At 41.5% G+C, this 57671-nt stretch carries 43 protein-coding genes (1 of these 43 cut by a window edge); 26 read left to right on the forward strand and 17 right to left on the reverse strand.

Features of this window, described 5'->3' with window-relative positions; genetic code table 11:
• The first annotated feature begins 34 nt into the window (after positions 1-34).
• Complete coding sequence (locus A587_RS0105570) at positions 35-463, forward strand: Lrp/AsnC family transcriptional regulator (RefSeq protein WP_010372995.1); 429 nt, start codon at positions 35-37, stop codon at positions 461-463.
• Between the two features lie 139 nt (positions 464-602).
• On the opposite strand, the gene A587_RS0105575 is transcribed toward A587_RS0105570, so the two are convergent.
• On the reverse strand, positions 603-2504 hold the full coding sequence (locus tag A587_RS0105575; RefSeq protein WP_017216763.1) for a putative bifunctional diguanylate cyclase/phosphodiesterase: 1902 nt from the start codon (positions 2502-2504) through the stop codon (positions 603-605).
• 580 nt (positions 2505-3084) lie between these two features.
• On the opposite strand from A587_RS0105575, the gene A587_RS0105580 reads away from it, so the two are divergent.
• From A587_RS0105580 to rluF, 11 genes are all read left to right on the forward strand, one after another.
• Positions 3085-3384: an isoamylase early set domain-containing protein gene (locus A587_RS0105580; protein WP_010372991.1), complete on the forward strand. Its 300-nt coding sequence runs from the start codon at positions 3085-3087 to the stop codon at positions 3382-3384.
• Positions 3385-3392: 8 nt separating this feature from the next.
• Positions 3393-5372, forward strand: coding sequence for a 4-alpha-glucanotransferase (gene malQ, locus A587_RS0105585; RefSeq protein ID WP_017216764.1), 1980 nt, complete (start codon positions 3393-3395; stop codon positions 5370-5372).
• The gene (glgB, locus tag A587_RS0105590) at positions 5373-7613 is read left to right on the forward strand and encodes a 1,4-alpha-glucan branching protein GlgB (protein WP_017216765.1); all 2241 of its coding nucleotides are present in this window, start codon (positions 5373-5375) and stop codon (positions 7611-7613) included.
• The gene (gene glgX, locus A587_RS23835; RefSeq protein ID WP_017216766.1) at positions 7607-9658 is read left to right on the forward strand and encodes a glycogen debranching protein GlgX; all 2052 of its coding nucleotides are present in this window, start codon (positions 7607-7609) and stop codon (positions 9656-9658) included. The genes glgB and glgX overlap by 7 nt, the downstream gene beginning before the upstream one ends.
• On the forward strand, positions 9651-12134 hold the full coding sequence (locus tag A587_RS0105600; RefSeq protein ID WP_017216767.1) for a glycogen/starch/alpha-glucan phosphorylase: 2484 nt from the start codon (positions 9651-9653) through the stop codon (positions 12132-12134). The genes glgX and A587_RS0105600 overlap by 8 nt, the downstream gene beginning before the upstream one ends.
• A gap of 32 nt (positions 12135-12166) precedes the next feature.
• The gene (gene glgC, locus A587_RS0105605) at positions 12167-13441 is read left to right on the forward strand and encodes a glucose-1-phosphate adenylyltransferase (protein WP_017216768.1); all 1275 of its coding nucleotides are present in this window, start codon (positions 12167-12169) and stop codon (positions 13439-13441) included.
• Between the two features lie 16 nt (positions 13442-13457).
• The gene (locus tag A587_RS0105610; RefSeq protein WP_017216769.1) at positions 13458-14993 is read left to right on the forward strand and encodes a glycogen synthase; all 1536 of its coding nucleotides are present in this window, start codon (positions 13458-13460) and stop codon (positions 14991-14993) included.
• Positions 14994-15251: 258 nt separating this feature from the next.
• Positions 15252-16469, forward strand: coding sequence for an EAL and HDOD domain-containing protein (locus A587_RS0105620; protein ID WP_010605397.1), 1218 nt, complete (start codon positions 15252-15254; stop codon positions 16467-16469).
• Positions 16469-17566 carry a DUF418 domain-containing protein gene (locus A587_RS0105625; RefSeq protein ID WP_232288022.1) on the forward strand — a complete coding sequence of 366 codons (1098 nt, stop codon included), beginning with the start codon at positions 16469-16471 and terminating at the stop codon, positions 17564-17566. The genes A587_RS0105620 and A587_RS0105625 overlap by 1 nt, the downstream gene beginning before the upstream one ends.
• Positions 17559-18632: an ABC transporter substrate-binding protein gene (locus tag A587_RS0105630; RefSeq protein WP_010372970.1), complete on the forward strand. Its 1074-nt coding sequence runs from the start codon at positions 17559-17561 to the stop codon at positions 18630-18632. The genes A587_RS0105625 and A587_RS0105630 overlap by 8 nt, the downstream gene beginning before the upstream one ends.
• Positions 18633-18697: 65 nt before the next feature.
• Entirely contained in the window at positions 18698-19684 is a 987-nt protein-coding gene (rluF, locus tag A587_RS0105635) for a 23S rRNA pseudouridine(2604) synthase RluF (protein WP_017216772.1), read from the forward strand.
• A 125-nt stretch (positions 19685-19809) separates the two neighbouring features.
• Here rluF and minE read toward each other — a convergent pair whose 3' ends face one another.
• The 3 genes from minE to minC are packed head-to-tail and all read right to left on the reverse strand — an operon-like array spanning position 19810 to position 21591.
• Positions 19810-20070 carry a cell division topological specificity factor MinE gene (gene minE, locus A587_RS0105640; RefSeq protein ID WP_010372964.1) on the reverse strand — a complete coding sequence of 87 codons (261 nt, stop codon included), beginning with the start codon at positions 20068-20070 and terminating at the stop codon, positions 19810-19812.
• Between the two features lies 1 nt (position 20071).
• Complete coding sequence (gene minD, locus A587_RS0105645; RefSeq protein ID WP_010372960.1) at positions 20072-20881, reverse strand: septum site-determining protein MinD; 810 nt, start codon at positions 20879-20881, stop codon at positions 20072-20074.
• Positions 20882-20886: 5 nt separating this feature from the next.
• Positions 20887-21591, reverse strand: a complete 705-nt coding sequence (gene minC, locus A587_RS0105650) for a septum site-determining protein MinC (RefSeq protein ID WP_010372958.1) — start codon at positions 21589-21591, stop codon at positions 20887-20889.
• Between the two features lie 135 nt (positions 21592-21726).
• Between minC and A587_RS0105655 the strand changes: the two genes are divergently transcribed.
• Together A587_RS0105655 and A587_RS0105660 are read left to right on the forward strand one after the other, a co-directional pair.
• Positions 21727-22008: a YcgL domain-containing protein gene (locus A587_RS0105655; RefSeq protein WP_010372955.1), complete on the forward strand. Its 282-nt coding sequence runs from the start codon at positions 21727-21729 to the stop codon at positions 22006-22008.
• 20 nt (positions 22009-22028) lie between these two features.
• Positions 22029-23021, forward strand: a complete 993-nt coding sequence (locus A587_RS0105660) for a lytic murein transglycosylase (RefSeq protein WP_017216773.1) — start codon at positions 22029-22031, stop codon at positions 23019-23021.
• A gap of 194 nt (positions 23022-23215) precedes the next feature.
• Here the strand turns inward: A587_RS0105660 and A587_RS0105665 are convergent, their stop codons facing one another.
• From A587_RS0105665 to A587_RS0105675, 3 genes are read right to left on the reverse strand one after another with little or no spacing between them, the layout of a single operon-like run.
• Positions 23216-24214, reverse strand: coding sequence for a cytochrome d ubiquinol oxidase subunit II (locus A587_RS0105665; RefSeq protein WP_017216774.1), 999 nt, complete (start codon positions 24212-24214; stop codon positions 23216-23218).
• Complete coding sequence (locus A587_RS0105670) at positions 24207-25553, reverse strand: cytochrome ubiquinol oxidase subunit I (protein WP_017216775.1); 1347 nt, start codon at positions 25551-25553, stop codon at positions 24207-24209. The genes A587_RS0105665 and A587_RS0105670 overlap by 8 nt, the downstream gene beginning before the upstream one ends.
• Before the next feature lie 15 nt (positions 25554-25568).
• Positions 25569-26114: a GbsR/MarR family transcriptional regulator gene (locus tag A587_RS0105675; protein WP_010605404.1), complete on the reverse strand. Its 546-nt coding sequence runs from the start codon at positions 26112-26114 to the stop codon at positions 25569-25571.
• A 249-nt stretch (positions 26115-26363) separates the two neighbouring features.
• Here A587_RS0105675 and A587_RS0105680 point away from each other — a divergent pair, with 249 nt between their 5' ends.
• Entirely contained in the window at positions 26364-27548 is a 1185-nt protein-coding gene (locus A587_RS0105680) for an alkaline phosphatase family protein (RefSeq protein ID WP_017216776.1), read from the forward strand.
• 66 nt (positions 27549-27614) lie between these two features.
• On the opposite strand, the gene A587_RS0105685 is transcribed toward A587_RS0105680, so the two are convergent.
• Complete coding sequence (locus A587_RS0105685; protein WP_017216777.1) at positions 27615-27794, reverse strand: hypothetical protein; 180 nt, start codon at positions 27792-27794, stop codon at positions 27615-27617.
• A gap of 229 nt (positions 27795-28023) precedes the next feature.
• Here A587_RS0105685 and A587_RS0105690 point away from each other — a divergent pair, with 229 nt between their 5' ends.
• The 3 genes from A587_RS0105690 to A587_RS0105700 all read left to right on the forward strand — a co-directional run bounded on the left by A587_RS0105690 (position 28024) and on the right by A587_RS0105700 (position 33832).
• On the forward strand, positions 28024-29613 hold the full coding sequence (locus A587_RS0105690) for a sensor domain-containing diguanylate cyclase (protein ID WP_017216778.1): 1590 nt from the start codon (positions 28024-28026) through the stop codon (positions 29611-29613).
• A 94-nt stretch (positions 29614-29707) separates the two neighbouring features.
• On the forward strand, positions 29708-31111 hold the full coding sequence (locus tag A587_RS0105695; protein WP_017216779.1) for a YfcC family protein: 1404 nt from the start codon (positions 29708-29710) through the stop codon (positions 31109-31111).
• Between the two features lie 174 nt (positions 31112-31285).
• A complete protein-coding gene (locus A587_RS0105700; RefSeq protein WP_017216780.1) occupies positions 31286-33832 on the forward strand; it encodes a putative bifunctional diguanylate cyclase/phosphodiesterase in 2547 nt (848 codons plus the stop codon).
• 56 nt (positions 33833-33888) lie between these two features.
• On the opposite strand, the gene hemH is transcribed toward A587_RS0105700, so the two are convergent.
• The gene (hemH, locus tag A587_RS0105705; protein WP_017216781.1) at positions 33889-34908 is read right to left on the reverse strand and encodes a ferrochelatase; all 1020 of its coding nucleotides are present in this window, start codon (positions 34906-34908) and stop codon (positions 33889-33891) included.
• A 236-nt stretch (positions 34909-35144) separates the two neighbouring features.
• Between hemH and A587_RS0105710 the strand changes: the two genes are divergently transcribed.
• Entirely contained in the window at positions 35145-36698 is a 1554-nt protein-coding gene (locus A587_RS0105710) for a methyl-accepting chemotaxis protein (RefSeq protein WP_017216782.1), read from the forward strand.
• A 100-nt stretch (positions 36699-36798) separates the two neighbouring features.
• Here the strand turns inward: A587_RS0105710 and A587_RS0105715 are convergent, their stop codons facing one another.
• The 4 genes from A587_RS0105715 to A587_RS0105730 form a co-directional block, all read right to left on the reverse strand.
• Positions 36799-38265 carry a S41 family peptidase gene (locus A587_RS0105715; RefSeq protein WP_083838437.1) on the reverse strand — a complete coding sequence of 489 codons (1467 nt, stop codon included), beginning with the start codon at positions 38263-38265 and terminating at the stop codon, positions 36799-36801.
• A gap of 85 nt (positions 38266-38350) precedes the next feature.
• Positions 38351-39610 (reverse strand): sensor histidine kinase, encoded by a 1260-nt coding sequence (locus tag A587_RS0105720; protein WP_017216784.1) that lies wholly within the window; start codon positions 39608-39610, stop codon positions 38351-38353.
• Positions 39607-40311: a response regulator transcription factor gene (locus A587_RS0105725; RefSeq protein ID WP_017216785.1), complete on the reverse strand. Its 705-nt coding sequence runs from the start codon at positions 40309-40311 to the stop codon at positions 39607-39609. The genes A587_RS0105720 and A587_RS0105725 overlap by 4 nt, the downstream gene beginning before the upstream one ends.
• 36 nt (positions 40312-40347) lie before the next feature.
• A complete protein-coding gene (locus tag A587_RS0105730; protein WP_017216786.1) occupies positions 40348-41556 on the reverse strand; it encodes a tyrosine-type recombinase/integrase in 1209 nt (402 codons plus the stop codon).
• Between the two features lie 619 nt (positions 41557-42175).
• Here A587_RS0105730 and A587_RS0105735 point away from each other — a divergent pair.
• Positions 42176-42703, forward strand: a complete 528-nt coding sequence (locus A587_RS0105735) for a hypothetical protein (RefSeq protein WP_017216787.1) — start codon at positions 42176-42178, stop codon at positions 42701-42703.
• Positions 42704-42754: 51 nt separating this feature from the next.
• On the forward strand, positions 42755-45451 hold the full coding sequence (locus A587_RS0105740) for a sensor histidine kinase (protein WP_017216788.1): 2697 nt from the start codon (positions 42755-42757) through the stop codon (positions 45449-45451).
• 174 nt (positions 45452-45625) lie between these two features.
• Here the strand turns inward: A587_RS0105740 and A587_RS0105745 are convergent, their stop codons facing one another.
• From A587_RS0105745 to A587_RS0105755, 3 genes are all read right to left on the reverse strand, one after another.
• The gene (locus tag A587_RS0105745; protein ID WP_017216789.1) at positions 45626-46858 is read right to left on the reverse strand and encodes a DUF642 domain-containing protein; all 1233 of its coding nucleotides are present in this window, start codon (positions 46856-46858) and stop codon (positions 45626-45628) included.
• A gap of 247 nt (positions 46859-47105) precedes the next feature.
• Positions 47106-48092 (reverse strand): substrate-binding domain-containing protein, encoded by a 987-nt coding sequence (locus tag A587_RS0105750; protein ID WP_017216790.1) that lies wholly within the window; start codon positions 48090-48092, stop codon positions 47106-47108.
• Positions 48093-48218: 126 nt separating this feature from the next.
• Positions 48219-49106, reverse strand: coding sequence for a LysR family transcriptional regulator (locus A587_RS0105755; RefSeq protein WP_026000889.1), 888 nt, complete (start codon positions 49104-49106; stop codon positions 48219-48221).
• A 760-nt stretch (positions 49107-49866) separates the two neighbouring features.
• Between A587_RS0105755 and A587_RS0105760 the strand changes: the two genes are divergently transcribed.
• Positions 49867-51090 carry an alpha-xenorhabdolysin family binary toxin subunit A gene (locus A587_RS0105760; RefSeq protein WP_010377239.1) on the forward strand — a complete coding sequence of 408 codons (1224 nt, stop codon included), beginning with the start codon at positions 49867-49869 and terminating at the stop codon, positions 51088-51090.
• Between the two features lie 89 nt (positions 51091-51179).
• Complete coding sequence (locus A587_RS0105765; RefSeq protein ID WP_017216792.1) at positions 51180-53528, forward strand: hypothetical protein; 2349 nt, start codon at positions 51180-51182, stop codon at positions 53526-53528.
• Positions 53529-54019: 491 nt separating this feature from the next.
• Here the strand turns inward: A587_RS0105765 and A587_RS0105770 are convergent, their stop codons facing one another.
• Positions 54020-55204: an MFS transporter gene (locus A587_RS0105770; protein WP_017216793.1), complete on the reverse strand. Its 1185-nt coding sequence runs from the start codon at positions 55202-55204 to the stop codon at positions 54020-54022.
• 115 nt (positions 55205-55319) lie between these two features.
• On the opposite strand from A587_RS0105770, the gene A587_RS0105775 reads away from it, so the two are divergent.
• The 3 genes from A587_RS0105775 to A587_RS0105785 all read left to right on the forward strand — a co-directional run.
• Entirely contained in the window at positions 55320-56207 is an 888-nt protein-coding gene (locus tag A587_RS0105775) for a LysR substrate-binding domain-containing protein (RefSeq protein ID WP_017216794.1), read from the forward strand.
• A 102-nt stretch (positions 56208-56309) separates the two neighbouring features.
• Positions 56310-57416: an alkene reductase gene (locus tag A587_RS0105780; protein ID WP_017216795.1), complete on the forward strand. Its 1107-nt coding sequence runs from the start codon at positions 56310-56312 to the stop codon at positions 57414-57416.
• Between the two features lie 211 nt (positions 57417-57627).
• Positions 57628-57671 carry the 5' end (the start) of an alpha/beta hydrolase family protein gene (locus A587_RS0105785; RefSeq protein ID WP_017216796.1) on the forward strand. Its footprint extends 1852 nt past the window's final position, so 44 of the gene's 1896 nt are visible here — the first part of the coding sequence; its start codon is at positions 57628-57630; the stop codon falls past the right edge of the window.

Here is a 57671-nt window from a genome sequence, read left to right on the forward strand (position 1 = left end):
CATTTATGTCAAATTAACATGATTAAATTGCAAAATGATTAGTTCACAAGACGAAAAGCTCATTGCACTGTTGCGTAATAACGCACGAGAGAGCATCTCTGAGTTGGCACGTAAGTTAGACCTTTCCAGAACCACAGTACAAAATCGTATCGCAAAATTAGAGCAAAATGGCGTAATTAAAGGCTATCGCGTAGAGTTTGCTGAGCAGTATATGGACGATTTAGTATCGGCACACGTTTCTATTAAGGTAAAACAAAAACTCACTACAAAGGCGAATTTAGCATTGCAGCAGTTGCCAAATGTTTCTGCACTCTATGCCATTAGTGGGGAATATGACTTGATTGCTATTGTTGAAGCACAGAGTTTGGAGCAGTTGAGTCATCTGCTAGATGAAATCGGTAATTTAGAGGGGATTGAGCGTACCAATTCGTCGGTTATCCTAGAAACCAAATTTAAGCGATAAATAACCTTACCTTGGTTCAGATTAAATACTGTGGGCGTTAATCACGATTTGCCAAGCACCCAACTTATAGCATAATAGGTTTCCTAGCGTGGAAGGTGCAGTATATAGCTAACTTTTTTCGCTTAACTATTAACAGCAGCTACCCAACTTGCTCTGGTAACCAAATGCTGGTGCCAGTGGCTGCGATGTGATTCACATTGCCATTTAACACTTTGCTACCCACATTATTTGAGCTTTCAGGCCGGCTCACTAAATACCCCTGTACACAGCTAATTCCTAGGTTTTTAACTAGCTCAAATTGTTCGGTTTGTTCAACGCCCTCGGCAACAATCTTTAATTCTAACTGCTGTCCAAGTTCGCTGATGGAATTGAGGATCTTACGATACTTAGGGTTGCTATTGGCTTGAGTAATAAATAGTTTATCGATTTTTATCACATCGATAGGTAAATCGGCGAGGGTGCTTAGCGAGCTAAAACCTGTTCCAAAGTCGTCTATTGCGATACTTATTCCTGCATCTCGGCATTGTTGCAATTGTGAAATCGTTTCATTGCTGGCCTTGATAAGAGTGGATTCCGTGATCTCCAGCATCAAAGCAGTGGCTGGTAGACCGGTTTTTTCTAGGGCCGCATTTACCCATTCAAAGACCTTTCTGTGTTTTAGTTGTATTCCAGAAACGTTAACTGAGATTTTTACCTTTTTCATCCCTGCATTATGCCATGCACACATTTGCCTACACGACTCAAGTAGGATCCAATCACCAAGCTCTAAAATTAAATTAGATTCCTCTGCAATTGGAATAAATTCGGCCGGTGGAATTTGGCCTTCTATCGGATGGTTCCAACGAATAAGTGCCTCAAAATAGTCGATAGCACAATCTTCAACATGCACTATCGGTTGGAAAGACAGATAAAAGCTTTGTGCAGAGATAGCGAGTCGTAACTCTTCCAATAGGTAATGATAACGTCGCATTTTCGACCCCATTTCGGGGGAATAAACTTTAAAAATTCCACGACCATCCGTTTTTGCTCTGTACATGGCAACATCAGCCATCTGTAATAACGAGTTCGGTGTTGCCGCACTATCTGGGTATACCGCGATGCCGATACTTGCTCCAATTTTGACAAGCTTATTGCCAAGCAAGAAATCACGCTCTATATCACTAAGAATGGACTGGGCGATTTCTGTACACAAACTTGGATTGTTTAATTTGGGAATAAATAGCGAAAATTCATCGCCGCCGAGTCTTGAAAGGTTTTGTTCAAGGCCATGAATAGGGTGGCAATCTTCTAAACCATATTGGCGAACCACTTTTGCGAGCCGAGCAGCAACTTGGATCAGAATTTCGTCGCCAAAACTGTGGCCAAAGGAATCATTGACCTGCTTAAAGCCGTCCAAATCAATAAATAGTAGGCCACATTTTTGTTGCGCCAACTCTGCTTGTTTTAACTTTGCCTCGATATGGTCAATATATGCATGTCTATCTATAAGCTTTGTGAGCTTGTCTTGAAAAATTTGAGACTCTGAATGGCGTTTTACTCGTGCAAGATGGCTAGACAAATCGTGGATCGCATGGCTGAGCTTGGCAAGAGAGGACTTATGGTGCAGTGGCGCACTGTCGACCTCTAAACGCGTCAATATTCCACCTACGTCCTTATTCACCTCGCTGATATCTTCATCTTGATTACGGTAGCGGCGCTCTGCCTTAAAAAGATACGCAACAATCGCGAGTAAAGTTGCAATTGAAATGAGAGTGATTGGAGAAGTAAATACGGCATACCAAACTGTACTTACATCCAAATATTTGGGTATTCCGAGCGTTGATTCTACCGCAACATAAGTGTGGTTTCCGCTTGCTGCAAAGTTCAAACCGTGCAGTAGTGGGGAATACCAAGGTGATACCATTGATGCTGTAAGGTGCTCATTTGCCGGGGTTGTAGCGAGCAGCTCAAGCACGTGAGCCTTAAAAGATAGATGCAGCAATATGACAACAAATAATGTGCCCAGAAGAAGGGTACTTGTTAGTCTTATCGCGTTTGGCATGAATAGGCTTTCCTTAGTAATTCAGACTCTTGCATATTACGGAGTAATAATACGTAGATGCGACCTTCATCGCAAAAAATGTAATCTGAAATTATAGTTGCTAACCTAGTTTTTTACACACTTTAGCATTCAGTTGCAAACTTCATCGTGCAAAAGTGCCAAAAATTTCACTTTGCAGACTGCTTTATATGAGCGGGATCAATTATTAGTTAAATTCACTTTACATGATAACCATTCTTAACTAGCTTTCTTGTTGACTCTTAATGTGATTGGCTCAGTGATTGCAAGGAACTCATAGCAAACTGAAATCACTGCTTATCTGATTTAGATTGCGCCAAAGTGGTGCAAAATTGCACCAAATTTGTACTGTCATACAAACTCAATATTTGTTTGCTGTACTTAGGGTTGTTGATTTTTAAAGCGAACGGTGAGTTGCCATCTAATTAAAATTTAATTTTGCAATTTAATTTCACTTAAATCTCAATATGCTCGACATAAATCGTACACAGTTACCAGTCGTTTGCAGTATTAGCGTACGTCACTGTGAAATAAGGACTCACAAAAGGTAAACGGGGGTTATATGCTCACTAAACGGTTTTTCAAAACAAAAGACGAAGCAGAAATTACATTTTCATTTTCACACCCAGAAGCGAAAACGGTGGAACTTGCTGGTGATTTTAATGATTGGCAACCTGAGCCGATGAAATTCATCAAAAAAGACAGTGCGTTTAAGCTCAAACACCGTTTACCAACCGACAAAGATTACCACTTCAGATATTTGATTGATGGTGAAGTCTGGGACAATGATCATCAAGCAGATGATTATGTGCCCAACGGCTTTGGAGAAGACAACAGTGTTGTGTCCACAGCGAGAGCGTAACATTATAAATGGACAACATTGCTCAGCTTCTTTATCTCTATGGTATTGGTTATGAGTACCATAAATACACCGGTGATCATGTGGTATTTGATCACCAAATTCGCCTACAGGCATTGCAGGAGTGCGGTGTTGATGTCAGCAATCTAGATGAAATAAATACGCTCAATTTTGAGCTGGATATTGCTAAGTGGTTAACGCCAGTTGAAGCCATTACTTTGGTTTGCAAAGAGACGCCAACTATTACGATAAGAGTGGATGCCGGCCTGCAAATTAACGAATTAACTGTGTCGATCCCCGCATTGGGTTATTGCTGTGTTTGCGATCCAAACAAGCAAGTCGCGGTTGGGGATTACCGCTATCAAGATACACGTTATGTTCAACTTGAAGTGCCAATAAACGCGATTGAAGTGGGTTATCATAGCGCTGAGGTAATGTTAAATGGTGCGCGGTTTGAGACAGAACTTTGGGTGACGCCTAAACAGTGTTATGACCCAATTGAACAACATAAAAAGCTCCTTGGATTGTCTATTCAGCTATATTCGTTAAAGCCTTCTGGCAGCAAGCTAAGTGCGGATTTTTATGAGCTAAAGCAATTAGTTGAGGCTAGCGCAGCTGAAGGGGTTGACTATATTTTGTTAAACCCACTGCATTTGTTGTTTGTTGATGAACCAGAAAAAGCAAGTCCGTACAGCCCAAATGACCGTCGCCTACTGCACCCTTTTTACATTTCTATAGAGCTTTTGTGTGAACAATTTGGCTTAGATGTGAGTGTGTTCGCCGGCTATTTAGACGTCTCAAAGAGTGACTTGAACACGACATATCTTGATATGACTCACTGTATGGAAAGTAAGCTTAACGCGTTACGTTTTGCGTGGCAGTTATTGTGTCAACAAACTGGAGCGTGGCGTGCAGACTTTGCTAGATTTTGCCAGGCTAAGCAGCAAGAGCTTAAGGCATTTGAGGACGATGACTTTGCTAAATTTTTACAATGGCTTGCGTTTGAACAATTAACGCAATGCCAATCTTCGGCACTGAATGCTGGTATGGCCGTAGGCTTAATCAATGACTTAGCCGTTGGATGTGCTGACGGCTCAAGTGAATACAACAGCAATAAAAATTTGTATGCCGAATATGCTCGCGTGGGCGCGCCTCCAGACCCTTGGGCAGAGCTCGGTCAAAACTGGGGGTTACCAGCGTTAAACCCCGTTAAGTTAAAAGCGCAGCGCTTTGCATTTTTTAAACAGCTGATCCAAGCGAACATCACCGGTGTTGGGGCATTAAGAATTGACCATGTGATGGGCCTAAGAAGGTTGTGGTGGTGCTTTTATCAAGATCAGCAGCAAACAGGTTGCTACGTATATTATCCATTTGAGTACCTTTTAGCGATCCTCAAAATTGAGTCCGTCAAACATCAAGTGATGATCATTGGTGAAGACTTAGGGGTTGTTCCAATCGAAATCAAAGAAGCAATGTCTGAGTCTCATATATACAGCAATATTCTTTTTTACTTCGAGAAGGATTATCACGGTCAGTTTTTAGCGCCCACGCATTATAAGCACAATGCGTTACTTATGGTTGCTAACCATGACGTCCCGCCATTTTTTGGCTGGTGGAGCCATGATGACCTAAGGTTGAAACGTGAATATCAGTTATTGAGCGAACCCCAACTAACAAAAGCGGATGAAGAGCGAACATCTGAGCGAGAAAAGCTTTGTCATTGGCTTGGACGCTATGGTGAGGTGAATGTCAGCCTTGCGAGCGAAGCCCGTGATGTGTATCAGGCGCTGATCAATGTACTCGCCAAGTCGCCTGCAAAAATGCTGACAATTCAGTTTGATGACCTCGACGAACAGAAGTTACCAGTGAATATTCCTGGTACTGACCAAGAGTATCCAAACTGGAGAAGGCGACTTAATCAGACATCAGCGGAAATTATTGCAAGTTCTCGGCGGCTGATCCGAGATGCGGTAACCAGCAGGAAAGAATAGATGAATACAAGAGCAAAAATAGAAGACGCCCAAGTGGATGACTACATCAGTCAATTAGCCGCTTTGGAAGCCGGTAAGTGTCGTGACCCATTTGCCTTTTTAGGGCTACACCAGCTAGATACCAAGCGCTCAGTCGTGCGCTGTTTTATTCCAGGTGCGACAGAAGTTAAGGTGCTTACCAGCGATAGCAGCTACGCTCTTGAACGGTTTCGCAAAAGTGCGCTATTCACATTAGATTTTAAAGCGGATGACATCAGTAAAGATTACCTTCTTGAAGTGCACTACCCAGAGCAAACCGTTACTGGGAGGGATGTATATAGTTTTGATGGTTGCTTGGCGGATGATGCCTTGTACTTATTTAATGAAGGGACACAAGCCCAAGCTTATTTGCATCTAGGTGCACATCAAGTAGAGATAGAGGGAGTAATTGGGTTTCGATTTGGTGTTTGGGCGCCAAATGCCTTGTCTGTTTCTGTGATAGGTGAATTTAACCATTGGCAGGCTGTGCAACATCCAATGCGATTACATCCAGCCAGTGGTGTATGGGAGCTTTTTATTCCAGCTCTGGAGGTTGATTGTTGCTATAAATTTGCAATCACCACATTTGAGGGTGAGCGCATAGAAAAGGCCGACCCATTTGCATTTAAAATGGAACAAGCTCCAGGCACGGCGAGTATAACTCAGGCTCGACCAGCCGCTTTCACGTTGAGCCAAGCTGAGCATGATAAAAAATCGTTGCGTAATAAAGTCAATGCACCCATTAGTATTTATGAGGTGCATTTGGGCTCGTGGAAGCGCCGAGAGGAAGAAGGTAATCGCTATCTTACGTATCGAGAGTTAGCGGACGACCTTATCCCCTATGTAAAGGCACTGGGATTTACCCATTTGCAACTGATGCCTATCAGTGAATATCCTTTTGATGGCTCGTGGGGCTACCAACCAGTGGGGTTATTCTCGCCAACCAGTCGCTTTGGTGGCGTGGAGGATTTTGCTTACTTCGTTGAGTGCTGTCATCGTGAAGAGCTCGGATTACTTATCGACTGGGTACCGGGACATTTTCCATCAGATCCCCATGGTTTACATAAGTTTGATGGTACGCATCTATTCGAACATGCTGATAAGCGGCAAGGGTTTCACCCAGATTGGAATACCTATATTTTTAACTACGACCGCGCTGAAGTAAAAAGCTTTTTGCTGTCGAATGCGATGTATTGGATAAAAGAATACGCCATCGATGGTTTACGAGTTGATGCCGTGGCATCGATGCTTTACTTGGATTACAGCCGAAAACATGGGGAATGGGTGCCAAATCAATACGGCGGCCGTGAAAACCTAGGTGCAATTGAGTGCCTCAAATCAGTCAATACCAAATGCTATGGCGTTGATGAAGGTATTATGATGGTCGCTGAAGAATCCACAGCTTGGCCCGGTGTTACTCGCAGTGTTGAACACGATGGTTTGGGTTTTGGTTATAAGTGGAATATGGGGTGGATGAATGACACGCTAAACTATATGTCCAAAGACCCAATTCATCGCAAGTACCATCACCATGAAATGACCTTTTCGATGGTGTATGCCTATTCTGAAAATTACATCTTGCCATTAAGTCACGATGAAGTGGTACATGGCAAAGGTGCGCTACTGAGCAAAATGCCAGGAGACGATTGGCAGCAATTCGCTAATTTACGTGCCTACTATGGCTTTATGTTTGCCCACCCAGGTAAAAAGTTGCTGTTCATGGGCGCTGAACTTGCCCCCCGAGAGGAGTGGGATCATAACCAACAACTCAACTGGAAGTTGCTTGAAAGTGAAGCACACCAAGGCGTGTATAAGTGTGTCAAAGCGCTCAATACGACCTATAAATCAACGCCGCAACTATTCGAGTGTGATAACAAATCAACAGGATTTAATTGGATTGATGGGGGGAACGCTGAGCAAAGCATATTTAGTTTTGTACGCTACGAACGAGATGGTGTTACACCGCTGGTGGTGATCGCAAACTTTACGCCACAAACCCATTTTCAATTCCGCTTAGGGGTGCCATCAGTGGGTGTGTATCAAGTTATCTTAAACACGGATGACAAAGCGTTTTGGGGGAGTGGCGTTGGAGTCGTTGCACATAAACAACAACTCATTGAATCGAAAAGCATAGCAAGCCATGGCCTTGAGCAAAGTATCGATATAACCGTTCCGCCTTTGGCAACCGTGTATTTGCAGCTGATATCTGGTGGCACATGCTAACCAGTTATCGCGGCGATCATCAATTATTGGGTGCAACGGCCAGTAATAAAGGCGTTAACTTTTGTGTTTATGCACCGAAAGCGAAACGCGTAACCCTGTGTCTGTTTGACAAAAGCGGCCATAGCGAAGTGAATCGGATAGGGATGTTTCGGCATGAGGGCGGAAATTGGTCATTGTTTATCGAGGGAGCACAAGTCGGAGACTTATATGGCTATCGTGTAGACGGAGAGTATAGCGCGGAAAAAGGCCTGCTTTTCAATGCCAATAAGTTACTCTTAGACCCATATTGCCGCGACTTTTTTGGTGAGTTTACTTGGAGTGAACGGCATTTTTGCCATTTGCCAGTAGGTCATTTAAACCCTTCAGATAACGCCTGTGATATGCCCAAGAGTAAAGTGACAGCGATTGAGAAGTATCAAGGGAAGCGACCCAAGACTCCGTGGAGTAAAACGGTGATCTATGAATGCCATGTTAAAGGGGCAACGGTTCGACACCCAGATATTCCAAGTAAACACCAAGGTAAATATTTAGGGATTGCTGAACAAATCTTTATCGATCACCTAAAGCATATTGGTGTTACTGCGATTGAGCTGCTACCTGTGCATGCGTTTATCAATGAGCAGTTTCTGACGACCAAAGGACTAAAAAATTATTGGGGGTATAACAGCCTCAACTTTTTTACGCCACACAAAAGTTATCTCGTTAACGACGACATCAACGAATTTAAGGTAATGGTAGAGCGGCTCCATCAAGCCGGTATTGAGGTTATTTTGGATGTGGTGTTTAACCATACTGCGGAAGGTGGTTTGGATGGCCCGACAATAAGCTTTAAAGGGTTTGATAACCTGACTTATTACAGCACCTTGCCGAGTAAGCCCAATGTCTACATTAATGACACTGGCTGCGGAAACACGATAAATATCTCGAATCCAGTGGTATTAAGACTTGTATTGGACAGCTTGCGCTATTGGGTGGAATACATGGGGGTGGACGGTTTTCGCTTTGATTTGGCGACGATCCTTGCTCGTCAAGCCTCGGGATTTTCAAATCAACATGCGTTTTTGCAAGCGATCCATCAAGACCCTGTGCTTAGCAAAGTAAAGCTGATTGCCGAGCCTTGGGATATTGGTCCTGGTGGGTATCAACTTGGACAATTTCCTTCTCCTTGGCGTGAGTGGAATGATAAATATCGAGATACCGTTAGGCGCTTCTGGCGTGGCGATGAGGGAGTATTGCCAGAGCTTGCGATGCGTATTCATGGCTCCAGTGACCTGTTTGAACATAACTTACGGGGTCCTTTGAACTCCATAAATTTTCTTACCAGTCATGACGGCTTCTCATTATTTGATTGGACGGCTTACGAGCATAAACATAATGAAGCAAACGGTGAGGCAAATAGAGACGGCCACAGTGAAAACTTTTCATTTAATTGTGGGGTAGAAGGGTTCAGTGCCGATCCCCAAATCAATGAATTGCGCCTCAGTATGCAGAAAAATGCATTACTCACTTTGTTTTTATCCAAAGGGATCCCGATGATTTGTGCGGGCACCGAAATGGCACATACGCAAAGTGGCAACAATAATGCTTACTGCCAAGACAACTGCACGAGCTGGCTGGCATGGAAAAACCACCAGCAACACCATACGTTAACTTTTTTTATTCAAGATTTACTTGCGCTTCGTAAGCAATTTGCCGCTTTTTCTCACTCATTTTATGTCCATGACAGTGACAGTCGTTTTGCGGTGAATTGGTTTAATGAACAAGCAAAGCCGTTATCGCCTGAACAGTGGCGAGAGCCAAGCCGTAAATGGTTGAGTTACACCATCACCGATCAGCAGCTCGGGCAAAGCCTGCTAATAATATTGAACGCCAGTGAGAGTACATTGCAAATAAAGTTGCCGTTTAGTGCATTTTCATCTCATTGGCAGCAAGCAATTACCACCGCGGTTGAACCGCAAAAACCAGAGTTAGATTCATATTTACAGGTTCCAGCTAAGTCAGCATGGATATTTACATCAATCAAAGGGGATGAAAAGCATGGCTAATAAAAGTGCGCCAGTATGCGTCGTAAAACATTGGCAAGATGCACCAAAGATAGATGAAAACACCTTGAGTGATGATTTGACTCGTCACTTTTACTACACCTTAGGTCGGGACAAAGTAGGAGAGTCGCGGCTGTATCTGTACCATGCATTAGCCTTGACTATTCGTGACCGATTAGTCGCCCGTTGCCGGGCAACCAAAGAGCACATTAAGAGTAAAAAGACACGTAAAGCAGCTTACCTTTCGTTGGAATTTTTAATGGGTAGAGCGCTGTCTAATGCGGTATTAAATCTAGACTTAGAAGAACAAGTTCAAGCGGCATTACAAGAATACTGTACTGAGCTTGAAGAGGTCGCGCAGGCTGAACATGATGCAGGTCTTGGTAATGGTGGTTTAGGCCGTCTTGCAGCTTGTTTTTTGGATAGCTGTGCTTCATTAGCCCTTCCTGTTGTTGGTTACGGTTTGCGTTATGAATTTGGGATGTTTAACCAAACCTGTGAACAGGGTCACCAAGTAGAACAGCCAGATAACTGGCTCCGTGAAGGTCATCCATGGGAACTTGCCGCACCAGAACAAGCTCGAAGAGTTAAGTTTTTTGGTCATGTTGAAGTGCATACCGACAAAAATGGTAGGCAGCATCGTGAGTGGCTTGATACGCAAGATATTCTCGCGGTGCCTTACGACGTTCCTGTTCCTGGATATCGTAATGAGGTGGTAAACACATTAAGACTATGGAAATCAGAGGCAACTGATGAGTTTGACCTCAACGAATTTAACGCCGGTAGTTACTCAGAAGCGGTAGCGAAAAAGAATCTCGCTGAGCAGATAACGATGGTGCTGTACCCCAATGATGCCAGTGAAAATGGTAAAGAGCTGAGACTAAGGCAGCAGTACTTTTTATCCAGCGCGAGCTTGCAAGACGTGATCGCAACGTGGGTTGAGCAATATGGCGATGATTTCGGTGATTTTGCGGATTATCATGTATTCCAACTCAATGATACCCATCCCAGTATTGCCGTAGCAGAGTTAATGCGAATTTTATTAGATGATTACGAGCTTGAATGGGATGCCGCATGGAAGATAACGACATCAACCATGGCATACACCAATCATACTTTATTGCCTGAAGCATTAGAGCGCTGGTCTGTGAGCTTATTTGAGCGCTTGTTACCAAGGCTGCTAGAAATTATCTATGAGATCAATGCCCGCTTTTTGTCGGAAGTTGCACTGAAATGGCCCGGTGATATCGAAAAACAGCGTGCGCTGTCACTCATTGAGGAGTCTAGTCATCCTCAAATTCGCATGGCGTATCTTGCGATCGTAGGCAGTTATTCTGTCAATGGTGTTGCTGCACTGCATACCGAGCTATTAAAAGCTGGTTTGTTTAACGATTTCTATCAACTTTGCCCTGAGAAGTTTAATAATAAAACCAACGGGGTGACGCCAAGACGCTGGTTATCGCACTGTAATCCAGAACTGGCGCAATTGATCAGCGATAAAATTGGCGACGGGTGGCAAGCTGATTTTTCTAAAATTAGTGAACTACGTCGTTTTTACGATAACCACGCCTTCCAAAAGCAGTGGCTAACAGTCAAACAAAACAACAAACAACGTCTGGCTGAGCTAATTGCCCATGAATGTCAGGTGGAGTTTGACCCAACTATGATGTTTGATGTTCAAGTCAAGCGTATTCATGAATACAAGCGCCAGCTACTTAACGTATTGCACGTTATCCATCTTTACGATCGGATCTGTCGTGGTGATGTGGCAGAGCTTGTTCCTCGTTGCGTACTGTTTGGAGGTAAGGCTGCACCTGGTTATTACATGGCGAAGAAGATCATTAAATTAATCAATAATGTTGCTAATGTTATCAACAATGACCCCGCGGCGAGGCCCTATCTTCGAGTGGCTTTCATGCCCAATTACAATGTCTCAAAAATGGAAGTGATTTGCCCCGCAACAGACTTATCAGAGCAAATTTCAACCGCTGGAAAAGAAGCCTCTGGCACTGGCAACATGAAGTTTATGATGAATGGCGCAATCACCATAGGCACCTTAGATGGTGCAAATATCGAAATACGAGAATGTGTTGGTGCAGACAACTTTTACTTATTTGGTGTAACTGCTGAACAAGCACAGCAAGTGCGCCAAAATTATCAGCCCCTTAAGATAATAGAAAGCAACAATGACCTAAAACGCGTTATGGCTTTGCTCGAAAGTGGGCACTTTAACCTATTTGAGCCTAATATCTTTGATGACGTAATCAACTCAATTAAGAGTAGTACCGATCCTTGGTTAGTGGCACAAGATTTTCCTTCCTATGTTGAGAGCCAGGAGCATGCGGCCCAAGCATACAAAGACAAGGAACATTGGCTGCGTATGAGTATTCTCAATACCGCAGCAAGTGGAAAATTTTCTAGCGATAGAACAATTCAAGATTACAGCGATGATATTTGGCGCTTGAGCCCAATGCAGTAGTCACCGCAAAAAAGTTATGGAGAGAAGAAATAATGCCTAATTATGCGAATCGTTATATTAGTACCCTCACTCGAGAAACATATGCTTTAATACTTGCGGGTGGAAGAGGTTCGCGCCTTCACGAGCTCACCAATTGGCGAGCGAAACCTGCTGTTTATTTTGGCGGCAAACATCGAATTATCGATTTTCCACTGTCTAACTGCATTAACTCAGGGATCCGTCGGGTTGGCATTGCCACGCAGTATAAGTCGCACTCCCTTATTCGCCATGTTAATCGCGCATGGGGACACTTTAAAAAGGAGCTGGGAGAATCTGTAGAGATATTGCCAGCGTCACAGCGATATGGTGATGAGTGGTACTGCGGCACAGCAGATGCAGTTTTCCAGAATATGGATATTATTCGTCATGAACTTCCCAAATACGTTATGATCTTATCGGGTGATCATGTCTACAGAATGGATTACGGTGGCTTACTTGCAAAGCACGTTGAGACAGGTGCTGATATGACCGTATGTTGTATTGAAGTGCCCTGTGAAGAGGCGGCAAAAACGTTTGGTGTCATGACTGTAGATGAAAGCAACCGGGTGCGTCGTTTTGATGAAAAGCCGGTAGATCCGACGTCAATCCCTGGAAAGCCAGGTGTATGTTTGGCGTCTATGGGTAACTATGTGTTTAACACTGAGTTTTTATTCGAGCAATTGAAAAAGGATGCGGAACGAGAAGGGTCGGGTCGTGACTTTGGTCATGATATTATCCCATCCATCATAGAAGAGCATAATGTGTATGCGTATCCATTTTGCGACCCATCACATGAAGGGCAGCCATATTGGCGAGATGTAGGGACGCTAGATTCATTTTGGGAAGCGAATATGGAGTTGGTTTCTCCTGAACCACAACTTGATCTCTATGATCCTCATTGGCCAATTTGGACTTATCAGGAACAGTTACCACCTGCTAAATTTATATTTGATGATGATGATAGACGCGGTATGGCCGTAGACTCAACGGTTTCTGGTGGCTGTATTATTTCTGGCTCTAAGGTTAAGCGTTCATTACTGTTTTCCAATGTGCATGTTCACTCGTATTGTGAAATTGAAGGAGCCGTTGTGTTGCCGGGTGCCAAAATCGGGCGTAACTGCAAAATCAAAAACGCAATCATTGACCGCAGTTGTCAAATATCAGAGGGGATGACCATTGGTTACGATACTGACTTAGACAAAGAGAATGGCTTTAGAGTGTCGAATAAGGGGATCGTATTGGTGACCCGAGATATGCTCGCAGAGCTTGCGGAAAAAAATAATAAATGATCCATGTAGAGGTACTATGCATGTAATTTTAGTGGCAGCCGAAAACGATCGGTTGCCAAATTGTAAGGTGGGGGGCGTCGCAGATGTAATACGCGACGTGCCTTACGCATTGGCGCAGCTTGGCATTAAAGTATCGGTGGTCACACCTGATTATGGCCAAGCTGCTTTAAATCGAAACTTAGTCGCTGATATTGCCGTCCCTTTTCGTCAACATTTAGAAACGGCGACGCTTTGGTCTGTTGAAGAAAGTGACAATGTCACTCAATATGTCATTTCACACTCATTGTTTAGTGAGCATCACGGCGCTATTTACTGTAATGATCCCCACCAGCCTTTTGCGACAGATGCAAATCGATTTGCGTTTTTTAGTGCGGCAGTTGCTGAACTTATTGAACATGAGTTGGTAGCGGAGATAGATGTTGTACACCTACATGACTGGCATGCAGCTGTTGTTGCTGTACTTCGTCAGTTTAGTCCTAGATTCAAACGCTTAAAGACGCTAAAGACGGTTTATACTGTGCATAACCTTGCGCTTCAAGGGATCCGGCCTTTTAATCATGACTTTTCCAGCCTTGAGTCTTGGTTTCCTACACTCACCTATGATGGACTCAGTATTTGCGATCCTAAATATCCTCACTGCTTTAATCCAATGCGAGCGGCTATTAATCTGTCAGACAAAGTGCATGTTGTTTCTCCTAATTACGCCAAAGAAGTGATGATCCCAAGCCACCCTGAGCTTGGTTTTTTTGGTGGCGAAGGGTTAGAAAGCGACATGCAGCATGCGTCTCATGAAGGACGGTTAGCAGGTATTTTAAACGGTTGTGTGTATGATGAGTCAGGTGACGAGGAGAATCTAACTTTTGCTGACTATTTGGCGCTTGCTGAGCAGCATGTGTTTCAATGGATGGCGAAATCTAGCCAAGTATTATCTCGGTTTTACATTGCCCACCAACGCATACTCGCTTGGCGTGACGAAGCCTTTCGCGGCAAGCTAATTACAAGTGTCGGTCGTCTCACCGATCAAAAAGCACTTATTTTAAGACAGCCTACCCAATCAGGCATTGTGCTCGATGACATCGCAAAAATAGCCAAGCACCAAGGAGCACGCATTGTGATTGTTGGCTCTGGTGATCCAAGTCTTGAGCAGCTATTTATCGAAGTAATGGCACGCCATAACAATGTCTTGTTTTTAAATGGTTATGGTAAAGCACTCGGTGAACAACTGTACCCGTTAGGTGATTTGTTTTTAATGCCAAGCTCCTTTGAGCCTTGTGGTATCAGCCAAATGCTTGCGATGCGCGCTGGACAACCTTGCATCGTGCATAAAGTGGGTGGACTATCTGATACAGTAAAACACAATGAAACCGGCTATTGTTTTGAAGGAGAGACACTCGCTGAGCAAGGTAGTCAGTTTATTGCGATTTTTGAATTAGCGCTTGCTGATCTGATGAACGATAGCGAAAAATATCAACAACTCAGGCTGCAAGCTCGTATGCAGCGCTTTGACTGGTCCGATGTTGCACAAAAATACTGCGAACAATTATATAGATAGCGAAAATGTAGATAAAAAAATTTTCGCATCTGTGTTAAGTATTTATCAATTGGCTCAGTTGTTAAACAAAAAACTAGGTCAAAGGTATCAAAAGATAGCTTTGGCCTTTCTTTTTTATCATTTTGCATTATCTTTTAAGCTATTATTTTGATTCTTAATAGCTTAGGTTGATTTTCTTTATCATCATAAAGGGTTAAAATCTAAAAATTGCTAAACCAAAAGTGCGATTGTTCACTTTAGGTACGAAGGAGTTTTTGTTTGAAGGTTTTTGTGGCCCGCCAAGCCATATTTAATCGTAAAAAACAAGTTGTTGCATACGAATTGTTGTTTCGCGATGGTGTAAAAAATAGCTTTCCAAATATTGCAGATGATGCAGCGACAGCCAAGCTGATAATGAATAATCAACTTAACCTCGGTATGCGATATCTCACTTCGGGAAAGAAAGCGCTAATTAATATTGGTCCAGACTCGTTACGTCAGGAGCTGTGTGAGTTTCTCCCAGCAAATGATGTGATTTTGGAACTATTGGAGACTATTCCGCCAACAAAACAAAATTATGAGCGGATAAGAGGCTTATTTCACAGCAACTTTAGACTCGCGTTGGACGATTTTGAGTACTCAAAAGAATGGGAACCTTTCTTAAAGCTCGTAAGGCTGATTAAGTTCGACGTCATGGAAAATCCGCTGGACACCATAGTGCCAGTGATTGACATGATCAAAGAGCGAAAGAACATCAAACTACTTGCGGAAAAAGTCGAAACCGAAGAAGAATTCGAGCAAGCTAAAAAGATGGGATTTCAGTTCTTTCAAGGCTACTTCTTTGCAAAACCAAAGATGATTGAGCAAAAAGACATTACTATCAATTATGTGATTGTCATGCTCATTTATGAAGAAGCACTTAAACCGAATATGAGTATTACACGATTAGCCGAGTTGTTTGCTCAAGACACTGCGCTTGCGTACAAACTGCTAAGGCTAATTAACTCCGGCGTATTTCCAATCAAAAGTCGTATCGAATCTTTAAAGCAAGCCTTGGTATATTTAGGAAACGAGCGTGTAAAAAAGTTTGTAAACTTAATTATGACAGCCCACGTAGCCGAGGGAAAGCCAACAGAATTAACACGTCTTTCTATTGTTCGTTCTCGGTTTTGTGAGCTTATCGCGCAGCAAATTTCGCCAGGACTTGCCAATATGAGTTTTATGACAGGGTTATTTTCTCTGCTTGATGCCATTCTTGACAGGCCAATGGAGCAGGTTGTAAACAAGCTACCTTTTCCTGAGCAGCTTCATGATGCTTTGATAGGTAAACCCAACACGCTATATTATATTTTAAATATCGTTAGAGCCTATGAGTCTGGAAGCTGGTGGACTCTGCAGGATGCGTGCAGTTATCTAAACTACAAAGACGAAAACCTTCCTGATTTTCATGCTGCTGCGATAAACTGGGCTGATATGTATAAAAACCGTGTGTATTGATGAATAGAATTATTGCGATGGATGCGATCCGCGGGTTCGCGCTGCTTGGCTTGCTTTCCATGAATATGGTACATATGGCCAATTTTGAGTTGGGCTATGTACCAGCCCAAACAGCCCACTATCTTGATCCGTTCTTCGCAATGGTTAATAGTATTTTCTTTGATGGTCGATTCAGAACCTTATTTGCAATGTTATTTGGAGCGGCATTATGCATTCAGGTAGCAAAGAGGGATGATCAGAGCCTTGCAAGACATCGACTAGCATGGCTAATGGTCTTTGGCGTGTTACACGGCGTGTTGATTTGGCCTGGAGATATTTTATTTAATTATGCGTTGAGTGGATTTGTCGCGCTGCGGTTTATTAATGCGAGTGACAAAAAGTTAAGTCGCTATGCAATAGGGTTCATTTTAGCCCCTTCTATTGTTATTAGCCTATTGCTGTTAATTGATCCAGAACCACAAATAAATAGAACTTCAGAAGTCTACCTTGAGTTTTTGCAGCAAATTCCAGCAAACTACCTAGAACTGCTCACCCTTAATGGCCTTTACTTTATCATTATCAGTTTACTTATCCCGGTTATTACTTTGTGGTATACCGCTGGGTTAATGCTACTCGGTATGCGTTTATATCGAAGTGGAATGTTTGATTTAGAGCGTACTGAACCTGTTCATAAAATTAACTTGTTTGCCGTGATAGCCATTATTTTATCATTTGTTGGTTTTGTTCTTGAACGTAAGCTAGGCGTCGAGTTTTTTGAAGGAATAGATTGGATCCTTGCAGTACCTGTTGCGTTGTTTTATGTCGTCGTAATTAAGGCGGCAATGCGAGGTGCAAAACATCACCTTTGGAGTCTCCAATGTGTTGGGCGTCTAGCGCTTTCGTTTTATCTTCTCCAGTCAATTGTGTTTGTAAGCTATTTTTACTTTATAAACCCGAGCGCTATCAGCACTTGGGAGCGGGTGGATTATTTCACGGCATTTGCAATTGCGTCTATAATTCAATTAGCCCTTGCGGTGGTATATTGTAAGCTGTTTAAGCAAGGTCCATTTGAGAAGTTATTGAAGGTACTAGTGCTACGAAGAGCCCGCTATGATTAAAAAAGTACTAATTGGGTTAGTGCTATGGATGGTGTGTTTTAGTGTTGATGCTAAACAGTCTTTAAATGTCTTGTTTGTTAATCCTTCTGTGCCTGGTGAACCATTTTGGCAGCGCGTCCAAGGCATTACAGAAGCGGCTGCGGATCAATTCGATATTAGACTAGATGTGATTTATGGAGAAGGAAACCGAATTATACAGCTCGCTGAGCTTAAAAAATATTTGAGTTATCGTGCTACTCCCGATTACGTCATCCTCATTAATTATCCCGGTGGTGCCGAAGAAAGCCTAAAGCTTTTAGAAAAATATGGGATCAATCATATTACTTTAGAAGAAACGATTTCTGGCCCTGAAAGGCTCGCAATAGGTAATCCAAAAGAACACTATAAGTATTGGCTTGGGGAAGTGCATCATGATAATGACCAAGCTGGTTATGATCTGGCAAAGAAACTATACCAACAGGCTAAAACTAACGGTCATGAGACAATTTACCCTATTGCTATCAATGGTCACTATGGCACAGAGTCAGATATTAGAAGCAACGGTGCAAAGCGCTTTTTTGATGAAGTTGGCGTGGTGGTTCAGCAAACCGTTTATGCCGGGTGGTCAAAAGAACAAGCCTTTGATAAGACTAAGAAATTGTTGCACCGCTATCCAGAAACAAACCTTATTTGGTGTGCGTCAGATTTGATGGCGATGGGAGCTATCACCGCAGCTGCATCAAGCACTTCACAAATAGTGTTTGGTGGGTTTGATTGGTTGTCGGATACTTTTGACCTTATTGAACATAATGAGATGCAAGCATCCGTTGGCGGGCACTTTATGATGGGAGCTTGGGCGTTGATTTCGGTGTACGATCATTATTATGGGCATCCCTTTTGGAAAGACAACACAGAGCTTGCGTTTGACTTAAGTGTGATCACCAAGGAAAATCTAGCGGACTATTACTGGATAAAGTCAGCGAAAAACTGGCAATCTATTGATTACAAGGCAATGAGCCTTAGAGGAAAACCTAAAGAGCAGTATCATTTTTCTCCTGAGCTATTAAGAAAAAGTTTGCAAAAGTAGAAATGCAGTAGTGTAAAGCGGTTGAAGCGATTACAATACGGGTTTTTACTCAAAGTGGTTGTATCGTGACAGAGCAAAAGCGCCTCAATAAATACATCAGTGAAACTGGATTCTGCAGTCGTCGAGAAGCTGATGACTTAATCGCCTCAGGCCGTGTCAAAGTAAATGGAATTCTACCAGAAATGGGCACCAAAGTGTCTGATGCTGACACTATCATCATTGATGGTAAGCCTCTGAAAGCAAAGCCAAAGGCTGTATTTATTGCTTATAATAAACCTGTTGGTGTAACTTGTACCACCGAGCGTAAAATCAGAAGTAATATTGTCAGTGCAATTAACTATCCTGAGCGTATTTTCCCAATTGGTCGCTTAGACCGTCCATCCGAAGGATTAATTTTCTTGACCAACCAAGGCGATATGGTCAATAAAATCCTTCGCGCCGGCAATAACCATGAAAAAGAGTATGAGGTTGTGGTCGATAGGCCCATTGATGAGCGCTTTGTAAAACGTATGTCCTCAGGTGTTCCAATCCTTGGCACTGTCACAAAGCCTTGTAAAGTTCGTAAAACCGGGGCTAAGTCATTTACCATTGTGTTGACCCAAGGCTTAAATCGTCAAATTCGCAGAATGTGTGAATATCTAGGATTTGAAGTAACACACCTTAAACGTATTCGGATAATGAATATCGATCTAACTGGCCTTAGCTCTGGTAAGTGGCGTCACCTTAACGAAAACGAAATGCGAGCGATTAATCACGCCACAGAGTCATCGAGTAAAACGCAAGAGGCATCAGCGGGTGCTGGTGCGGGAAAACAGCATGATAAGCCTAGAAGTGAAGTTAGTGAGGTCGGTCGTCCAAAGCAAGATAGGCGAGCGCATAACAGCAAAGATAGAACAACTGAACTCGACAAACAAAATAGCGTTAAGCCTAAGCCAAAAACGCGAAATGGTGAACAAAATCACAGTCACAACAAACGTAAGTCAAGCCCAAAGCACAATACTAAGCCTGCAAAAAGGGTCAAAGGTACTTTGTCCTTAAATAAGAATAAGTGACCTGAAGTTCGGATAATTAAGTAAAGAGTAGGGCAATGTAAAGCCCCTTGACAGCTTAATTAGAATGGGCAAAACGAAATAAATAAGGGCTATAGAAATAGCCCTTATTACATTTACTCAAACTGTTACTTTTCATCATCAGGTAGAGTAACGTTCAATTCTAATACTGCTAAATCATCCTCGTTTTGTTCAAACTGGACGTTGACGGCATCCGAATCTACTTTTACGTATTTGCGAATAACATCGAGGATGTCTTGCTTAAGTTGTGGTAAGTAGTCAGGTGTACCACGTTTTGAGCGTTCGTGCGCAACGATGATTTGCAGTCGCTCTTTCGCTAATGATGCGCTATTTTTTTTCTCAGAACGAAAATAATCTAGTAATGACACTTTACCCTCCAAAGATCCGTTTGAAGATACCTTTCTTCTCAACTTGCAAGAAACGGAAATCAACGACTTCACCTAATAAGCGGTTAATTGCATCGCTATACGCTTGGCCTGCATCAGACTCTTGGTCTAAGATAACCGGTTGACCTGAGTTAGACGCATTAAGTACTGCTTTTGATTCAGGTATTACACCTAGTAAGTCGATCGCTAGAATTTCTTTAACATCGTCTACCGACAACATTTCACCGCTATCGACACGCTCTGGGTTATAACGTGTAAGCAATAGGTGTTCCTTAACCGGCTCTAGGCCCATTTCAGCGCGCTTCGACTTGCTTTGTAGAATACCTAAAATACGGTCTGAGTCACGAACGGATGAAACTTCAGGGTTAGTTGCTACCACAGCTTCATCAGCGAAGTACAATGCCATCATTGCGCCTGCTTCAATACCCGCTGGTGAGTCGCAAATAATGAAATCAAATTCTTCTTTCATCTCATTTAGCACACGCTCAACCCCTTCTCGAGTGAGGGCGTCTTTATCACGAGTCTGAGAAGCTGGAAGAATATAAAGTTTTTCAACGCGCTTATCTTTAATCAATGCTTGATTTAAATTTGCTTCACCGTTGATAACGTTGACAAAATCATAAACAACGCGACGCTCGCATCCCATGATTAAGTCGAGGTTTCTAAGACCAATATCAAAATCGACAATGGCTGTTTTATAACCCTTTAGCGCTAAGCCAGTACCAATTGCTGCACTTGACGTTGTCTTACCAACACCGCCTTTACCTGAAGTTACGACAATAATTTTTGCCATCTGATTTATCCTTTGACCAAAGCTGTAATTTTTAATGATTCGTCTTGTTGTGTTATTTGAGCAGCTTGACCCCAGTGTTCACCTTGCAGCGAATCACTGATCCAATAACTCCCGTTTATAGACACTAGCTCAGCTTCTAAGCGCTGACAGAATATACTAGTGTCTTCTTGGCCTTGCGCACCTGCGATTGCACGACCACGTAAAGTACCGTAAATGTGCACGTTACCATCGGCGATAACTTCTGCACCATGACTTACAGCACCTAGCACGATCAGATCACGGTCTTTAGCATAAATTTGCTGACCACTACGTACCGTTCCGTTCACAATTTGAGCAGGAAGATAAACTTGTTTTTCTACTACTTCAGCTGCTTGAGATTGTGATGGGGTACTCGGTTGCACATCCCTTGAATAGTTTAGTACAGAAAACCCGGCTTCTTTGGCTAAGTCGTGCTGACTTTGAGTACCGCTACACACACCCACTGGATTGAGCTGTAAATCGACCAGTGTTTGCTTTAACTCTTTGAATTCTACAGTTTGCTCCTGAACATCAGCTAAATTAACCACAATTGGTGCACCTTGAAAAAATTTAGGCGCTTGCGAAATTTTGCTATCAAGATCTTGCCTTAACTTGGTCAGATCTAAAGAAAACAACTGCAGCACAGAGAGTGTAAATAGATTTCCTTTTAGTTCGAATGTTTGATTTGCCATATGTACTCAAATTTCTGTTACAACCGCCGCTAAAGCCTTATCTAGCTGACTTTAGCGCGTAGTAAAACTTTCCACAACTTACTAATAGCATGGTATAGTGACCGCCCATGATTAGCAAGAATTTATAGGCTTATAATGCTCACTGCCATATACAAAAGTCCAAAAAAAGCGGATACCTATCTTTTTGTAACTAAAAGAGATGATTTTTCCAATGTCCCTGCACCGTTAATGGAAACTTTCGGCACTCCTATCTATGTCATGATTATTGACCTTGCGAGAAGAACAAAATTGGGAATTGCTGATCTTGAAACGGTTAAGCAAAAATTAACTGACGATGGGTTTTACTTGCAACTTCCACCGCATACAGAAAGCTTGCTCGATGAATTTAGAAAGCAAAACGGAGTAACAGATTCGTGATAAAAAAAATTTCCCTACTAATGGCCTCAGTTTGCTTGTCCACATCAGTCTTTGCTAACACTCAAGCGAAGTTTGATGAATACCTCAAAAACTTAAAACAAGAAGCGGTTGACAAGGGCTATACACAACAATTAGTTGATGAGGCTTTTGCAACAGCAGTATTTAAGGAAAAGGTGATTAAGGCTGATAAGTCCCAGCCAGAAATTGTCGAAACACTAGAAACTTATTTACCCAAGCGCGTCCCTGAATGGAAAATCCAACAGGCCCGCAAACTCTACAAAGAACACCAAGAATCTTTAGAAAAAATAGCAAAAGAATATGGCGTACAGGCACGGTTTATTGTTGCCTTGTGGGGCCTTGAAAGTAACTTTGGTCGTATTCAAGGCGGCTATCCAGTCATTAGTGCGTTAGTGACACTTGCTTTTGATGGTCGTCGAGAAGCTTTGTATAAAAGACAGTTGTGGGCTGCGCTGGATATTTTAAGAGATGGTCACATCGGTCTGGATGATTTCAAAGGATCTTGGGCAGGAGCAATGGGTCAAACTCAGTTTATGCCAACTTCATTTACGTCTTATGCCGTTGATTATAACAAAGATGGTCGCAAAGACATTTGGACGACGCAAGAGGATGCTTTCGCGTCAATAGCCAATTACCTGAAAAGTGTGGGCTGGAACGATGACCTGACTTGGGGTCGCCAAGTTAAATTACCTGAAGGTTTTGACAATAGCTACATTTTAAAACGTGGCACCAAATCACACAAAGAGTGGCTTAGTGAATGGCGTAAATCAGAGCGTTCATTGCAGGAGTGGCAAGCGCTTGGTCTTCGCAGAATGGACGGCACTGACTTGCCACAAGTGAATATCACAGCAGCATTAGTGATGCCAGATGACGCCAATGGCCGTATGTATCTAGCTTATGATAATTACAAGGCTTTGATGAATTGGAATAGGTCTTATTATTTTGCTTCGAGCGTTGGGTATTTATCTGACCGCATTGGCTATCCAAAAATTTAGCCTAGAAATTCTGATTTAGCCCGTTCTAACAACGGGCTTTTTTATGTCTTTTTATTGGAGGATATAGCTTGCTGCGCAGTCATTAAATTCGCTGTAAACAGAAAACATATAGCAGAGGCGAGTATTATTCTTAATGCAATAAAAAAGGCAGCGTCCAACTCGCTGCCTTTTGGTTGGGCTAATGTATGCAAGTGTCAATAGTAGGACAAAGGTTGAACCTTGCCCCAAAAGACTCGGTACGAAAATAACGTATATGCAATTAAGGTCGGCACCACTATGACTACGCCATATAATAAGAAAGTAAGAGCTGATGCGTCAGCGACTGCTTCGAAGATGGTTAGCTTGCCAGGCACTACAAAAGGGTAAAAGCTATAAACTAAGCCGAAGAAGCAAAGCACAAAGATAAATGCTGAAATCAGGAACGGTAACCAAGCTCCATTATCTGGTGACTTTGGTAGTTTCTGTAACACAAGTTCTAAAATTACAAAGAGCGACAAGCAAATAACCGGGGCTGGTAATACGACTAAGGCCATCGGGAGGTCAAACCAACGCTCATAGATCCACTCATTAATCGCTGGGTTGATGATAGAAACGAGCAACACCCCAACAAAGGCTACTCTCGCAAATTTTTTGCACCAGCTAATCGCATCTTGCTGCAATTGCCCTTCACACTTCATAATTAACCATGCTGAACCAATCAAGCCATACGCGCAGACAACACCAATTCCACTAAAGACCGCAAATGCATGGGCAAGAGGGGTATTTTCAAAGCCTATGACATAAAGCCCCAGCATATACCCTTGCGCAAACGAGGTGAGTAGCGACCCAAATTTAAATACTTTGTCCCACCGCCTTTGGCGTTTAACTCTCGCTTTTGCTCTGAAATCAAAAGCGACACCACGCATAATTAAGCCAAAGAGTAAAAACACAACAGGAATGTAGAGCGCCTGCAAGATCATACTATGGGCTTGAGGAAATGCGATAAATGCGAGGCCTACAGCTAAAACTAACCACGTTTCATTAGCATCCCAAAATGGACCGATAGAGGCTATCATTGTGTCTGCGGTTTCTTTATCGTCCAGCGGGATCATCATGCCAACGCCAAGGTCGTAACCATCTAATATTGCATAAACAAGCACAGCGAGTGCCATCAAACCGGCATAGATGAGAGATAGATATTCCGGATTAAACACGAGTCACCTCCTCAGCAAATTCCTTCATGTCGTACTCTTCCACTTCTACAGACTTGCTAGCAGTGTGGAACAAAGTACGAATATAAGCGTACAGTAAGATTGCATATATCGTCAGATAGCCAATGAGTGTAAATAAGACGTTTTCTGAGGCAATTGTTGTGACTGCATCTTCAACTCTTAAGATTCCACTGACGATATAAGGTTGGCGGCCAATTTCAGTGACATACCAGCCTGCGAGGGTAGCCACCCAACCTGAGAAAGTCATCGCAACAAGCGCTTTCAGTTGCCACTTCGGTAATTCGCCCTTTTTCCATAATGTAAAACGAGTGACAAACGCAACTAAGATCATCAGCATGCCCATCCCGACCATGATTCTAAAACCGAAAAAGACGGGCTTAACAGGTGGGTGTTCACCTTTAAATTCATTAAGCCCTTTAATTTCACCGTTCACGTCGTGGGTAAGAATAAAACTTGCCATGTTAGGAATACCGAGCGCAAAGTCGTTGCGTCTTTCTTCCTCATTCGGAATTGCGAATAGTAATAGTGGTGCACCTTTTTCTGTTTCCCAAACCCCTTCCATTGCTGCAATTTTTTGTGGTTGATGTTTTAGCGTATTTAGGCCATGCAAATCGCCGACAAAAGCCTGCAGTGGAGTAAGCAGCGCCGCAACTGTTAACGCAACGGTTAGCGCCTTTTTGGGGGCATGTTTTTCATCGTTTTTCAGCATCCGATACGCACTGACACCAGCTATCAAAAATGAGGCCGTCAGTGCACTAGCTAATAACATATGGAAGAAGCGATAACCGAATGAAGGATTGAAAATAACTTCAAACCAGTCCGTGGGATATATGATACCGTCTCTAAGTTCAAAGCCCGTCGGGGTTTGCATCCAACTATTCAAAGACAGGATCCAAAATGCCGAAAGCGTTGTACCTATGGCGACGATAAAAGTGGCTAAAGTATGTATTTTAGGTGGTACGCGCTTCATGCCAAACAGCATGATCCCTAAAAATGTTGCTTCCATAAAAAATGCGGTCAATACTTCATAACCGAGCAAGGGACCTGCAATATTGCCGACTTTCTCCATAAAGCCGGGCCAGTTTGTACCAAACTGGAACGACATAGTAATGCCGCTTACGACGCCGAGTGCAAAGGTCAATGCAAAAATTTTGACCCAAAAGCGATAAGCTCTTAACCAAACCGGGTGTTCGGTTAGGTCATACTTGAGTTTAAAAAACGCCAGAAACCAAGCTAACGCGATGGTTATCGTGGGAAAGAGAATATGAAAACTAATATTTGCTGCGAATTGTATTCGCGACAACAACAACGTATCAAGCATGACGCACCTCGCACTTTAAGACTTACGTAATAATTTATCCTTTAAATCTATTACTTTACTCACAGAAGAACCGAGCTTCATCAACGATTGCAATTGCTCTGGTGATAGGCGTTGAAGTTCCGCTGACCACTTAGTGACGGTTTCAAGTAGGTCATGAATGGATTGCATTTGCTGCTGTGCATACACTTCTTCAGGTGAGTTAGCGCTATCTAGGATTTGGTCACGAAGTAGAGTGAGTGTTGGGTCGATTTCCCTTTTTCTTCTCTCTTCAAATACGCGGTTAGCGAGATCCCAAATAGAGCCGTTTGGAGAGTAGTATTCTTTACGGTCGCCAGGAATATGATGCACCTTAACTAGTTGCCAAGATTGCAATTCTTTTATTCCCATACTCACGTTACCACGTGAAATTTTTAATGCATCGGCGATTTCGTTCGCTGTTAATGGTTTTTCATTAATAACCAACAAACCAACCATTTGCCCTATAGTTCTGTTGAAACCCCAACGGCTTCCCATTTCGCCGCAATGAAGTACAAAATTTTCTATTTTTGGTGATAAGTTCATTGTTTTAAACTTTCAGTAATTATTGAAACTTTAATATAAAGGTCACTTTGACTTAGATCAAGCATTAATTAAGCTCAACTACAACATAGTGAAAGTTAACCTTCCCCGAATATCTATAATTGCCATCCACTGACCGCAAATCAATATAAATTTCAAATCATTGTGATTTAATGCGGCCGCAATCACACGGATTATGCTGCACAGCCTCTTATTTTTGCAGCGGTACTCACATGACACGGGAATTTATACATGCTAAGAATCCTCCTTTTCACCTTATCTATCTTTAGTTGCACTGCTTTTGCTGAGCGCGCGACAACCATATTGATCTCCATCGATGGATTTAGATGGGACTACATTGAAAAACACGATGCAAAGAATATTGCAAATCTTGCGAAGCAGGGCGTCCGCGCGACTAAGCTATGGCCTCAATATCCGACTAAGACATTTCCAAATCACCTGTCTATTGTTACGGGTTTAAAACCAATCAATCATGGTATCGTCGATAATTACTTTTGCGATAAGAAGCGTGATGAGTGTTATAAGATGGGGATGGGTAAAGTGGATAGCTCTTGGATAAGTGGTATTCCCTTATGGAATCTTGTAAAAATGCATGGATATAAATCTGCCGCTTATTTTTGGCCAGAATCAGACGCTAGAATCAATGGTATGACGCCTGACTATTACTATCATTATTCAAAGAAAGCCGATTACAAGAATCGTCTTAATGAAATACACAATTGGCTAAAATTACCAAAAAGCGAAAAACCATTGTTTGTCGCCAGCTACTTTTCTCTAGTGGATACAATGGGTCATGGATACGGACCGGACCATGAAAAAACGAGAGAAGCAGTACAATTTGTTGATGGCTTAATCGGAGATTTTGTCGCAGCTTTGAAAAAGGACAAAATTAAAGTGAACTTAGTACTCGTTTCTGACCACGGTATGGCAAGTGTAGAACCAAGCAAAGCCGTGATACTCGAAGAGCTAGATATACCTGAAGATTGGACGATAAAAAATAGCGGAACGAGGGTATCACTTTATGCGTTAGGTGATAAAGTCCTTGAAACAGAGACGCTTGTGCAGCAGTTACGTGAAAAAGCGGAGGGTCGTTATGAGGTGTTGAATAGTGAGCGAAAACAGCAACTAAATGGCGGTGAGTCTTCTCGTATCGGTGACATTATCCTGCAGGCAAAAGCACCTATTGTCTTTATGCAAAAAGGCAAGCAAGGCTATTATGGTACGCATGGGTATGAGGTAACACCTGATATGGCCGCATTTTTTGTCGCAAGTGGCCCCGCCTTTAAATCGGGTGTAACGATAGAACAAGCTAGCAATTTAGAAGTTTACCCAACACTTACACGCATTATGGGGCTTAAGCCACTTAATGAGCTTGATAGTAAGGGAGAAAACCTATTAAAGCTGGTTAGGCCGTAAAACAGGCTATCTATCATGTTCAGGGCTAATGCGTAACTTAGCTCTGAACTAGGTGAGTAGAGTAAGTTACTTTTTATTGGAAGACTTCATTAGCCGTTTTGCTAAAGCAAATACAATATAGACAAGAACCAAGGAATTAAGGACAAGCAATGCATCTTTATCAGATACGAACATCCATATCGCCGCAAGCGCAAGGCAAGCAAGTGTAAAGTGGCCAACTAGTGGATTGGTAGTCTTTTTCTTCATTAAGAACTTCGCTGTATTTATGTTCAGATTATTTTACACCTGATAACTGAGACAATACCAATAATCCGTTCAAAAAACTAAATATTTTTGACCATGTGGTTATAATACGGGCACACAGAATGTGGACGTGCTAATTCGTTATTGGTCTGACCAGAGTTTGATATAGATTAACTGTTTTACTCAAACGAATAGCTAAAATGTCATGGAAGTACATTAAAGAGAGTTCTTAGTGGTACAAATAAATAAAGCAAAACATTGGTTAGACCTTAAAAAGCTGATACTCATTCTTGCCACATTATGCGTATTTACATCGTTACTAAACGCATTGTTTTCGAGCTACCAAGTGCAAAAACAAGTGATGGTAAAAGATACGTTAGAGGCAAATCGTGCCTATGCAACTAAGTTAGCAGATGTTACCGATCTCTTCTTACAATCAGTATTGATGCAACTAAGAGCGTCGAGCGAAACCATTGCGATGCAGCTAGATAACCCTGAAGTGGTTAATAAAGAATTGAGTCAAATGCTTACAAGGACACATAGTTTTGACTCTATCGTGTTAGTAAACGCAAAAGGTGAAATTATCGGTGCTCAACCAAGTTCGCTTGGTGTGATAGGAGCTACACTCAAAAATGAAGTAGAGACTTCGCCACTTCGTGAAAAAGCCCCTTTTATTGTGGGTCCATTTGTTTCGCCGGCTGGGAATTTGATGGTGAGCCCAACTCATCCAATGTTTGACCAAGAAGGGGTATTCGTAGGTTTTATCGCTGCCGGGATTTATCTTAAAGGTGACAATATTTTAGGCCGATTATTGGCAAACCATCATCACCAAGACAAAACCTATATTTATGTTACCGGGCCCAACGGTAAACTCATTTATCATCACGATGATCATCGCATTGGGCAAGACGTCACCAAAAATGAGGTCGTTGAATCATTACTAAGCAAAACCTCAGGTTCCGCCCAAATAGTCAATACCCAAGGTGTAGCAATGCTAGCTGGATATGCTTCCGTACCGACAAGTGGTTGGGGGGTCGTGGCACAACGCCCATTAGAGGTCACGATGTCACAATTATCGAACACCATGCAGCATGTCTTAAAAACGACCATTCCGTTTACTGTATTCTTGTTGATTTGTGTGCTTGGACTCGGAACTTTAATTGCTAAGCCTTTATGGCGATTAGCTAAGTTATCAGAACAAGTCGAAGATGGCAGAAACATCGATTTTCCACACGTATCCACATGGTATTATGAAGCAGCATGGCTTTATCAGGCAATGCACTGTAGTGTTCAGAACTTAGGAGCACAGATCCAGCGCTTTGACGATGAAAGAAAGCAAGATCAGCTGACTCATTTATTCAATAGACGAGGAATGGAGAAGTGGCTAGAAACAGCCTATGAGCAGCAAACCCCGTTTAGCATTATTGCGCTTGATATCGATCACTTTAAACATGTGAATGATACTTACGGCCACGATGTTGGTGATGCGGTGATCAGAAAACTCGCCGAGCTGATGCGCACTAATGCACGTGAACAAGATCACCTATGTCGTAGTGGTGGTGAGGAGTTCTTAATGTTTCTACCGCATGTAGATATAGACAAAGCAGATAGGATCGCTGAACGTCTGCGCGCATGTACCGCTGAAACTGAGTTTGGTGAAGCCGGGCATATCACTATTTCTCTTGGGGTCTCTCATTGGCCGCTGTGCTCTGAGGATTTGCATCACGCACTCAAACTAGCGGACCGTAGTCTATACCAAGCGAAAGCAAACGGCAGGAACCGTGTTGAACATGCCGTTTTAGCCAATCACAATGTAGCATAATTGGAAATTTGATATTAAAAAGTGAAATCTGCTCCGAATATCGGTAAGATGCGTTGCAATTTTTACCGTTACCTAATTTGGAGCTGTACTTTCCATGGCAAAAACATTGAAAGTTCCTCATACACTAGTCCTGCTACTAGGTATGATGCTAATTGCATTGCTGTCGACCTGGATTATTCCACAAGGCTTTTTTGATACTGCAACCACTGATACTGGCAGACAAGTTGTACTTGCTGGTACCTACCACATTGCAGAAGAATCTGTTCAACTTACTCCTTGGGATCTGTTAAAAGCTATTCCTCGTGCTTTTGCTGCTGCGCAAGACGTTATTTTCTTTGTGATGATAGTGGGTGGTGTACTCGCAATTGCACGTGCAACAGGCACTGTTGATGCGTTGATCGGGCGCTTACTTGAGAAGAATGGCGATAAACCACAAAAGCTGATTTTTATGGTGGTGTTCTGTTTTGCAATCGCGTCAAGTGCGATAGGTACTGCAGGTGAATACATTCCGTTTGTGCTGATTTTAGTTGCGCTTTGTAAGGCAATGAAGCTGGATGCTATGACTGCCGTTGGCATGATCATCGCAGGCTACGGTATTGGATACGGTGTGTCAGCATTCAACCCATTTACGGTATTAATTGCTCAGCAAATTGCTGAAGTACCAGTATATTCGGGCATATGGTTAAGATTTGCTATTTTTGTTCCATTTGTACTGATTGGCTTTCATCATGTATGGAGCTATACAAAAAAGGTACAACAAAATCCTGAACACTCGATGATGAAAGATGTGCCTTGCCCACTGGCGGGTCAGGCCGCGCCAAGCTATCCGCAGCTTAACGGTCGTCATAGAACCATTTTGCTTACCTTTATTGTGACACTTGTTTGCGCAGTTTGGGGAATTGCTACTCAGGGGTGGTATTTATACGAGCTAGGTGGCTTATTTATCGCATGGGGTGTCGTGATTTCAATTCTTGGTAAACTGTCAGCAGACGAAGCTGCAAATCGTTTTATCGAAGGGGTTTCAGACTTGGTCACTACTGCAGTGCTAATTGGCGTAGCTCGTGGTATTGCCCTTATTCTTGAAGATGGTCAAATCCTTCACACGATTGTACATGGACTTTCAACTCCTCTTTCTTATGTTGCTGCGGAAGTTTCGGCCGTTGGCATGTTACTTATCCAAACGCTTTTAAATATGTTTATTCCGTCGGGCTCAGGTCAGGCATATGTGACTATGCCATTGATGGTGCCTGTGGGCGACTTAGTTGGTGTACCAAGACAGGTTGCGGTACTTGCGTATCAGTTTGGTGATGGCTTCTCAAATATGATAGTGCCAACAAATGCGGTATTAATGGGGATACTCGGTATGGCCGGCGTTCCTTATACACATTGGTTTAGATTTTGTATGCCGTTGATGGCTAAACTCATGGTCGCTGCGGCAACTGTACTGGTACTCGCAGTGATGTTTGGTTATGGTTTGGACGTACAACCGCAACTGTAGATAAACAAATTTTCTTCTCAGATAGCGTCAATCGGCGCTATCTTGCCTTTACTAGACTCAATTTCTCATCACAAAGCAAATTTATTGATCTGTATTTATATTCTATGTAGTTTAATAAGCTATTATTATTTATTAAACAAAAATCTTGGTCGGGAATGAGCCATACAGACTTCTATGAATTTAACGTTTAGCCATTTTTACAATTTAACATCTACTAATCAGCGATATCAATTCGCATTGAAACAGTTGTATGAACGATTTGATGCGGATCATTGTTTTGTGGGTAAGTTTATCGATAACGATAAGCGCGTAAAGACCGTGATGTACCTCGCGAATGGTAAAGAAGTCGATAATATTATTTATGACCTTGAAGGGACACCTTGTTTTGATGCTAAAGCAAGCAATGATGTATGTTGCGTCACAAGTGGTTTACAGCAACTTTATGAAGAGGATGAGATCCTTCGCGTTTTAAGCATAGAAGGTTATCTTGGTTTAACCTTGCGAGCATTAGATCATACACCCATTGGAATCATGGTCTGTTTGTTTAATAAAGAAAAACAAGTCAGCCTAGAAGAAAAACTATGGTTTCAAGAGTTAGGACACCTGATCTCAACGGAGCTAAGCCATAATTTAGAATTGACCAAACAAGGAATTTTGCTCAAACAACTTGCAAAAGGCGAGCAAATAGCGGACTTATGCACTTGGACGTGGCAACTTAAACAGAACAAACACTACTTTTCCTCTCATCTTAATCATCTACTTAAAACAAAAACTGATTCTCTTTCTCTATCATTATTACTAGATAAACTTACGATAGAAGATAGTGAACGACTGCGGATAGCTTTAGAGAAAGTCAGACTAAGTGGAACTCGGCATGTTGATTTACAAGTTTCGTTGGCCTCTCGCACTGAACAATACGGGTTATTAAGAATTATTGGTCAAGTAGAGTCTGATGAGCAGCATAGCGATGAGCTTGTATTCACTGCGACCATTCAAGATATTAGCTATATTTCATCGCTAAATAAACAGCTCGAACTCACTAATGTTGTGTTCGAGCATGCTACAGAAGCCATCATGATCACTAACAATGAAAATAAAATCATTATGGTGAATCGTGCTTTTGAGCGACTAACGGGTTATACCGGCTACGAATTATTAGGCCAAGACCCTGCGGTGCTATCATCTGGTAAGCAAGATAAATCATTCTATGAAGCCATGTGGGCATCGTTGAGTACGGTTGGTCACTGGAAAGGAGAGATCCACAACCGTCGCAAGAACGGTCAGATTTATCCTGAAGAATTAACACTTAGCGTGGTGAAGGATGAGCAAGGTAAAGTCGTTAACTACGTCGGCATTTTTAGAGATATTACCGAATGGAAGCGTAATGAATCCCAACTTACCTTCTACGCTAACCATGAACCATTAACTGCGCTGTTAAATCGCCGTAGCTTTATGCAGCGCTTAGAAGAACAAATATCGGGTTCTAGAAGTAACAATACCAGTTGCTCACTGCTTTTTATTGGCTTGGATAGGTTCAAGGAAGTCAACGATGTCTTTGGTCCGGAGATTGGCGATAAGGTACTTATTTCTGTAGCTAAACGATTGAAAAATGCGGTTCGCCAAAATGATATTATCGCAAGGTACGGTGGTGACGAGTTTGCGTTACTACTTACGCGCAGCGATGTGGAAAGCGCGCTAAAGATTGCTCAAAAGCTCTCACAGAAACTTTCTCAGCCCTATGTATTTAATGAAATTACCATAGAAGTCACTTGCTCTACAGGCATTGCACAGCTTGAGGCTGGCTCTCGGATCACCGCAGCAAATTTACTCAGAAACGCAGCACATGCACTTAACAGCGTGAAAAAGACCGAGCGCGGACAGGTAGCCTTACACAATGCGGCAATTCAAAATGCCTATTTAAATAAAATAAAGCTTAAAGACAAGTTAAAGCAAGCACTGAAGGAAGGAGCGCTTACCGTTTATTATCAACCGATCGTTAATGCTGATACTAACCACATCACAAAGTTTGAAGCCTTGGTTCGTTGGTTTGATGATGAATACGGAATGGTATCACCAGGTACCTTCATTCCTATCGCTGAAGAATTTGGTCTTATTCATTTAGTTGGACAGTTTGTACTTGAGCGTAGTTGCCAAGACTTAGCAAAGATCCACCAAGCTGGTTTTACAGAGGTTGGGATATCTATTAACCGTTCTGTTAGTGAGTTTAAAGCCAGTATTAATCAGGTGAAGTTAATTACCTGTGCCATCGAAAAAGCAAAGATCCCGTATGAAGCAATTACCATTGAAGTTACCGAATCGCTTGCCACAAACCGCTATACTTGGAAAACGCTTAATCAACTGAGAGAGCATGGGATCAAGGTTTCGCTTGACGATTTTTGTACTGGCTATTCATCATTAAGTAACTTGATAGAAAATCAGGTGGATTACCTAAAAATAGACAAGAGCTTTGTCGACAGCCTAATGTCTGATTACAACAAACAAGTAATGATTGACTGCCTCATTAAGCTCAGTGATAAGTTGGGAATTGGTGTGATAGCCGAAGGGGTAGAGCAGTTTACTCAACTAGAAAAGTTACGAGAGCTCGGTTGTCATCACATTCAAGGATTCTTTTACAGTCCCGCAAAACCAATAGATTCCTGTCTTGAGCTACTCACAACAGACGCTTTTGCTGAACAAACACAAAGTGCATTAGAAAAATAAAGGTGTGATATTTTGATATCACACCTCAGAAATAGCAGATTGTTTCTGCGCCTTTATTACAACAGTGGTTTTATCAGCGCAGTGATCGCTTTAATGTGATCAGCACGGTCGTTTAGTGCTGGAATATAGCGATACTTTTCACCGCCAGCAGACTCAAATACCTCACGGTTTTCAACTTCTAACTCTTCGAGCGTTTCTAAGCAATCGGCACTAAAAGCAGGGCTTAAAATAGCGACATTTTTAATACCTTTACTCGGAAAACTCTCAAGTGTTTTGTCAGTATAAGGTTGCAACCATTCAGCTTTACCAAAACGACTTTGGAAGGTCGTCATCACTTTTTCTTTATCAAGATTAAGTTTTTCAACGACTAAGCGAGTCGTTTGTTGGCAAAAACAATGATACGGGTCGCCTCTATCTAAAAATAGCTTTGGTGTGCCATGATATGAAAATACCAATTTATCCGGCTCTCCATTTGCCTCAAGATCTTCTCTAATAGAATTAGCTAAAGATTCAATATAAAGCGGGTGTTTGTGATAGCCATTAATAAAATGCAGCTCTGGTACCCAGCGCCACCCTCTTAGCACCTTTGAGATCTGATCAAAGGTTGAACCTGTTGTCGCGCTGGAATATTGAGGATATAGCGGCACAATGATAATTCGTGTGATGCCTTTTTCTCTTAACTTCTCAAGCCCTGATTCAATTGACGGGTTGCCATAGCGCATGGCAAGCTCAACTTCGATGTTTTCAAAACCTTCACTGCGTAATTGCTTCTCTATTTTATCAGTTTGCGATCGACTAATGGTTATCAAAGGTGAGCCTTCATCGGTCCAAATTGACTGATAGGCGTGTGCAGATTTTTTAGGGCGAACGCGTAAAATTATGCCATGCAAAATCATTAACCAAATTAGTCTTGGAATTTCGACAATGCGGGGATCGGAAAGAAACTCAGCGAGATAAACTCTAAGTGCTTTAGCTGTTGGTGCATCTGGGCTACCTAAATTTGTAATAAGAATACCCGTTTTGGAATTAAATCGGCCTTCATGGGGATTATCTGTTATGGCTGAAAAGCGAGACACCTAACGCTCCTTAGATTATCATTTTAATAGGATTATTTTACAAGAAAGGCTATACGGGAGTAAGCCTAATTTCGATCTAAACTGGCATAAATCAATTTGCGCCTAAAATTAACTCACACTATAGTTGTAATTATCGTTAATTAATCCCTTCTCTATTGCTATTCATGGATTGAGGGCGTATTTTCCTGCAAATCTTTAAGGGAAAATCAATTTTTTGTTAGTTTTGGACATATCTAATGAGAACCAACCACCCAGTAACCCAAAGAGAAAAAACCTTTTCTCGCGATGTAAAGCTCATCTCTGTCACTGATCTGAAAGGTAATATTGTTGACTGCAATCAAGCGTTTATTGATATTAGTGGATTTTACCGTGATGAGTTAGTTGGTCAACCTCATAATATAGTACGACATCCAGATATGCCACCTGTGGCGTTTCAAACTATGTGGACGCAGCTTAAAACAGGTAAGCCATGGATGGGGATCGTAAAAAACCGCTGTAAAAATGGTGATCACTATTGGGTTGATGCCTATGTAACGCCAATAACAGAAAATGGCAAAATCATAGGCTATGAGTCGGTTAGAAGCTGCCCAGATAGGGCGACGGTTGAACGAGCAAGTCAACTTTATACAAACGTAAATACTAATAAAGGAAGCAGTTTCAGTCTTCCCAAATTACGTGTCGTTTGGCCAGTATTTAACATCGTCTCGTCACTGGCACTTTGGTATTTTGCTTCTGAGTCTGCAGGTTTTTTTTGGTTAATGGCCAATATGCTGGCATATTCAGCCTATGCAACTTGGCGCGATAAAGAGCAACTGAGACGACTAGAATCTGAGTTGGCGCACAGTTTTTGCGATGAGATATCTGAGCAGGTTTACTCAACTTGGGATGGCACCATGGCATCAATCCAAGTTCGTTTAAAGAGTGAAAGGGCACACCTAGATACAATTCTTACGCGTGTTGAACATGCGGCGCAAAACGTGTCAAAAGGAGCGCATACAGCGAGTAAAGAAGCGCGAGCAACTTATGCCGATTTACAAAAGCAGCAAACTGAGACTGAGCTTGTTGCCACTGCCATGAATGAAATGACAACAACCATCAACGATGTCTCTAACAGCGTGCAATTGAGTGCTAAAGATGCTCAGAACTCCCTTGATTTGACTTCTCAAACAGAACAGATCGCTAATAAAACCAAAATTGCTTTTGGTGATTTAAGTAATACCATTGCCGACATCCGCAATTCTGTTGAAGGCGTCTCTAAGCAAACTGATAAAATTGCTGCTGCCGCACAGATTATTGAACAAATCGCTGAGCAAACTAATTTGCTAGCACTAAATGCAGCAATTGAAGCTGCGCGAGCTGGTGAGCAAGGTAGGGGCTTTGCAGTAGTTGCTGATGAAGTTAGACATCTAGCACAGCGCACGCAAGAGTCGACGAAAGAGATCCATGCAATTATTGAAGAGCTAACCAACAGCACACAAGCGTCAGTAGATATTGCTCAGCAAGGCCAAGAAGAATCGCTTCACGGTATCGAACAGCTGAATCAAAGCACCGATATGCTACAACAAATCACCCAAGCAGTTATCCAAATTAGTGATATGTCGATGCAAATTGCAACTTCGGTTGAGCAACAAGCGGCCGTGTCTGATGACATTAATCAGCAAGTCGTAAACATTGCACAGCTTGCAAACAACAGCCTAGATAGCGCAGACAAAGTACATCAAGAGAGTAAAGACCTAGAATCGACTGCTAAAGAAATGCACGAATTGATTGTTCGTTTTAAGCGTAAGTGATGCTATTTAGTTGAGTTAAATGTAGTAGTTCAATCCATCGCTTTTTTGCTAAAACACTTAAATGATAAAAAGGACATCAGTGGATGCCCTTTTTTCATAGTTAAGGCTCATAGCTTAGTAGTGACAATACTTTTTCAATCGCCGCATCTTTGTTCTCTTTTCTAAATGTGATGTCGAAGGGATCGACTTCAACGTCAACAGGAACACCTAGCACCTCCACATTCAAATCCAAACTGTTTTCATAGTACTCATTACTAAGCTCATAAATCCAACCATTAGGCAGCATCCGTGGAAAAGTATCTGAGGTAGCACCAGCGGTAGCGCGTCCTACCAGTGTTACTTGAGGGAGCGCAGACATCGCCAACGCAAAGGTTTCGCCAGCACTGAAAGTACCGTTTGAGGTTAGAAGGTAAATATCTTTAAGATAATATGGCCTCTCATTATCAGGCTCTGCATAAACCGATGTCAGCTGATGTAACGCCCCATCATAAAACGTACTAATATCCCAAACAAGCGTATTTTGTGAGATAAAGCGCGTGATTAATTCTAGTGCTTGTATGTCATAGCCACCTTCATTATCGCGAATATCAATAATCAGCTGATTAGTACGGGATAAGTCTGTGAAAATTTCATCCAGTAAATCGTTGAAAGCCGCATTGGCATAACTAATATCTTGACGCTCAATACCTGCTACATCAATGAAGTTTTCAAAATGATAGAGTTTCAAATAACCAATATATTGACCACCAGTGTTAATCACTCCCCAATTAGGGCCATTCGGACTTTGCTGTTTACGCATTATAAAGTCTTGCTTTGTCTCTTGATCCAAGTATTGTGCAATCGTCATTTGTAGTTGATTCGTTTGCGTTTCAATATATTTTTCAGCAAGTTCACCGGTCAGGTTTAGAGCAACCGCTTCTCGTTCTAACCTTTTGAATAGGGTAGGTTTAGCTTCAAAATTTATCGGTTCTTCTTCAAGGCTAAAATAAAGCCTGGTGTGACCATCATTTAGTAGTTCAAGTATTTCACGAAATACGCCAAGTAGTCTTGTCTCATTGGCATCACTTAGCTGCCCAGCATACTGGTTATAAACAGCGTCCCAATCTACATTACGCTCAGAGAAAAAAGCATAGTGATTTTTCATATCCAGCCAAAAAAGTTCAAAGATGGCCTCTGCGTCAAAGGTATAGCCACTTTTATCTGAGGTAGATATAAATCCGTCTTTACAGACTTCATCGAGACTGGATATTTCAGTGTATTTTACAGGGCCAGAATCGTAGGGTCGTTTATAGGTAAGCAAGCCTGCACTTTTGGCGCTAAACGCATCAAATAACGGAAGAGGGTCTAATGTCAGAATTGGATAGCAAGAGGAGCCTGTTACTTGCCAGGTCACTAGGCGCTCATCTACTATTTGTTTTATTTCACCATAATGTTCCGAATACCAAAGCTCATTTCTTAGCGTTTGTTGAACAACCTCTACGCTGCTTTTATTTTCGCCAAAGTGGCAACCAGCAAGGCCGATACACAAGATTAAAGTGATCGGTCTTAAATTGAATTTTTTCATCATAACTTCCTATCGATTAAAATATAAAGTTATTTTAGAGTGTAAGCAGCGATTTGATTGTCGCGAATTTGTCAGGGGTTTGTCATAGTTAATTGATCAACACTGAGGACAAATTGATAGTTAGACATGCGCCACCGAGTTCACTTCTGCTTACCGAGATCCCAGCGTCGTAGTTCAATAAAATTTCTTTTACGATGGTCAAGCCAAGTCCTGCACCTCGTCTTTTTCCTGAGCGACTCTCATCTACCGTAAAAAAGGCTTGGAAGACTAACTCATGTTTATCTTCGGCTATACCAATGCCATCATCTTCAACAGTTAGGAGAAGTTGAGCGTTACATAAACTTAGTGAAACACGGATCTGCTCGACTGCAAATTTATCAGCATTAACAATTAAGTTATGAAGCACACGTTTTACATCTATTTGGCAGGCCCTTATCCACATTGAGTTTGGACAATTTATAATTATAGGGTGGTTACAATACTTTTCTAAATTGACGATGTATTCATTAATTAGTGTACGCAAATCAAAATTGGAAACGCTGGTCTTTACGGAAAACTGTTCTACTTTACTGAACTCCAAAATTTCATGCACAAGCATTTCAAGCTCTTCACATTCCTCAAATAACTCTCGAACCAGATTTTTGTTCTTTGGCGGAACATCAAGCAACTCAAGCTTGAGCTGAAGTCGGAATAATGGCGTTTTGAGCTCGTGAGATACGGCTCTGATCATATTCCTTTGCTGTGCAAAGGCACACTCTAATTTTTCAGCCATTTGATTGAAGGCGTAATTGACACGTCCGACTGCTAAAAGTCCGGTATCAACACGTTTAGATAACAATCCTTGTGCAATTAGTTTACTAGCATGTTCTAACCTAGAAAGTCGAAATTGCAACCAAAGTGAGTGCAACAAAAATAGGACTAGGATTAGTCCTAAGGGTAAACCATACTGAATAAAATTGAGGATCGCCCCTGCAGAGCCTTGCACTCCAACCGCAGAAAACGCGATTAACTCTTTACCCTGTATCTTTGCGATTACAGTTTGTAATTCCTCATCATAAACGTTTTCGATGACTAACTTAGCCGTCTGCTCAAATGCAGGTTTATCTAGAGTCTGTACTTTTAGATTACTTTTTTCTGAGATCTGGGCAAGTAAAGCTTGCCACTGAGCATCATCCAAGCCAGGACGAGCTGCATCTAAAGCATAAACATAGGCTAGATAATCTAGCTCTACGTCCTTTTTCAGCTCTTTTGAGAAATAACTTGTAGCTAGAGAAGTCAAAAGGGGGTTTATCACTAAAAACAAACTAACAAAGAGTAAGCTTGCGAATGCAAAACGTATGCTTGTCATCCAGTTTCCTTGCTATTTACAAAAATATATCCTTTCCCTCTTACAGTGATGAGGTGTTGATAGGGCATTTCATCACCGATAATCTTTCTTATCTTCATGATTTTATTGTCAACTGTACGATCGAAACCATCAAATGAGCGGCCGTACAGCTGAGTTGAAATCTGGTCACGACTTAGAATAGAGTCAACATTGGACGCCAAAAAATGAAATAATGTGTATTCACTGTCTGAGAGGCCAAGCGGTATACCATCTTGGCGTGCTTGCCTTGTCGATGAGTTAAATGAGAAGGGGCCAACACGGATCACGTGCCCACTTTGCTGTTTATTCTCACTTTCTTCTGCTAAGCGAACTAGTTTTCGAAATCTCGCGAGGATAATTCGTGGGTTGACTGGCTTATGAATAAAGTCATCAGCCCCCATTTCTAATAGCGTAATTTCGTCTATATCATCGTGACTTGCGGTTAACACAATCAATTTACCATTGTACCTATTTTGTAATGACCTACAGATCTCGAAACCATCTTTATTTGGCAACATCAAATCAAGTAATACAAAATCTGGCTGAAGTTGCAGGACATGCGCTAATCCGCTCACTCCATCATCTTGGATACTCACGATAAAACCATGTTTTTCAAAGAAGCGCTTAAGCAGTTCCGCAAGGCCTAAGTCATCTTCAATTATTACCAATGATCTTGAGCTCATATATACTCCTTAAAATCCAGACCGAACGCTCAGAGCCTAAATCTTCCGTTTCAAACCCGATTTGGCGCGTTCTTTAATATTGGTTTGAATATAAATTTGATCTGTTGTTGCGATTTTGGCATGACCTAAATCTTCAGATAGATGTTTTAGTGGGCGGTGCTGCGCATCATGTGTTGCACCTGTATGCCTTAGCCAGTGTGAAGTTGCGGCTTCGAGTTGCTCTGATTCTTCCGTAAAGCCATCTTCTTTTAGTTTAGCCACTGCTAAGTCAAAACTTTGCTGAACAATACGGCGTAATTGACGAACGTTCATACCGCCTTGGCCCCTTAGTTTATGAACAATTGGGTAGGGCTCATCAACGCGAGGTAGGGCGCTTAACCCCCGGTACTGCCGATAACGCTTTAAATAACTGATAAAGTCTTCGCTAAGCGTTACATCCCTTAGCTTATTGCCTTTACCCATAATTCTTAGGTACCAAAAGTCATCTTGATCTTGCCAAAAGTGGCTCATTACTGGTGACCAATGAGGGCGGTCAGATAGCTCTGAAATGCGTAAATACAAGCCTTTTAAGCAAGCTAATACGAAAAGATTTCGTTCTAGGTCCGGCTGCTGTTCACTTAAATCACGTGTTACACCAAAAACATATTCCCATTGCAAATCACTCAGCGTATCAGGAAGATTGATTTGCGATTGAACCACTAAATACGGGCTATTTTTCTTAACCACTGGAACAAAGTTAGCAAATGATTTTTCTTCTAAAATGGCAAACTTGTAAAACACATTGAGCGCGGTAAACATTGCTGCCAACGTTTGCTGGCTAGCGCCGTTTTCTTTGAGAACAAATGGCCGCCAATTTTCGTTAACCTGACGGATACCTTGGTTTTGCTTATAACGCCACTGCACAGAAGTTTGTGTCCATGCGTTATCTGGCTCTACCACAAAATCCACATATGCCTCGATGTCTTCGCGTTTTAGCTCAAACACTGACTTCTCAGCAACCAGCCACGACCATAAATAAAAGCGCTCAAGCTCATTACGAAAACGGTTAAAAGTTGCTTCAGACTTACGACCGTAAACATACAAAAACTGAAATAAGAACTGCAGCTCGTTATGTACCGGTAGTGATTTACCATGACTAGTCAAGAACTTTGCCAGTTCAGGATACTCATGCGAAAGTGTATCATCTTCAAGATGGGCGATTTGATACCTAAGCTGCTTTAAGGTATCAACTAGTGGTAAAATCATGGTAAGTCCGATATTGGTTAGTATTGGACATATTATAGTAATCCAGATACGTATTATGCAATACTGTATAAATAATCCTATAATTTATATTATGTTAAATTTGTTGTGTGGCGTTTTTGACTGTCATCAATAACCCCTATTCTAATTTCTTTCGTCGCATTACAACAGCAACTTTAGTATTCATATCATCAATCATGCAGTTATCCAAAGCACAATTAAAGTTGGATCTCCATAAGCTATTAACGTTTTTAGCCGTTGTACTAATTATTGGCAAAAGGCATCGTCTACTTTGGGTAGGAATTATAAAATAAAAAATTAGCTCTTAACTAAGTGTTTACAGTTGGTACTCTACAGATCAACAATAGTAGAGAGAAGATCTTTAAAGATTAAGCTCACAGTACTTTTGTAGTTGAAGATATTTTAGCTGCAAATAAGATGGTAAATGTGGTCTTGCAAATTATGTTTTCATGCGAGGTCTGCATACCGTAGCGTGGCCTTCTAACACTTAAACAATCCATGTCATTGTTGTTGTAGGAGAAATTCTTTAGATAAGACTCAATAACGTATTGGTTGAAACTGTTGATGAAGGGACGCATTTTATGACTAAAAGGAAATCTCTATGTTTAAAAAGATACTACTTCCAATCGCTGCAACTATGTTTTGTATTAGTGCGGCTAACGCCCTAACTCCACTAGAAGACCGTGCTCGAGTTTCTAGGATGAATGCCGATCTGCTGTTGCCTGATGGTTCTACATTAAATGTAGACGTGTCATTCGATTGTGGTAGCGACTATAAAAATACGGCGCTTATGGTGATGAGTGATTCTGGAGCTCAACTATTAGCGGCAGCCTACACACATTTATATGGTGTTGAAGCCGGCGAAGCGGTAATGCATTCTTGGAATAATAAAAAGAATGAATCTGATCCTCGTAAACCCACTTATTTGTTTGTACTTGCTGAGCGTGAAAAGCAATTTGATTGGGAAAAATCAAAAGGTGACAATCAAAAACTTAACAAAGACTTAAAGAGTGTTACAATGGAGCGTAATATAGTTGATAAAACGGCATCTGGAGAAACTAAGAACGATTTGCCTATCGTCGTAGCGGGTTGTGGTGTAAGAGATCACAATGCGTACGAGGTCAACTAGGAAGTAAGGCCAGCTCTTGTGGTTGGCCGCATTTAATGAATGGATTGTTTCATGCGTATCTTCGTATTTTTATTTCTTACTGCCCTTTCACTGCAGTTACAAGCGTTCCAATTTGAACATCTAAATGGCGTCGTTCATGACTCAAACGATAACTTTTATTTGTCCTCGCACAATGGAGTATATAGATACGATGGTCGTCATTTCCTTCCTTTAAGTAAAGCAGCAGGATTACCAAGCGGTTTAGTTCGTGATATTAAACTACAACATAAAACTTTGTTTTCTTTGTACTCTAATGGTGACGTTTGGATCACGGATCTAACAAGTCTAGAATCTAAAAAAATAGCGTCTGTGGAAGCGACAAAACTTGCCTTAACAAACTCATCGCTTTTCACTTTAGGAAAATATGATGTTAAAAGGATTGATCTTGACTCCGGAGTAGTTAGTACAATATACAGCAGTTCAAGCCGAGTTTTAGACATTGACGCGTTTGCAAATTTAGCCTACCTAATGACCAGAGATGGTGTGTTTATAGTACAAGATGGTGTAATTAAAACCGTTGAAGCACTGAGCATTGATAACGGAAATTTAGCGGCAACACCACATGGCGTTGTTTATTTCGTTAATAATAGGATGAGTTACTACTCTACCCTACAGCAGCAGCTTATCTCTAATATGGAGATACACAATGCCGATAATATCGTATTTGCTGCGCCCTATTTTATCTATTTTACAGATAACGAAAGTGTCAATGAAGTTACGCTCACAGGCCTAGATATTACAAGAACCGGTATTAATACTAAGAAGAAAAACTACAGCAAGCTACATGTGGATAGCAAAAATAGGGTGTGGGGTTTAGGTCTAAACACATTCGAGCCTATCGAAGTTGGTCTTAAGTCTTCTGAGTTGTCGTTAGGGTCTAAATACAACGTACTTGAAGGCGTTGCTGGAGAATTGTGGGTTGGCACTACAAAAGGCATTTTTCAAAAGACCGACAGAAATCATTTTGAGCCATTAACTTGGTTAAATAATCAAATATCTGCACAGGCATTTGAGGTCACGGCCTTTCAACTATTCAATCGCGGTCTCGCGATAGGAACTGATATGGGTACATATTTTGTGGATTTAGCGAGTAAGAAGGTAACAAAAGTCCATGATGATTATGTACTAAATTTTTCTGTGGTCGATAATAATTTGCATATCGCAACAAATGGTTATGGGGTTGTAGAAGTTAACTCACACTTAGAATTGATAGTAGATAAAAAGCTTAGACAGCTGCTTCCTAGTTTAGAAGTTTTAGACATTAATCATAGTGGGAACTATATCTATGCAAGCACCAAACAAGGTTTGTTGGTTGTTGATACACAAGACTGGACGCGCAGTCTATTTGAAGACGGTGCAGTTGTCACTGATAGCTATGTTACCGAGGAAGGCCTATTTGCAGCGACTTATGGAAAAGGTGTCTGGTTTAAACCCAATAGTGGAGTTTGGCAAAAGTTAAGCTCACCAAGTTTTGTAAAGGAATTCGTGGAGTTTAATGACAATTTGTATTTAGCGACCAACAATGGTGTCCACATTTTAGAAAGAGGTGCAGATCACACAAAATTGGTACCAGGTACAAAGGCACACTCTTTTACTATCGGAAGCCTTAAGGTTTTGGGCGACAAGCTTTATGCTGCCAGTTCAGACTTTATATTTGAGCTCACAACGGCTCCTTCTGTCGATCTTTCTGCTCCAAAGGTAACAAGTGTCACTCTGGATGGTAAGACCTATTTGGAGTTTACTGAACTGGTTAGTCAGCATCCAGCTATTGAAATAACGATTAGTGACTACAATTTTGTAGATCAGCATGTCAACTCGTTTGAAGCAAACATAAACGATACTGGATGGCAAAAATTGTTAGCTGCGGGAATGCAGCTTAGCAATCTAAAACCAGGAGGATACGATATTTTATTTAGGGTTGAGAATAAGGGACGCTACAGTGACGTTACGGCGCTGACTTTTAACGTGGCTGCGCCATGGTATTCAACACCTTTAGCTATTTCAATGTATGTTGCTTTAGTCTTTATCCTAGTGATAGCGATTTCTGTGTATACATATATTTGGGTGCAGAGTTTTCATAAAGTTTTCAGGAATAATCAACGTCAATACCAAAAAGAAGACTTGAGTGATGCTGTCCTTAAAGTTGCCGAGGCTAAAAAGTTGTGTAGCGGTAATGACATTACGATTTCAGAAGGTTTAGACAAACTCGACCAAGCACTTTTGAAGCTCGAACCACTGGCAAGAGGCCATGCGGCACTTGGTAAAGAAAAACTGAGCGTTGCTATCGGTATGTTGCAGGCTCATTGCTCATATATGAGTGATATGAAGCTCGATTTCAATATTTCCATTGGTGAGACGCAACTTAAAAAACAGTTGGAAAAGGACATTTACAGTGTAACTTACCATTGTATTGATAATTCGCTTAAACATTCAAAAGCAACACAACTCAGCCTGTCCATTAGTAAACAACAAGATCAAATTCATGTCATGATTTCTGATAATGGTAAGGGAATGGCGCTTTATTCACGACTTCATTTCGGATTAGGGATCTATACCATAAAACAAATTGCGAAAAGCTATAAAGCCAAGTTGAGTATTAAAAGTTCAAAAAAAGGAACTGCTATTCACTTTGTATTTCCTCTTTTAGAAATTGGCAGGCCGAGTAAAGAAGAAATTCAAAAAGAGGTTTTAGAGAGAATGCAGGATTAGACACCCTAGCAATATCTGATTTTATATGTCTTGGAAATATCCAAGCGTCTTCGCTAAGGTTTTTACAAACGTAACAAGTACTAGGTTTCTAATATAAAACAAGCAGTTACTTTAGCTATAAACAAAAAACGCGAGGGTTTCCCCTCGCCTTGCGTATTGCTGTATAAGACAGACCTATTCGCAGTAATTCGCTACATACGTTAAATCGTTGATGTGCTCTGGACCATCCATAACAAAGGTCGCTTGTGCCGTATTTGGATCTAGTGTGTAGATCTTCGCGTCTTCACCTGAATTACGACCAGACACGTATAAAGTGCCGTCAGAGCTTACTGCTAAACCTGATGCCCAATTTACGCCGTGCTCGCCAACAAGATCTAAAGTCATGTCACCCTTATCTAGCGTGTAAAGTGCTTTACCTGTTAGTACGTAAATCACGTTAGTATCTGCTGAATATGCTATATCACCATGTGAGAAGTCGTCACCTGCATAGCTTAATTTACCAAGCACTGTTTTTGCACCTGTTTGTATGTCAAACTCATAAAGATAAGTTTTGCTGCTTGCAAGTAATTTAGTACCGTCTGGCGTCACTACTGAACGGTATAATGGCCATGAAACCGCATTAGCAGCTAGAGTCTGCTCTGCACTATCTAGTGAAACTTTCCAAAGTGATGACGCCTTAGTTGCACTGTCGTTTTGTTCCATAAAGTAAAGTGCGCCATTGTGTGCAGCAATATTTGAGGCTGTGTTAGCGATGCCGTCAACGTATGCATAGGTACCATTAACCATGTCGAATTTATAAACATAGCTATTGCTGTCTTCACCAAAGTTATTGATGCCATACACGCCTACTTTACAGGTTACTGACGGCTCTGGAGGTGTAACTTCCTCTTCTTCTGTTACGACGACGTTGTCTAATAACGCACCATATGAGTCAGAAGTACCTAAACCCTGAAAACGTAACTGTGTCGAACTTCCTGTCGCTTCAACCGTATACTCGTACTTTGCCCAGCCACGGGTCGTTGCATTCATCGTGACTAGTGTATTATCGCCAAACCATGCACGTGCACGATTAGTAGAATCATTGTTTACCACTCGAGGTGAGTAATAAAAACTCACTTTATACTTTTTACCAGCCGTTGTTGGGATACTCTGGTAGATTGTATAATTTGCAGTCGAGTCAAGCTCTAGGTATTGATTGCCGTCTTGAGGTACGACAATACCAAGGCTTTGTTTTTGAATTTCGAATTTGGCACCTTCTCTGCTCCAACCTTGGAGATTGTCAAATAACGCCCAATCACCAGAAATATTGCCTGATGTTTCAAACGAGCCGTTAACGACTAAATTGTCGGCAGCATTTGCTGTACCGATAACTGACATTAACGCTAAGGTTGCAAAGTTAAGTTTCATAGCCACTCCAATAAAATAGAGTTAATGTAAATTTTTTGTTTACAATAACATCAATTAATATAATACCATTGTCGTATTTTTTGAGTTTGCGGTCAATGAATAACCGAAAAACCAGATTTTATGATGTTTTACGTCTCTAAATAGATTTTTAAATTGGTACTTTAGTATTGTTTTTGTGGCGTGGGAAATAAATGTTGAAACCTATCTGTCATTTTGGCTGAGGCTATGCATAACAAAGTCTTTAAAGCTAGTGGTTAATGGTACACCTAAGAATGTTTGTTTGATTGCAGTAATGAAAGTCTAAGTAGTAGTTCTCCTCGGAGGGCACTTGGCCAAGCGCTATCGTATTATAAAGCAACTCCGCTCCTTTTCGGCCCATTTCATAGGGGTTTTGGCCAATATTGATTGTTGAAAGTCCCTTTTCCAAAGCTTTAAGTTGTATCTCTTCTGTATCTGCGGAAATGATCACAGCATTGTGATTTGTTATCTTCTCTTTATAGGGCAATACGCGTTCAATATAATTAGAGTGAAATTGGGCGAAGCCTGCGACAGCAATAAAAATCGGGGGATTTTCATAACTTAGCAAGGTCAATAATTGACTTATCGCATCTTCGCGTTTACCCATTGTGTAAAGTGGGCATCGTTCGTACTCTTGCCATCCCTGCTTGAGATCATTTCCTGTTGTTGAAAGGTTGTCTGTTGTATGTGTAGCAAGTGCATATCTAACGCCATTAATTCTTTTATCTAAATTAGGTGTTGAGTGATGACCTGTTTGAATACAAAACGATTGAAGCGCAGCCGTTTTATAAGGTTTGGCAGCTTCTCCTAGGGCAACACCAAATGCAAAGTTATCGGTTCCTACATAGGCGAGACGGTAATCTTTATGCTCTATTAAAAGGTCAGAGTCAAAAGTGATCACCGGGATCTTCAATTGCTTCGCCTTTTTGAGTGAACGTGACACGAGATAGTTTGAATCGGTAGTTGATATTAATAAACCGTCTACCTTTTTATTCAATAGTTCGTTGATGATAAGGCTTTGCGTTCTAAAATCTTGATAGTCGTCTGCACCATCGTAGATACATTCTACATTTGGATGTTGTTTTGCAAAGTCTACACACCCTTTATACGATTGTTCATAAAAGGTGTCATTTTTAGTTTTGCCTACAACCGCGATGGTTATTTTCGCTTGAGTACTTTGACTCACTATCGCAAATAATATTAGCCCAAATACCAAGGTACAATGGGAGAATAGATTTTCCTTTAACTTCATGTTTAGAGTGAATTAATTTTCTTAAACTACTGCAAGCATAACGTAGATTCTTAGTAACGCAAATGAGGACAACATTCCATCTTGCGCTCACTAGTGCATCGCAGCATTTTTCAATACAAATTGATGAGCATCCATATAGCTTTTAATAGCACTTTGCGCAATTCGTATCGTCGCGGGTACATCAGTACTACCTTTATGAATGCAAAATACTTCCACTTTTTCCAGCTCGAATTCGGGATCTACACGCTCTAGGTTATGATTATTAAATGCGATGATTTCTGGCACTAACCCAATACCCAAACCGCTTTCAATGAGCCCTATTGTATCGCTAACTGAGTTGGTTTTGTGATGTGCTTTGAATGAAAGTGGTTTAACGATATTTTGTGTTGTATGGGTAAATTCATAATTTGTAACTTTGCCTTCCCAAGAGTTTGCAATATAAGGAGCAGTTGTGTCGTTAAATTCACTGTCTTTTGCTTTATACAGCACGTCTCTAAATGAACCAATATATTGCTGTGATTGCTCCACATCTGCGCTTTTTCCCACTCTAACAGCAAGATCTATCCCCCGCTCCACTAGATTGAGAGGGCGATCTTCATTAATTAAATTCAGGCGGATTTTAGGGTGTGTCTTAATCAGCTTACATAGTGCAGGTGCAACGATGGTTTGCATCAAAGCATAGGATGTTGTAACTGTTAACTGCCCTGCGAGTACTGATTGCTTTGATCTTGCTTTTTCCCAAGCTAATTCTGATAAATGGCTGATTTCAAGGCAGTATGCATAGAAGTCTTTACCAACGTTGGTCAATGATTGGCTTCGTGTGTTTCTATATAGTAGTGGTGTTCCTATTTCTTCTTCTAGTTTCTTGAGATGTTGGCTGATCACAGATTTGGACAAAGATAACTTCTCCGCGGCTTTGGTCAGTGATCCTGACTCTACCACCCCCTTAAATATCATCATTCTTCTTAGTTTGTTCATTTTGACTTCTCTTTTCACGTTACTTTATAAGATAAAGACCGCCACACTTAAATAAAATTACATAAATATTACATAAATTAAACATGTATTTTTAATAGTTATAAATGAAATGTACTTTTTGGTCTATACCAAATTCATCAGCACTTTCCCAACCTAGCTAAAAGTGGTTATTGATAATTTTCTTAATCGTTTTAGGTTTAACCTTGTTTGAATGTTTAAGTCATTTAGATAACTTAAAGTGGCTGCGCTAACGGGCAGTTACTTTAATTTTTCTATACAAGATCAGATGGCTGACAATAGATTGAATTTATTTTCTCAACAAAGAATGTGCGTCTCATTTACAGTGGTAGAAACATTGAGTTCGATTTTATGAAACAGTTTAATTAAGATTAAATTTTGAGCGAAAGTGACGGTAAAAATAAACTGTTGACTATCCATCTGTAACAAATTCCTCTACATCTAAAGCTTTAGACGGCCAAGTTTTAGCTTGCTTTTGTTAACTTTTATTTACTTAATTTGTTATTTTGTAGATTGTATGCCGTAGTATTTGGTGTTATTGAAAATGCAACTAAATCCCTCAATTTGTTAGAAAGTGTAGAAGTTCTTCCATTCTCATTGTCCCCATATCAATAATATTAAAAGTACATTTGGTTAACATTTTAACTACATGCACTTTTATCTTCAGTTGCACCTTTAGAGACCAGAAGAGGTCTAGTGCAATTTAACAGTAAGAACACCGATTGATTAAGGAATATGAAAGATGAAATCAATTAAGTTAAAGAAAAGCGCAATTGCTATCGTAACGTCACTCCAATTATTTGGGCTTAGTCAGCTCGCAACTGCGAATACCGACGTCCCAGAAATCTCACCAATTATGTACGATACACTTCAAGGAGATATTGAAGGTGCACCTTTGTTTGTAGATGTTGGTTCAGATGATTTTCTATTAACACAGGAGCAATGGCACACAATTCAAGTGTTCGCTCAAGCTGCTGTTGGGTTACCAAACAACGAGTCTGCATTTAGAAGTTCAACGCGCTACCCTGACGACACGCCTTTGAATAACCACTATAAAGCGTTAATGGAAACGTTTGGAGAAATCAACGCATCTGGTCAAAACTGGAATCATAATATCTATCCTAACGTGATTGATTTAGCAACAAAACTTGCTAACTACTCAGACACTCATGCGCTATTAATTAACCCTTTTATCAGCCAATTAACCAACTTACATAACGCTTCACTTACGGGGGATATGCAAGCTGCTGAGCAGAGTCGCCAAGCCGCAATTTCATTTCTCAATACCTTTATGAGTTTTATTGATTCAAACCTGAATAAAACAGAAGAAGTGGTGAATGAACTTATTAGTTTTCAGGGGGGATTGACTACGCATACAGGGGAATTGGAAACGCTTGAGAGTACATTTGCTGATATCTTGAATAAAGATCAGCCTGCGAATATTCGCGAAAAAATTAGTACCTTGCAAAATCGCCTAAACAGTCTTAACAACGAAAAAGACACTAAGTTGAAGATAGTTGCAGGCCTCTCTGCTGGAGGACCTTTAGTGTTGTTAATCGGCGGTTCTGTGCTTGGCAGCCAAGTCGAAGAACTCAAAGATGAAATAGATAAGGTTCAAGCACAAATTGATAGTTCAAACAAAGACCTAGCACATTCAGTGAGCCTGGCCGCATCTTACGAGATTGCTAAAGGCCAAGTAGATGGCATGAATGATAAGATCCTCAAAGCAATCGATAATGTGCGCTTAGTGCAAGTGCATTGGCAGTCTCTACTGGGAGATATGCGGTCACTTAAAGAAGTCTTAGAGCAACTAGACAGTGAAAATGCACTTCGAAATGCTAATGTTGTGGTAGCTGGTATTGTTTCATCTCCGCTTGCAAGCAGCGCAACAAACTCGTGGAAAGACATTTCAGACAAAGCGAGAGCATTTTTGCAAAACGCTTATCTACCTATCTCTGAGCAGTAATCAAATACAACATGCATTCCTTCCTTATTGCTATAAGGAATATATCACAGTACCTGAGCTAAATATGCTCAGGTACATAAGGAGTTACTATGAAACCAACTTTACTCAGCCTATTGATTGGCTGCGCTTTTTCGAGCCAAGCTGCGACTTGGAACGAGCTATATAATCTTGAGCTAAGTCAAAACCTACCGAGCGTTACGACTTCAAATCAACAACAGATAGACACACAAAATTATTTGGTCTCGGCCTTACATGTCAATTTGAATGACGTGCTTACCAGTGCAAGAGATCATAATACTATCGTCATTGCTGCTGACACTCTAGAAATAGACCGAAACATGATTTTCGATGCGCCAAACAAACGAATTTTTATCGTCGCACGTAAAATAATGGGTAATGGTACGGTGAGTATCAATTTAGACACCCAAAATGCGCAAGCATCAACATTGGTATTTATGGCTGATAAAGTTGAGGCTAATATCAATATAATCACAGCTCATTCGCCAAGCGATGGTGAAATTGAACGCTTTAGTATTGCTCCAGACTCGTTTGGTACGCTATATCAAGTTATACAAGGCAATAAGTTTGCAACGCCTATTTCGCCAGCGTTAACGTCACTTATCTCTGTGCATAAAGAGTACTTTTTAGATGCATTTGAAAAGTCATTCGATATGGCGGCTTCTATCTATGATCAAAATCCAGCGTTGAGTATTGAGATGTTGAGCTGGCCTGAATCTATTTTAAACGCATCTCATGATGTTAGAGAATCTTCCGTTCAAGCAAAGAATTTTTACTTGCAGCTTGCTAATTTCAAACAGTTTTTGTCGTACGCAACACTTAACAAAAACTATGTACCTAGCCTATCCCGCGACTTTTATGAGTTAACGATTAAAGCATATATTGAAGCGATGGAAGCATATCAGGATAGCTACAATAATTTTCAGCAACAAGGCCGAAGTTTAGAAAACAAGCGCCAAGATCTCACTTTGATGCAGAATAACCTATTCGATGTCGCATCTGCTGAGCAACGAATTATCTCTCGCTCTGTAGAGCAACTGACGAGCTTGGTAAAGACACTTGATGAACAAAAAGCATCATTCAGTGGACAAGAAAATAATGTCTTCTATTCAGGGGTCGAGTTTCAACAAGGAATTTTGGACTACAAACTAGATAAAATCACTGAAATTGGGCTTAAAGTACTTGAAACCGTAATTAGTGCAGGCACTGCATTTGCGGGTGCTGCTGGGGGGGACACCAGCGGTCTGAAAGACTTGGTCGCGAGCTTGCCCGCCACAATCCAAGAGATCAATGAGTTAAAAACCAAAATTGATGATATCGCGTCATTAATGGATAAAGTGCAAACGGTTAGTGGACAGTTAAACGTGCTATCGCAAAAAACTGCAGATCCGTTTTCTAGCAGTGAGCTTGCACAAGAGTTCAATCGCCTTAACTCACTCATTCCAACCAAAGAAGAGGCAAATCGAATTTGGGACGAATTTTTGATAACCGCTAAGGCGCAAATGAAAAAAGCCATAGATGAAGATATTGATGGTGCAAGCGACTACCTTGTTTCTATCGAAAAGTTGATTAATCATGGCAAGGCAATAGTTGCTGTAGAGATTGATATTGCCCAGGAGCAGTCTAGACAGATAGATTTGCGCATCACCGCTGATGCAAAGTTTAAACAAATCAATCGTATGGATGCATTTTTACAAAACACTCAAAACAGTCTAGATGAAATTCAGGGCATGGAGGAACTGCTATTCCGGACTTTGAATAATCTAAAACGTCCGATATTTGTTGCATTAACAAACTATCAGGCGGCATTTAGCTACTGGTCTCTTGATGACACCATTGTGACACCAAGCCTTAATCAAAGTTATCAAGAATACCGCCTTGACTTAGCCTTGCTACGTGAGCAAGAGGCCGCGTCATTATTACGCTTTAACCCTCGACCTCAAGATTTTATGCTCACCATAGAAGAGTTAGATGCGCCGCAACAATTGCTGGATTTTGCGCAAGACGGTGAAATGAGTTTTACGCTGTCGTTGGAAGATATTGATTTTTCCCAGTTTGATCGAGTTAGATTAGACGAGGTCAATGTTGTACTAGAAGGTTCGGGGTTAAGTGAGAACCAGCGCTATGATATCGAAGTAAGATCTAGTGGTTCATATCAAGATAGGTTTAAAGGGCAACCCTATCAATTTAGTGCAGAGTCGTTATACCGATTGGTAAGTTACGAGCTGTTAGATAGCGAAACGACGCGCATAGATCCAATCACCAGTGGTGCAATCGCAAACGATTATGCGATTAATTACTTTAAACCAACTCCGTTTACCACTTGGTCAATTAAGCTGAAAAATCCACAGCTTTATGACTTAAGTAAAGTGACGAATATCAGAGTGTCGTTTAAAGGAAATGCGATCCCCAAACAATAGTGTAGTAATCGCACTTTACAGCCTAGTAGGAGCTACTTTACGTGGCGAACTGTTAACAAAAGTTCGTAGGATTAGCCTGCTCCTACTTTGGTGAGACTTAAATATTTGGTAGGTCAGATTTCCTTTCGTAGGAGCCACTTCACGTGGCGATCTGTTAGCAAAAGCTCGCAGGATTAACCTACTCCTACTTTGTTGGGGTTTAATTATTCGCTAAATCAGATTACCTTGCGTAGGAGCCATTTCACGTGGCGATCTGTTAGCAAAAGCTCGCAGGATTAACCTGCTCCTACTTTGTTGTGACTTGAATGTTTGCTAAATCAGATTACCTTGCGTAGGAGCCACTTCACGTGGCGATCTGTTAGCAAAAGCTCGCAGGATTAACCTGCACCTACTTTGTTGAGGCTTAATTATTCACTAAATCAGATCGCCTTTTCGTAGGAGCCACTTCAGGAGGCGATCTCTTAATAAAAGCCCCCATGATAAGCTACCACCTACTCTACAACTCGAGCCTTCAATAAAGATCTGTTATCGAGATAGCCACTAAAACGGGTTGCTAATAAGGCTGCAGCGCTGATAAGTGCCCCTACCCAAGCGGTGTCCTGCAGCGACATATTTTCAACAATTTGACCACCTAAGGCAGAGCCGAGCGCAATTCCAACGTTGAAGGCAGCGATATTCAACCCTGATGCGACATCCACCGCTTTTGGACTAAACTTTTCGGCTAGCTGTACAACATAGACCTGAAGACCAGGTACATTTCCAAAAGCAAATGCTCCCCACACTAGTACTGTGATCACCACGCCTACTTTCGACTGCATGGTAAATGTCAACACAGCCAAAATGACCGAGAGTAACGCGAAGATGATGGTCAGAGCGCTTATCGGCCCTTTTTTATCGGCTAATTTTCCGCCATAGATATTGCCAACAGCAACAGATACACCATAAACCAGCATAATAATACTGACTGTTGCGGCGTTAAAACCAGCTTCCTGTTGTAAAATTGGCGCAAGATAGGTGAATGCCGTAAAGGTTCCACCGTAGCCGAGTATGGTCATAAGATAGATGAGCAGTAATCTGGGTTGCAATAATACCTTTGCCTGCTCAGATAGACTGGCAGATGTGCTTTGCTTTAGGTTCTTTGGAATTAATAATGCACTTCCCAATAGAGCGATAACACCTAAAGCAGAAACTACTAGAAAAGTGGCTCGCCAGCCAAACTGTTGGCCAATCCAAGTACCCAAGGGGACACCTGTTACGAGCGCAACGGTCAGTCCCGTGAACATAATGGCGATGGCACTTGCCTCCTTGTCTTTTGAGACCAAGCTAGTCGCAATCGTAGAGCCAATCGAGAAGAATACACCATGAGCTAGTCCTGTCATGATCCTCGCCAAAATCAGGCTTTCATAACTTGGCGCTTGCCACGCAAGCAGATTGCCAAAAACAAAGAGTGCCATCAAACTCAGTAATACAGACTTCCTATTCCATCGCCCTGTCAGTGCAGTTAATACGGGCGCACCAACGGCAACGCCAATGGCATATAAGCTCACCAGTAAACCTGCACTTGGCAGTGAAACTGATAAGTCGGAGGCAATGGTCGGTACTAAACCAACAATGACAAATTCGGTGGTACCAATGGCAAATGCGCTTAATGTCAGCGCCAGTAATGCAAGCGGCATAAATAACCCTTTTAAAGTGATAAGCAATAAGTTGGTGTAAGTGTGAAAGCTTTTTTATTTGCAAAAAATAGCGAAAATGACAAAATACTTTTGTAGAAAATGAAAAGGAATACGCATGACCGTCAGCTCAAAAACCGAAGATCTTGAAGCTTTTATCTGTGTTGTCGATACTGGCAGTTTTTCCGCTGCAGCAAATCTGATGGACGAACAAGTTGCAAAGGTCTCAAGAGCAGTAACTCGATTAGAAAAGTCCCTGTGTGTAACCCTATTCAATCGAACGACTCGACGGATAGAGTTAACCGAAGAAGGAGAGCTATTTTTACACTATGCGCGGCAGGCACTTAATACCATAGAGCAAGGCGAAGAGGCGTTAAGGCTTTTACGATTTTCACCGGCAGGTAAATTAAGAGTTGATGCTGCAAGTCCTTTCGTTTTTCATCAGCTTACGCCTATATTAAAAGGTTTTAATGAGGCCTTTCCCGATATTACTTTGGAAATAACGAGTCATGACAGCATTATCGATTTGTTAGAGCATAAAACCGATATCGCAATACGGATTGGTGACTTGGCTGACTCTAATCTTCATGCGCGTTTGCTAGGCCGCAGTAAACTTCATCTTGTAGCCAGCCCTGACTACTTAAGTAAATTTGTAGGTAATGAATCACGGATTGATCTTCCACATCATAACTTGATAGGTTTTACTGATGCCCCACATCTCAACGTCTGGCCTTTACAAAGTCCGCAACAACTCAAGTTTTCCATTAGCGCATCCAGCGGTGAGACCGTGAGGCAATTGTGTATTGCAGGCCATGGCATTGCACTGCTATCTAACTTTATGGTGAGGCAAGATATAAAAGCCGGAAGACTTGTTGAAGTGTTTACCGAACAAATTATTTCGCCAAATCGCAGAGAAGCAGTACAAGCAGTGTATTATCAAAATAGTGGTGTATCCTCTCGGATTTCGGCATTTCTAGACTACATTGCGCCTAGGCTCACGTTATAGTTTTTTCATTTTTTACAAATATATTTTGTATTTATTGCGGTTAATGAAAATATTTTAAATCGTTAAGCTTCTCATAGTGAAAATAAACGTTGAGGAGGCCAAATGGCTGATTTATTTGAGTCGATTAACTTAGCAGGTAAAACACTGAGCAATCGTATCGTGATGCCACCTATGACCCGCTCGCGGGCGAGTCAACCCGGGGATACCCCTAACAATTTGATGGCAATCTATTACGCACAGCGTGCAACGGCTGGTTTAATTATTAGTGAAGGAACACAAATATCGCAACTCGGTAAGGGGTATGCTTGGACACCGGGGATCTATTCAGACGCCCAAGTTGCTGGCTGGAAACAAGTCACAAAACAAGTGCATGATGCAGGCGGTGTTATGTTTGCGCAGCTTTGGCATGTTGGGCGAGTATCGCACCAAAGTAATACCGGTGGGCTTCAGCCGATTTCAGCTTCAGCAATTCAAGCTCAGGGTGTGAAAGTTTTCATCGATGAAAATGATTCCCCTGATTTTATTCAAGCTCAAACACCTAGAGCAATGACCCAAGCAGACATCAATAATGTTATTAACGAATATCGACACGCTGCACGCAACGCGATGCAAGCAGGATTTGATGGAATTGAACTGCATGCAGCGAATGGTTATTTGATTAATCAATTTTTAGACTCTCACTCAAATCAAAGGGCTGATGGCTATGGTGGCTCTCTTAATAACCGCATTCGCTTTTTGCGTGAAGTCGTAACGGCGGTGAGTGAAGAAATAGGCAGTGACAAAGTGGGCGTTAGACTTGCGCCGCTTACTACCTTAAATGGTACAGTAGATGAAAACCCTGAGCAGACATACCTCGGGGCAATTAAACAGCTAACTGCGCTCAACGTATGCTACGTACACATCGCAGAAGCGGATTGGGAAGACGCGCCAGATATGCCTCTGAAATTTAAATACGCAATTAGAGAGGCATTTAATGGCGTGTTAATTTATGCCGGAAAGTATACGAAAGCGCGCGCCCAACAAGCTCTTAATGAAGGTTGGGCTGATATGATTGGGTTTGGTCGTCCTTTTATCTCAAACCCTGATTTGCCCTACAGGCTGGCAAATGACTTGTACTTAAACGAACATCAGCCTGAGACATTGTTTGGTGGTAGCGAACAAGGTTATACCGATTACCAAATTCACGCCTCAAATCCAATAAGCGTATAGTTGACTGAAAGTTAGCTTTCAATCTGCTTACGCAGCTCAAGTTTCAACGGCGTTAAGGTGAGAGCAATGTAGCGAACTTTTGCTCTCACTTTTCCTAAATTATCGCTAATGATAGTGTATACCAAAGCATATAGATTGGAGTTTAGCCTCAAAATAGGGAATAATGTCGCCAAACTAAAGACACATAAAATATTCTACACCTCATCTAAAAATGAAAAATATAATTCTATTTGCTATTGCACTGCTCTGCACCAT

It is taken from the genome of Pseudoalteromonas sp. NJ631 (assembly GCF_000276645.1).
GTDB lineage: Bacteria > Pseudomonadota > Gammaproteobacteria > Enterobacterales > Alteromonadaceae > Pseudoalteromonas > Pseudoalteromonas piscicida.

Bases quoted from the DNA above. Each gene is read 5' to 3' on its own strand.
- A587_RS0105710 (WP_017216782.1), top strand. From the start codon at position 35,145: ATGAGAACCAACCACCCAGTAACCCAAAGAGAAAAAACCTTTTCTCGC.
- A587_RS0105780 (WP_017216795.1), top strand. From the start codon at position 56,310: ATGGCTGATTTATTTGAGTCGATTAACTTAGCAGGTAAAACACTGAGC.
- A587_RS0105685 (WP_017216777.1), bottom strand. From the start codon at position 27,794: ATGAAGAAAAAGACTACCAATCCACTAGTTGGCCACTTTACACTTGCT.
- A587_RS0105745 (WP_017216789.1), bottom strand. From the start codon at position 46,858: ATGAAACTTAACTTTGCAACCTTAGCGTTAATGTCAGTTATCGGTACA.
- A587_RS0105720 (WP_017216784.1), bottom strand. From the start codon at position 39,610: ATGACAAGCATACGTTTTGCATTCGCAAGCTTACTCTTTGTTAGTTTG.
- malQ (WP_017216764.1), top strand. From the start codon at position 3,393: ATGGACAACATTGCTCAGCTTCTTTATCTCTATGGTATTGGTTATGAG.
- glgX (WP_017216766.1), top strand. From the start codon at position 7,607: ATGCTAACCAGTTATCGCGGCGATCATCAATTATTGGGTGCAACGGCC.
- A587_RS0105695 (WP_017216779.1), top strand. From the start codon at position 29,708: ATGGCAAAAACATTGAAAGTTCCTCATACACTAGTCCTGCTACTAGGT.
- A587_RS0105630 (WP_010372970.1), top strand. From the start codon at position 17,559: ATGATTAAAAAAGTACTAATTGGGTTAGTGCTATGGATGGTGTGTTTT.
- glgC (WP_017216768.1), top strand. From the start codon at position 12,167: ATGCCTAATTATGCGAATCGTTATATTAGTACCCTCACTCGAGAAACA.
- A587_RS0105610 (WP_017216769.1), top strand. From the start codon at position 13,458: ATGCATGTAATTTTAGTGGCAGCCGAAAACGATCGGTTGCCAAATTGT.
- A587_RS0105660 (WP_017216773.1), top strand. From the start codon at position 22,029: ATGGCCTCAGTTTGCTTGTCCACATCAGTCTTTGCTAACACTCAAGCG.
- A587_RS0105575 (WP_017216763.1), bottom strand. From the start codon at position 2,504: ATGCCAAACGCGATAAGACTAACAAGTACCCTTCTTCTGGGCACATTA.
- A587_RS0105580 (WP_010372991.1), top strand. From the start codon at position 3,085: ATGCTCACTAAACGGTTTTTCAAAACAAAAGACGAAGCAGAAATTACA.
- A587_RS0105680 (WP_017216776.1), top strand. From the start codon at position 26,364: ATGCTAAGAATCCTCCTTTTCACCTTATCTATCTTTAGTTGCACTGCT.
- A587_RS0105775 (WP_017216794.1), top strand. From the start codon at position 55,320: ATGACCGTCAGCTCAAAAACCGAAGATCTTGAAGCTTTTATCTGTGTT.
- A587_RS0105755 (WP_026000889.1), bottom strand. From the start codon at position 49,106: ATGAACAAACTAAGAAGAATGATGATATTTAAGGGGGTGGTAGAGTCA.
- A587_RS0105570 (WP_010372995.1), top strand. From the start codon at position 35: ATGATTAGTTCACAAGACGAAAAGCTCATTGCACTGTTGCGTAATAAC.
- A587_RS0105715 (WP_083838437.1), bottom strand. From the start codon at position 38,265: ATGATGAAAAAATTCAATTTAAGACCGATCACTTTAATCTTGTGTATC.
- A587_RS0105725 (WP_017216785.1), bottom strand. From the start codon at position 40,311: ATGAGCTCAAGATCATTGGTAATAATTGAAGATGACTTAGGCCTTGCG.
- A587_RS0105765 (WP_017216792.1), top strand. From the start codon at position 51,180: ATGAAACCAACTTTACTCAGCCTATTGATTGGCTGCGCTTTTTCGAGC.
- A587_RS0105770 (WP_017216793.1), bottom strand. From the start codon at position 55,204: ATGCCGCTTGCATTACTGGCGCTGACATTAAGCGCATTTGCCATTGGT.
- A587_RS0105760 (WP_010377239.1), top strand. From the start codon at position 49,867: ATGAAATCAATTAAGTTAAAGAAAAGCGCAATTGCTATCGTAACGTCA.
- A587_RS0105735 (WP_017216787.1), top strand. From the start codon at position 42,176: ATGTTTAAAAAGATACTACTTCCAATCGCTGCAACTATGTTTTGTATT.
- A587_RS0105600 (WP_017216767.1), top strand. From the start codon at position 9,651: ATGGCTAATAAAAGTGCGCCAGTATGCGTCGTAAAACATTGGCAAGAT.
- A587_RS0105655 (WP_010372955.1), top strand. From the start codon at position 21,727: ATGCTCACTGCCATATACAAAAGTCCAAAAAAAGCGGATACCTATCTT.
- A587_RS0105675 (WP_010605404.1), bottom strand. From the start codon at position 26,114: ATGAACTTATCACCAAAAATAGAAAATTTTGTACTTCATTGCGGCGAA.
- A587_RS0105625 (WP_232288022.1), top strand. From the start codon at position 16,469: ATGAATAGAATTATTGCGATGGATGCGATCCGCGGGTTCGCGCTGCTT.
- A587_RS0105700 (WP_017216780.1), top strand. From the start codon at position 31,286: ATGAATTTAACGTTTAGCCATTTTTACAATTTAACATCTACTAATCAG.
- glgB (WP_017216765.1), top strand. From the start codon at position 5,373: ATGAATACAAGAGCAAAAATAGAAGACGCCCAAGTGGATGACTACATC.
- A587_RS0105740 (WP_017216788.1), top strand. From the start codon at position 42,755: ATGCGTATCTTCGTATTTTTATTTCTTACTGCCCTTTCACTGCAGTTA.
- A587_RS0105730 (WP_017216786.1), bottom strand. From the start codon at position 41,556: ATGATTTTACCACTAGTTGATACCTTAAAGCAGCTTAGGTATCAAATC.
- minC (WP_010372958.1), bottom strand. From the start codon at position 21,591: ATGGCAAATCAAACATTCGAACTAAAAGGAAATCTATTTACACTCTCT.
- minD (WP_010372960.1), bottom strand. From the start codon at position 20,881: ATGGCAAAAATTATTGTCGTAACTTCAGGTAAAGGCGGTGTTGGTAAG.
- A587_RS0105670 (WP_017216775.1), bottom strand. From the start codon at position 25,553: ATGCTTGATACGTTGTTGTTGTCGCGAATACAATTCGCAGCAAATATT.